52 protein-coding genes, 2 tRNA genes and 3 pseudogenes (1 of these 57 running past the window's edge) are annotated in these 57347 nt (G+C 67.3%); 21 read left to right on the forward strand and 36 right to left on the reverse strand.

Going from position 1 to position 57347, the window contains the following annotated elements; all coding sequences use genetic code 11:
- A pseudogene (locus tag A5663_RS08290) lies at positions 1-566 on the reverse strand (alkaline phosphatase family protein); the annotation flags it as partial.
- A gap of 80 nt (positions 567-646) precedes the next feature.
- Positions 647-2287, reverse strand: coding sequence for a hypothetical protein (locus A5663_RS08295; RefSeq protein WP_068146581.1), 1641 nt, complete (start codon positions 2285-2287; stop codon positions 647-649).
- 242 nt (positions 2288-2529) lie between these two features.
- Here A5663_RS08295 and A5663_RS08300 point away from each other — a divergent pair, with 242 nt between their 5' ends.
- A complete protein-coding gene (locus A5663_RS08300) occupies positions 2530-2967 on the forward strand; it encodes a septum formation family protein (RefSeq protein ID WP_231976727.1) in 438 nt (145 codons plus the stop codon).
- On the opposite strand, the gene A5663_RS08305 is transcribed toward A5663_RS08300, so the two are convergent.
- Together A5663_RS08305 and A5663_RS08310 are read right to left on the reverse strand one after the other, a co-directional pair.
- Positions 2964-3152 carry a hypothetical protein gene (locus tag A5663_RS08305; RefSeq protein ID WP_068146587.1) on the reverse strand — a complete coding sequence of 63 codons (189 nt, stop codon included), beginning with the start codon at positions 3150-3152 and terminating at the stop codon, positions 2964-2966. The genes A5663_RS08300 and A5663_RS08305 overlap by 4 nt on opposite strands.
- A gap of 24 nt (positions 3153-3176) precedes the next feature.
- A complete protein-coding gene (locus A5663_RS08310) occupies positions 3177-4457 on the reverse strand; it encodes an acyl-CoA dehydrogenase family protein (RefSeq protein WP_068146589.1) in 1281 nt (426 codons plus the stop codon).
- Positions 4458-4590: 133 nt separating this feature from the next.
- Here A5663_RS08310 and A5663_RS08315 point away from each other — a divergent pair, with 133 nt between their 5' ends.
- The 5 genes and pseudogenes from A5663_RS08315 (at position 4591) to A5663_RS08330 (ending at position 7978) form a co-directional block, all read left to right on the forward strand.
- Complete coding sequence (locus A5663_RS08315; RefSeq protein ID WP_068146590.1) at positions 4591-4893, forward strand: DUF732 domain-containing protein; 303 nt, start codon at positions 4591-4593, stop codon at positions 4891-4893.
- Positions 4894-4931: 38 nt separating this feature from the next.
- Positions 4932-5858 (forward strand): annotated as a pseudogene (locus A5663_RS23495) (lytic murein transglycosylase); the annotation flags it as partial.
- Positions 5859-5975: 117 nt separating this feature from the next.
- A pseudogene (locus A5663_RS23500) lies at positions 5976-6587 on the forward strand (DUF1460 domain-containing protein); the annotation flags it as partial.
- 20 nt (positions 6588-6607) lie between these two features.
- Positions 6608-7318 (forward strand): Type 1 glutamine amidotransferase-like domain-containing protein, encoded by a 711-nt coding sequence (locus tag A5663_RS08325; protein WP_068146710.1) that lies wholly within the window; start codon positions 6608-6610, stop codon positions 7316-7318.
- Positions 7319-7450: 132 nt separating this feature from the next.
- Positions 7451-7978 (forward strand): hypothetical protein, encoded by a 528-nt coding sequence (locus A5663_RS08330; protein WP_156744390.1) that lies wholly within the window; start codon positions 7451-7453, stop codon positions 7976-7978.
- 191 nt (positions 7979-8169) lie between these two features.
- Here the strand turns inward: A5663_RS08330 and A5663_RS08335 are convergent, their stop codons facing one another.
- Positions 8170-8613 (reverse strand): YkvA family protein, encoded by a 444-nt coding sequence (locus A5663_RS08335; protein WP_068146714.1) that lies wholly within the window; start codon positions 8611-8613, stop codon positions 8170-8172.
- Positions 8614-8878: 265 nt separating this feature from the next.
- Between A5663_RS08335 and A5663_RS08340 the strand changes: the two genes are divergently transcribed.
- Together A5663_RS08340 and A5663_RS08345 are read left to right on the forward strand one after the other, a co-directional pair.
- Entirely contained in the window at positions 8879-9307 is a 429-nt protein-coding gene (locus tag A5663_RS08340) for a hypothetical protein (protein ID WP_068146597.1), read from the forward strand.
- A gap of 383 nt (positions 9308-9690) precedes the next feature.
- On the forward strand, positions 9691-10125 hold the full coding sequence (locus A5663_RS08345; RefSeq protein WP_068146601.1) for a hypothetical protein: 435 nt from the start codon (positions 9691-9693) through the stop codon (positions 10123-10125).
- 181 nt (positions 10126-10306) lie between these two features.
- On the opposite strand, the gene A5663_RS08350 is transcribed toward A5663_RS08345, so the two are convergent.
- The 4 genes from A5663_RS08350 to A5663_RS08365 form a co-directional block, all read right to left on the reverse strand.
- Positions 10307-10383: transfer RNA gene (locus tag A5663_RS08350), tRNA-Ile, on the reverse strand.
- Positions 10384-10507: 124 nt separating this feature from the next.
- Entirely contained in the window at positions 10508-11359 is an 852-nt protein-coding gene (locus A5663_RS08355) for a carboxymuconolactone decarboxylase family protein (protein WP_068146604.1), read from the reverse strand.
- A gap of 7 nt (positions 11360-11366) precedes the next feature.
- Complete coding sequence (locus tag A5663_RS08360) at positions 11367-12740, reverse strand: metallopeptidase TldD-related protein (protein ID WP_068146607.1); 1374 nt, start codon at positions 12738-12740, stop codon at positions 11367-11369.
- Between the two features lie 3 nt (positions 12741-12743).
- The gene (locus A5663_RS08365; protein ID WP_068146611.1) at positions 12744-14261 is read right to left on the reverse strand and encodes a TldD/PmbA family protein; all 1518 of its coding nucleotides are present in this window, start codon (positions 14259-14261) and stop codon (positions 12744-12746) included.
- A 26-nt stretch (positions 14262-14287) separates the two neighbouring features.
- On the opposite strand from A5663_RS08365, the gene A5663_RS08370 reads away from it, so the two are divergent.
- From A5663_RS08370 to A5663_RS08380, 3 genes are read left to right on the forward strand one after another with little or no spacing between them, the layout of a single operon-like run.
- Entirely contained in the window at positions 14288-15166 is an 879-nt protein-coding gene (locus tag A5663_RS08370; RefSeq protein WP_068146614.1) for a carbohydrate ABC transporter permease, read from the forward strand.
- Entirely contained in the window at positions 15153-15980 is an 828-nt protein-coding gene (locus A5663_RS08375; RefSeq protein WP_068146616.1) for a carbohydrate ABC transporter permease, read from the forward strand. The genes A5663_RS08370 and A5663_RS08375 overlap by 14 nt, the downstream gene beginning before the upstream one ends.
- Positions 15977-17317 carry a sugar ABC transporter substrate-binding protein gene (locus tag A5663_RS08380; RefSeq protein ID WP_068146619.1) on the forward strand — a complete coding sequence of 447 codons (1341 nt, stop codon included), beginning with the start codon at positions 15977-15979 and terminating at the stop codon, positions 17315-17317. The genes A5663_RS08375 and A5663_RS08380 overlap by 4 nt, the downstream gene beginning before the upstream one ends.
- Here A5663_RS08380 and A5663_RS08385 read toward each other — a convergent pair whose 3' ends face one another.
- Complete coding sequence (locus A5663_RS08385; RefSeq protein ID WP_068146632.1) at positions 17318-18166, reverse strand: energy-coupling factor transporter transmembrane protein EcfT; 849 nt, start codon at positions 18164-18166, stop codon at positions 17318-17320.
- A complete protein-coding gene (locus A5663_RS08390) occupies positions 18163-20202 on the reverse strand; it encodes an ABC transporter ATP-binding protein (protein ID WP_068146636.1) in 2040 nt (679 codons plus the stop codon). The genes A5663_RS08385 and A5663_RS08390 overlap by 4 nt, the downstream gene beginning before the upstream one ends.
- Before the next feature lie 83 nt (positions 20203-20285).
- On the opposite strand from A5663_RS08390, the gene A5663_RS08395 reads away from it, so the two are divergent.
- Positions 20286-20726, forward strand: coding sequence for a MarR family winged helix-turn-helix transcriptional regulator (locus A5663_RS08395; protein WP_068146637.1), 441 nt, complete (start codon positions 20286-20288; stop codon positions 20724-20726).
- Positions 20727-20748: 22 nt separating this feature from the next.
- Positions 20749-21957, forward strand: a complete 1209-nt coding sequence (locus A5663_RS08400; RefSeq protein WP_068146638.1) for an MFS transporter — start codon at positions 20749-20751, stop codon at positions 21955-21957.
- A gap of 16 nt (positions 21958-21973) precedes the next feature.
- Here the strand turns inward: A5663_RS08400 and A5663_RS08405 are convergent, their stop codons facing one another.
- Positions 21974-22702 carry a VIT1/CCC1 transporter family protein gene (locus tag A5663_RS08405; RefSeq protein WP_068146639.1) on the reverse strand — a complete coding sequence of 243 codons (729 nt, stop codon included), beginning with the start codon at positions 22700-22702 and terminating at the stop codon, positions 21974-21976.
- A 102-nt stretch (positions 22703-22804) separates the two neighbouring features.
- Between A5663_RS08405 and A5663_RS08410 the strand changes: the two genes are divergently transcribed.
- Complete coding sequence (locus A5663_RS08410; RefSeq protein WP_068146640.1) at positions 22805-24778, forward strand: acyl-CoA dehydrogenase; 1974 nt, start codon at positions 22805-22807, stop codon at positions 24776-24778.
- A 53-nt stretch (positions 24779-24831) separates the two neighbouring features.
- Here A5663_RS08410 and A5663_RS08415 read toward each other — a convergent pair whose 3' ends face one another.
- The 6 genes from A5663_RS08415 to A5663_RS08435 form a co-directional block, all read right to left on the reverse strand.
- Positions 24832-25221: a nuclear transport factor 2 family protein gene (locus tag A5663_RS08415; protein ID WP_068146715.1), complete on the reverse strand. Its 390-nt coding sequence runs from the start codon at positions 25219-25221 to the stop codon at positions 24832-24834.
- Between the two features lie 191 nt (positions 25222-25412).
- Complete coding sequence (locus tag A5663_RS08420; RefSeq protein WP_197503339.1) at positions 25413-26294, reverse strand: bifunctional 2-polyprenyl-6-hydroxyphenol methylase/3-demethylubiquinol 3-O-methyltransferase UbiG; 882 nt, start codon at positions 26292-26294, stop codon at positions 25413-25415.
- A gap of 284 nt (positions 26295-26578) precedes the next feature.
- The gene (locus tag A5663_RS22950) at positions 26579-26746 is read right to left on the reverse strand and encodes a hypothetical protein (RefSeq protein WP_156744391.1); all 168 of its coding nucleotides are present in this window, start codon (positions 26744-26746) and stop codon (positions 26579-26581) included.
- On the reverse strand, positions 26746-28572 hold the full coding sequence (locus tag A5663_RS08425) for a carbamoyltransferase (protein ID WP_068146655.1): 1827 nt from the start codon (positions 28570-28572) through the stop codon (positions 26746-26748). The genes A5663_RS22950 and A5663_RS08425 overlap by 1 nt, the downstream gene beginning before the upstream one ends.
- A 52-nt stretch (positions 28573-28624) precedes the next feature.
- Entirely contained in the window at positions 28625-30277 is a 1653-nt protein-coding gene (locus A5663_RS08430) for a GDSL-type esterase/lipase family protein (RefSeq protein WP_068146659.1), read from the reverse strand.
- 158 nt (positions 30278-30435) lie between these two features.
- Positions 30436-30508 (reverse strand) — tRNA-Asn (locus A5663_RS08435).
- Positions 30509-30654: 146 nt separating this feature from the next.
- On the opposite strand from A5663_RS08435, the gene A5663_RS08440 reads away from it, so the two are divergent.
- Complete coding sequence (locus A5663_RS08440) at positions 30655-30924, forward strand: hypothetical protein (RefSeq protein WP_068146662.1); 270 nt, start codon at positions 30655-30657, stop codon at positions 30922-30924.
- Here A5663_RS08440 and A5663_RS08445 read toward each other — a convergent pair.
- The 3 genes from A5663_RS08445 to A5663_RS08455 form a co-directional block, all read right to left on the reverse strand.
- Positions 30905-31198 (reverse strand): hypothetical protein, encoded by a 294-nt coding sequence (locus A5663_RS08445; RefSeq protein ID WP_068146665.1) that lies wholly within the window; start codon positions 31196-31198, stop codon positions 30905-30907. The two genes, A5663_RS08440 and A5663_RS08445, sit on opposite strands and share 20 nt — an antisense overlap.
- Before the next feature lie 65 nt (positions 31199-31263).
- Complete coding sequence (gene dnaG / locus A5663_RS08450; RefSeq protein ID WP_068146668.1) at positions 31264-33189, reverse strand: DNA primase; 1926 nt, start codon at positions 33187-33189, stop codon at positions 31264-31266.
- Positions 33190-33229: 40 nt separating this feature from the next.
- Complete coding sequence (locus A5663_RS08455; RefSeq protein ID WP_068146716.1) at positions 33230-34486, reverse strand: deoxyguanosinetriphosphate triphosphohydrolase; 1257 nt, start codon at positions 34484-34486, stop codon at positions 33230-33232.
- Positions 34487-34545: 59 nt separating this feature from the next.
- On the opposite strand from A5663_RS08455, the gene A5663_RS08460 reads away from it, so the two are divergent.
- Positions 34546-36558: a TPM domain-containing protein gene (locus A5663_RS08460; RefSeq protein WP_068146669.1), complete on the forward strand. Its 2013-nt coding sequence runs from the start codon at positions 34546-34548 to the stop codon at positions 36556-36558.
- A gap of 161 nt (positions 36559-36719) precedes the next feature.
- On the opposite strand, the gene A5663_RS08465 is transcribed toward A5663_RS08460, so the two are convergent.
- Positions 36720-38114 carry a glycine--tRNA ligase gene (locus A5663_RS08465; protein WP_068146670.1) on the reverse strand — a complete coding sequence of 465 codons (1395 nt, stop codon included), beginning with the start codon at positions 38112-38114 and terminating at the stop codon, positions 36720-36722.
- 144 nt (positions 38115-38258) lie between these two features.
- On the opposite strand from A5663_RS08465, the gene A5663_RS08470 reads away from it, so the two are divergent.
- Together A5663_RS08470 and A5663_RS08475 are read left to right on the forward strand one after the other, a co-directional pair.
- Positions 38259-38612 carry a metalloregulator ArsR/SmtB family transcription factor gene (locus A5663_RS08470; protein ID WP_068146671.1) on the forward strand — a complete coding sequence of 118 codons (354 nt, stop codon included), beginning with the start codon at positions 38259-38261 and terminating at the stop codon, positions 38610-38612.
- 5 nt (positions 38613-38617) lie between these two features.
- A complete protein-coding gene (locus tag A5663_RS08475) occupies positions 38618-39013 on the forward strand; it encodes a Fur family transcriptional regulator (protein ID WP_068146719.1) in 396 nt (131 codons plus the stop codon).
- On the opposite strand, the gene A5663_RS08480 is transcribed toward A5663_RS08475, so the two are convergent.
- Genes A5663_RS08480 through recO form a run of 3 tightly spaced genes read right to left on the reverse strand, consistent with a single transcriptional unit; the run spans position 39010 to position 41121 of the window.
- The gene (locus A5663_RS08480) at positions 39010-39438 is read right to left on the reverse strand and encodes a hypothetical protein (RefSeq protein ID WP_068146673.1); all 429 of its coding nucleotides are present in this window, start codon (positions 39436-39438) and stop codon (positions 39010-39012) included. The genes A5663_RS08475 and A5663_RS08480 overlap by 4 nt on opposite strands.
- Positions 39438-40331, reverse strand: a complete 894-nt coding sequence (locus tag A5663_RS08485; RefSeq protein ID WP_068146675.1) for a decaprenyl diphosphate synthase — start codon at positions 40329-40331, stop codon at positions 39438-39440. The genes A5663_RS08480 and A5663_RS08485 overlap by 1 nt, the downstream gene beginning before the upstream one ends.
- On the reverse strand, positions 40267-41121 hold the full coding sequence (recO, locus tag A5663_RS08490) for a DNA repair protein RecO (protein WP_068146677.1): 855 nt from the start codon (positions 41119-41121) through the stop codon (positions 40267-40269). Before recO ends, A5663_RS08485 begins: the two co-directional genes overlap by 65 nt.
- Positions 41122-41184: 63 nt before the next feature.
- On the opposite strand from recO, the gene A5663_RS08495 reads away from it, so the two are divergent.
- Positions 41185-42702, forward strand: a complete 1518-nt coding sequence (locus tag A5663_RS08495) for an amidase (protein ID WP_068146722.1) — start codon at positions 41185-41187, stop codon at positions 42700-42702.
- Positions 42703-42713: 11 nt separating this feature from the next.
- Positions 42714-43262 (forward strand): CAP domain-containing protein, encoded by a 549-nt coding sequence (locus A5663_RS08500; RefSeq protein ID WP_068146679.1) that lies wholly within the window; start codon positions 42714-42716, stop codon positions 43260-43262.
- Here A5663_RS08500 and era read toward each other — a convergent pair.
- From era to hrcA, 8 genes are all read right to left on the reverse strand, one after another.
- Positions 43259-44158 (reverse strand): GTPase Era, encoded by a 900-nt coding sequence (gene era / locus A5663_RS08505; RefSeq protein WP_068146727.1) that lies wholly within the window; start codon positions 44156-44158, stop codon positions 43259-43261. The two genes, A5663_RS08500 and era, sit on opposite strands and share 4 nt — an antisense overlap.
- A 69-nt stretch (positions 44159-44227) precedes the next feature.
- Entirely contained in the window at positions 44228-44548 is a 321-nt protein-coding gene (locus A5663_RS08510) for a cytidine deaminase (protein ID WP_068146682.1), read from the reverse strand.
- Positions 44541-45836, reverse strand: a complete 1296-nt coding sequence (locus A5663_RS08515; RefSeq protein ID WP_068146685.1) for a hemolysin family protein — start codon at positions 45834-45836, stop codon at positions 44541-44543. The genes A5663_RS08510 and A5663_RS08515 overlap by 8 nt, the downstream gene beginning before the upstream one ends.
- The gene (gene ybeY / locus A5663_RS08520; protein WP_068146688.1) at positions 45833-46369 is read right to left on the reverse strand and encodes an rRNA maturation RNase YbeY; all 537 of its coding nucleotides are present in this window, start codon (positions 46367-46369) and stop codon (positions 45833-45835) included. Before ybeY ends, A5663_RS08515 begins: the two co-directional genes overlap by 4 nt.
- Before the next feature lie 5 nt (positions 46370-46374).
- Complete coding sequence (locus A5663_RS08525; RefSeq protein WP_068146691.1) at positions 46375-47415, reverse strand: PhoH family protein; 1041 nt, start codon at positions 47413-47415, stop codon at positions 46375-46377.
- 85 nt (positions 47416-47500) lie between these two features.
- Positions 47501-48238: a 16S rRNA (uracil(1498)-N(3))-methyltransferase gene (locus A5663_RS08530; RefSeq protein ID WP_068146694.1), complete on the reverse strand. Its 738-nt coding sequence runs from the start codon at positions 48236-48238 to the stop codon at positions 47501-47503.
- A 3-nt stretch (positions 48239-48241) separates the two neighbouring features.
- A complete protein-coding gene (gene dnaJ / locus A5663_RS08535; RefSeq protein WP_068146697.1) occupies positions 48242-49387 on the reverse strand; it encodes a molecular chaperone DnaJ in 1146 nt (381 codons plus the stop codon).
- Positions 49388-49427: 40 nt separating this feature from the next.
- The gene (gene hrcA / locus A5663_RS08540) at positions 49428-50459 is read right to left on the reverse strand and encodes a heat-inducible transcriptional repressor HrcA (RefSeq protein WP_068146700.1); all 1032 of its coding nucleotides are present in this window, start codon (positions 50457-50459) and stop codon (positions 49428-49430) included.
- Positions 50460-50631: 172 nt separating this feature from the next.
- On the opposite strand from hrcA, the gene A5663_RS08545 reads away from it, so the two are divergent.
- Positions 50632-50946, forward strand: a complete 315-nt coding sequence (locus tag A5663_RS08545) for a type II toxin-antitoxin system VapB family antitoxin (RefSeq protein WP_068146701.1) — start codon at positions 50632-50634, stop codon at positions 50944-50946.
- On the opposite strand, the gene mbtG is transcribed toward A5663_RS08545, so the two are convergent.
- The 3 genes in view from mbtG to A5663_RS08560 are tightly spaced (at most 47 nt apart) and all read right to left on the reverse strand, a layout consistent with a single transcriptional unit that may run on beyond the window.
- Complete coding sequence (mbtG, locus tag A5663_RS08550; protein WP_068146702.1) at positions 50943-52238, reverse strand: NADPH-dependent L-lysine N(6)-monooxygenase MbtG; 1296 nt, start codon at positions 52236-52238, stop codon at positions 50943-50945. The two genes, A5663_RS08545 and mbtG, sit on opposite strands and share 4 nt — an antisense overlap.
- The gene (locus A5663_RS08555; protein ID WP_068146733.1) at positions 52235-56575 is read right to left on the reverse strand and encodes a non-ribosomal peptide synthetase; all 4341 of its coding nucleotides are present in this window, start codon (positions 56573-56575) and stop codon (positions 52235-52237) included. Before A5663_RS08555 ends, mbtG begins: the two co-directional genes overlap by 4 nt.
- A gap of 47 nt (positions 56576-56622) precedes the next feature.
- A protein-coding gene (locus tag A5663_RS08560) for a non-ribosomal peptide synthetase (protein WP_068146735.1) crosses the window boundary here: on the reverse strand, positions 56623-57347 show its 3' end. The gene runs 4363 nt beyond the window's last position; only the last 725 of its 5088 coding nucleotides appear in the window; its start codon lies beyond the right edge, outside the window; the stop codon is at positions 56623-56625.

Consider the following 57347-nt stretch of genomic DNA (forward strand, 5'->3'; position numbering starts at 1 on the left):
CCGATGCAGTACTCCTCGAAATCCTCGAGCACCTCGACCGGTCCGTTGGCGTGCACCTCGCGCTCGGCGACCAGGTCCCTGATCGTGTCGTTGACCTGGTCGGCGTAGAGCTGGTCGCCCATCATCAGCAGCGCATCCGGCCATGATGCCGAGGGCTGCCGCAGCATCCGCATACCGTAGGTGCGCAGCACGTCGATGCCCTTGCCCTTGGGATGCCACCAGTGCTGGTAGGTGTAGGGCGGACGGTGCGGCGCAGAGCAACGGCAGGAGCCGAACAGCAGCCGCAGCGACCCGTCGCGCGGCATCAACCGGATGCGCGGCTGCGGGAACTCGTAGTTTTCCGGCGGCCACGCCTTCGTACCGTCGAGGTGAACCTCGTACGGGTGCTCACGGTCCGGGTCCAGGCCCGTCACACAGACGATCGCGAAGTGGTGGCCTTCGACCTCAAAGGTGTTGGCGCCGTTGCCCAGAATGTCAACCCGGCACGCGCTGTCAGTCTCGACCCACACGGTCGCGTCCGCTTCGCCGACGTGGCGGAGCAGCGGACCGACGCGCACCCGGGGCATCACCTCATCATGCCCGTATCAGCGATGTCGGAGTAGTCGGCTGCCGCCGGCGCCACCAACTACTCCGACGTCGCACGACCTCAGTGTTCGGGGCGCCGCCGGCCCAGGAAGAAGGCCAGGCCGATCGCACCGAAGCCGAGCGTGCCGATCACACCCGCGGCCACCATCAGGAAGATGTCCCTGCCGGTGAGCCCGCCGGTCGCCGCCTCGTCGGATGCGAGCCGCAACCGGTAGTCACCGGGCAGCGGCCCCTCGGCGGGTTCACCCAAGCCGGGGAACTGCTGCGTCTTGCGGACCTCGAATTGACGTTCGCCACTTGCGGTTTGTGTCCACTCGCCCCAGGCCGGCGTGGCTCCGTCGAGCAGCACCTTGCGGCCACCGTAGACACGGTCCTCACCGACGTCGACGATCTGACGAACACGGAACGGCTCGTACCGCGCATTCGAGTAGTTCACCAGCACCGGCACGTTGTCGTAGCGCAGCACCGGCGGCGGAGGCGGGGGCAACGGCAGGCCCGCGCCCGGGAAGTAGCCACCGCCGAAGAAGCTGCCCACAGCGATGTTGGTCGCGGCCTGCGCGAGGTTCGCCGCCACGGCGACCGGACTGAGCACGGCGGCGGTGAAGCTGTACGCCGCGAACTGAGCCGCTTCGATCACCATCCGTGTCAACGGCGGAATGAACACGATGCGCGGGCGCATGTCGTAGACGTAGACGATGCGCACCGGAGCGCGGAACGGGTTCATCAGCACCGGCCGGTAGTACTCGTCGTACTCGATCCAGTCGGGCCGCCACTGGCGCACGTTGCTGACCAGTTCGAAGTCGCGGTTCCGCTTGGCCTCCAGCTCCACCTTCGCGCTGCTGCTTGCCTGCAGACCGTTGAGGCCGAGGGTCATGTCGACCGACTGCTTGAACGTGTTGACGTCCTGATCGGGAGCGGCCGCGGGCTGCGGTTCGAAGATCGGCTTGGCGGCCTTGGCCAGCTGGACGTCTTCGACGGGTGCTTGAAGCGTCTCCGGCGCGAGCGTCTCGATCTCCTTGGCGGCCTGCTTGATGGACACCGTCGGAGTTTCGGACTGGTCGCGGTTCTGCTCGGTGGCCGTCGCGCTCGTCGTCGAGGTCGCGGTCTGCGATCCACTGGTCGACGGCTCGGCGCTCTTGGCCGACGTCGGTGTCGCGCTGGTCGTCGCGCTCGTCGCCGGGGCTGGCGCCGCGGACGGCGCGCTCGACGACGTTGCGGACTCGCGGGCCGGTTCGGTGACCTCGGCCGTGCTTTCCGGAGCAACGCTCGGGGTGCTCGGTGCGGCCGATGCGGTCGGTGTCCGCTCGACGGTGGTGGACGGTTCCTCACTCGGGGCAGCGGGTTCCGTGGGCTCCGTGGCCTGCACTGCGACACTGGTCTTCGGAGGCGCCACGGTCTCCGGTGTCGGTTCCGGTGCGGGCTCGGGCTCGACGACCGGTGCCTGCGTCTGCGGCGCCTGTGATGTGGCCGGCGCTGCGGGGACGGCAGGCTCGGGGGCGCTGGTCGGCCGTTCGGCGGGCGCCTCGGGTTCGGGAGCGCTCACCTCCGGAGCTGGTGCGACCGTCGTCACCACGTCGTCGGAGCCCCCGGGCTTCGCCACGGCGGGAGCCAGCCCAGCGGTCAGCGCGGTCAGGGAGATCACAGCTCCCGATGCCAGTACCGTGATGCCTCGTCGGCGGAATTCATTCAGCGGTGCACCCATCGTGCATCCACTCCCTTCTCATGCGTGGCGCTGTCCTGCCACTCCCCCGACGGCCCAGTCTCAGAGAGTTCATCGCTGAGAAGGCCGTGGCGTTACAGGCCGGGCGCCTACACTCCGCTGGCGCAGCGAAGATGATCGCAGAAGGATGAGAGATGCGATTCGGCAGCATTCGGTCATGGACAATCGCCGCACTTTTCTGCGTGATCCTGGCTGTGCTACCTGCATGCGGAGACGGCCGGAACGTGCATGACGCGCAATCTCCGACGTCGTCGTCGACGAAGCCTTCCACACCTTCTGCAGCAACGACGCCGCCCCCACCTCCCAAAGCCGCGGTCGCCGCTCCGGAGAACTGGTTCGACCTCGAGGTCGGCGACTGCCTGACCGCCGTTCCGCAGATCGACCTCGGCGAGGTGACTGCTCCGGTGGTCGACTGCGCCGAGGCACACCGTGCGGAGGTTTATCGGCGCGCGCCGCTGGAGGTCAACGCGGCGACCGCCGACGTCGCCGACAAGACGTGCGCCGATGCGATCGGCCCGTACACCGGCGGCGGCCGTTACGCGGTGACCTACCTGATCGACTCGAACCAGGACCGAACCGCGGACAACCCGCTGCCCAGCACTGTCATCTGCCTGTTGCAGTCGGCCGACGGCAGTGCACTCACCGGTTCGGCGCGACGCTAGGGCCTGCGGCGACGAAGACCGCCCACCGCGAGCGCGAGCCCGATCAGCGCGATGATCGGCCCGAGGATCGACCAGGTGGTGGTGTTGCTCATCGGGCTGCCGCCGACCACACCGAAACCTTGGAGGGTGAACAGCAGACCGAACAACGCGACGATCACGCCGAGCAGGGCGATGGCGAAACGCATGGCTTCACACTAGGCGCGGCTGCGTCAGCGACGACGCGAAAGATATTTCTGGTACGTCTCGGCGGCCGCCGCCAATTCGGGTCGTGCGTCGAGCACCGGCTGCATCCGCTGGCGCGCCTGCTCGCGCTTGTACGGCAGGAACTCGGTCGGGAAATCGCCGTCGTGTGGCTGATAGTCGCGCAGCACGCGGCGCGCGACGGTGGCCTTGTGGACCTCGTCGACCCCGTCGGCGATGCCCATCGTCGGTGCCGCGGCGTACATCGCCTGGATCGGGGTCAGATCCGTGGTGCCCAACGACCCGAGGATGTGCAGCGCGTTGAACGAGACTTCGCGCAGCACCTTGGCCATCGTGAACTTGACCGCCGCGATCTCGGTGCGGGCCTCCTGCGTTGAGGTGTTGTCGATCTTCCACGCCGTCTCGAGGACGAACAGACGAAGCATCTTGATCATCGCGTAGGACTCGGCGATCTTCTCCTGCACCATCTGATGCTCGGCGATGACCTTCCCGTGCGATTCCCGGCTGAGCGCCCGCTCGCACATCATGTCGAAGGCCAACTTGCACTGCGCGATCGTGCGCATCGCGTGGTGGATGCGCCCGCCGCCGAGTCGCCTCTGCGCCAACACTTTTGCGCCGTTCTCGGGTCCGAGGAGATGGTCCAGCGGGACCCGCACGTCGCGGTAGACGATGTGGTTGTGGTTGCGCGGTTCGGGCTTGATCTCCACGCCGGGGGTCTTGCGCGGGACGACGAACATCCCGTTGGTGCACATGACGAACAGGATGTCGGCGACCCGGCCGGCCGAGGTGAACCACTTCTCGCCGTTGATGACCCATTCGTCGCCGTCGCGCACGGCGTGGGTCTTGAACAGGTTCGGGTCGCTGCCACCCTGCGGTTCGGTCATCGAGTAGGCCGAGAACATGTCCTGGTTGAGCAGTGGCTTGAGCCACCGTTCTTTCTGTTCGTCGGTGCCGTAGGCGGCCAGCATCTCCATGTTCCCGGTGTCCGGTGCCGAGGCGCCGAACATGTGCGGGGCGCCGGCGTAGCGGCCGATGATCTCGTTGAGCAGGCCGAGCTTGAGCTGCCCGAAGCCCGGGCCGCCGAGATCTTCGTCGAGGAAGATCGCCCACAGGCCCTGGTCCTTGACTTCTTGCTGCAGTTCGCGCACGTACGCTTTGACCGCCGGATCCGGTATCCGCACCGCGTGCGGGAACACGTGGTCGAGCGGCTCCACCTTCTCCTCGCAGAACTGCTTGACCCAGTCCAACTTCTGCTGGAACTCCGGTTCGGTGCTGAAATCCCAAGCCATGTAGGCAGTCTGTCACCACGCCGCCGACGCGATGCAGCAATCCCTGGCTCGGTAACCCTCCTGTCTCGATATGCAACCGATTCGGTTCGCCGCCTACCCGAAACGGGTAGTCGAGCGGTAGGAAGGACGTGACATGACCACGCTTGCGCGACTCACAGCGCTATTGGTGGCGCTGGCCGGCTTACTCGTGGCCGCTCCGAACGCCGCCGCATCGCCAGAAGACGACCTCTGCCGCAGCATGACCTCGGTGGGTTTCACCGGTGACTGCGCGACCCTGGTCACCCTCGCCCGCGGTGCATGCACTCAACTCGACGGCGGCGCTGACGCGACCACGGTGGCCGAGAAGCTGGACATCACGACGAAAGACGAGACACTGTCGAACTTCATCGTGGCCGGCGCGCGGCTGTACTTCTGCCCGGAGGCCCAGCGAACCTGAAAGTGCGGCGCTGTCGGCCGCGCTAGACTCCGACGGCGATGAATGCCGGTGGGTTCCGAGTCGACGCCGCAAGGATTTCAGCGGTCGCGAGCATCGCCGTGACCCTGTTCGCCCTGGTCGGATGTTCGGGTTCGGACCACGGGGCCGCACCCGCTACGACGGCCGGCGGACCCGCCGCTGCGCCTGCACCGCCCGCTCCCGAGGCCGTGCACCGGGAGCTGGCGTCCGATCCGGCGCGCATGGCCGATGACCTGGTGTCCGACGAGGGCGCGTTGCACGACGCGTCGTCCTCCGAGGCGGTGAAGACCGCGGCGGCGCAGCGACAGCAGGCGGCATACCGCGCCATCGGACGGCATCCCGAGTGGGATCCGATCGTGCGCCCCCGGATCCCGCCGGCGCTCCTGCAGGCTTACGACCTCAACGTCGACGCGCGTCGGGAACTCGGTGTGATGAGCCGCCCCAAGGACACGCTGCCTGCTTGGCGCATCGTCGCCCCCGCACCCGCCGACGAGCTGATGGGCTACTACCGCCAGGCCGAATCCGAGTTCGCGGTGCCGTGGAACTTCCTCGCGGCGATCAACCTCGTCGAGACGGCCTTCGGGCGCGTCGCCGGCGTCAGCACTGCGGGTGCGCAGGGCCCGATGCAGTTCATGCCGTCGACGTTCGCCGCGTACGGCGCGGGGGGTGACATCCTCTCGCCTCGGGACAGCATCATGGCTGCCGGTCGCTATCTCGCTGCCAACGGATTCGCCACCGACCGCGATCACGCGCTGTACCGGTACAACAACTCGAACAACTACGTGCGGGCGATCAGCGATTATGCCGCGGTGCTTGCTGCCGATTCCGCCGCGTTCGCCGGCTACCACCGCTGGGAGGTCTACTACGTGACGACGGCCGGCGACGTACTGCTGCCGGTGGGTTACTCCGAGGCCGCGCCGATACCCGCCGCGAATTACCTTGCGGCTGCGGCGAAGCCGTCCCCGGATGTTCGGATCTCGGAGCAGAGCGCGCAGATTCTCGAGCGCGTCCTGGCCGCCGGCAATGGCGCGGGCCCTGTGAAGTCGGAGGTTGTGTCACGGCAGTTCCTCGGCACGCCCTATGGCGCAGACACTCTCGTCGGTTCGGCGACTGAACAGGAACAACTCGTCGTCGAACTGGAGAAGGTCGACTGCTTCACTTTCGCCGACTATGTCGAGGCGGCCAAGCGGGCAGCCAATCGTGACGAGTTCATCGCCGGGCTGACCGAGGTCCGCTACAAGGACGGCGTCGTCGCGTTTCAGAATCGCAAGCACTTCTTCACCGACTGGGTCGCGTCGACTCCCGTCGTCGCGAGCGACGTCACGTCCAGCTTGAGCCCCAACGCGATTGCGGTGCAGAAGAATTTGAACGCGAAGGATTCCGGCGGGGTGTACCTGCCCGGCATACCGGTGGTTCCGCGGACGGTGTCCTACATTCCGAGTGAACGCGTCGACGACGGCGTGGTGAAGCAACTGCGCACCGGCGACTACATCGGAGCGTATGCCGAAGACGGCGGCCTTGACGTCACGCACGTCGGGATCTTCGTCGACACCCCGGCTGGCCCGGTGTTCCGGAATGCGTCGTCGCTGAGCACCGATGACAAGGTGGTCGACAGCCCGCTGTTCGATTATCTCCGCACCGTCCCCGGTGTGGTGGTGCTGCGACCGACTCGATAGGGAATGACACCATGTCCGTCATGACCGAGACGGCAGCCGAACTTCAACCGCTTTATCTACTGGCGGACAGTCAGTTGCTGTTCTGGAAACAACACGACCGACTTTTACTCGAGACAGCCGTTGCGGACCTCGGGGCGGACACATCTGTCAAGGCCGCCTATATCGGCGCCTCCAACGGGGACCGACTGGAGTACTACGGGATTTTCGCGGCAGCGGTCGATGCGCTCGGCGTCACCGAACGCCGCATGATCGATTCGTCGTTCGACCGCGATGACCGCGCATTCCTGCAGCGGGCGAATCTGATCGTCCTTGCGGGCGGGGATGTGCGTCGTGGTTGGAACACGTTCGAGGAGACCGGAATGAAGGACGTGATCCTTCAGCGGTACGCGCAAGGCGCGATCCTGGTTGGGATTTCGGCCGGCGCGGTCCAGTGCGGCCTCTACGGCATTGTCGACGAACCCGACTCCTCGGCCACCTCGCTGCTCGATGTGTTCAAACTCGCCCCGGTGGTGATCGACACGCACGACGAGCGAGCCGGATGGACGAGACTGACGCGCGCGGTTGCGCAGTTGGAAGGAATGGCCAGCGGACTCGGAATCCCCGCGGGCGGTGGGATCGTCGTACATGCCGACGCAACAATCGAGCCCCTGCGATACCCCGTGCACGAGTTCCGATTCGAGGACGCGCGGGTCACGCAATCCTTGTTATGCCCTTCGGAAGTACCTGGCTGAGCGGGTGGCGTAGCCTCTGGTCGAAATCTTGCACTGTGAATCTTTCCGCCGACGAATTCGCGTCGCATCTATCCCAAAGTCGCGGAGTCAGTCACACTGAATACGCCGGCGTCTCCGCGAAGGGGTGGAATCGTGTGGTCTTCGAAGACGGTCCTCAGCAGACCGGATGTGCAGTCCTGGATCGCTCGCGCGTTGTCGACCCGAGCGACAGTTCGCGAATACGCCGAGCGGTACCCCTGGGCGGCCGGCGCTATCGCGGTGCCGTTGACGGTTATCGGCTTGGCCGGAGTGGCCCTGTACCCGTTCGTCTTCGTGCCGCTGCTGCTGTTGGCGACCGCGGTTCTGGTTGCAGTCGAGGTTTTCGCGGACCAGGAGAACGAGGCTGAGCATCGGGCGCACGTCGCAGCGGTCGCCTACGCGCGAAGTCACCATCTCGACGCGGAGGCAGCCGCACACGGCGCGCTGAGTCTTTCACCGGCGGAGATGGAAGAGCAAGCGCACGCCGAAGCGGCTGAAGCACGGGTCCGCGCAGCGCAACTGCGCGCACGGGCAGAAGCGGCCGAAGCGCGGGCCGAAGCCGCTGAGGCCCGAGCGCGAAAACTGCGGCGCGAGGCTGAAGCTGAGACCATCGTGTTCCCGCGCATCGTCGTCGAACCGTAGCTGACGGTCGGGCCGTACCGCTGCTTTTCGGAGTACACTGCGCCGCAACGGAATACCCGACAACAGCCACCCTTGGAAAGAAGCGCCTCGACGAGGTCGTCGACCTCATCGTCGAGTCGTTCCGGCGAGACGATCCGATTCACCAAGTCGTAACCCTGGATGACTATCAACCAGAACAGTGGCAGTGTCAGTCATGGGTGCCGCTCATCCCGTGCCGTGCTGTCCGATTCGGGGAGCCGACACAATCGGCGGACAGCGACAAGCCCTTCTTGCGTGCCCGGCCAGTGCTTGTCCAGTGCAGCCCTCCCAGCGACGCGAGTCACCGAGCGCAGGACCAACACGACGATGATCGCGTCGTCGGCGTAACCAAGTATCGGCACGACATCGGGAATCAGGTCAATCGGCAATGCCAGGTAGGCCAGTAGCAGCGCTAGGCGAACCCGGAGCCCACGCGGCATCGCCGGATCGGACGCGAGTCGCTTGACCAGCCGCAGCACATCAGGCAACAGCGGCATCGCATCCCGCACTCCGACGTCATCCGGCTTGCCGATCCACAGAGCCGTAATCAAGGCGGCCCAAATCAGTAGAAGGCCGCCTACGACGCCCAACGGGATCAGCCACCAATCCGGCCACACGGCTTCAATTCTGACTGTTTGTGCGCCTTCCGTTGGCCGGGTGCCATTCGTCTCGGCGACGTAGTCCGCGTCTAAGACCAGCGTCACTACGTAGCTGCTGTCACGCACTGACCGCGCCGCTCTCATCGCCGAGTCGGATGTCGGGAGAGTCAAACATAGGGAAATCCCTGATTTCTTTGGCGTGGCCACACCCATACCGTTGCTGATAACGAGGACTCGTCAAAAGGCGCACCTCTGAACACCAAGAAAGGTGATGTGAACCGACATGATGAAAAAAGGAATCGCAGCCGCCCTGCTTGTCGCGCCGTTGCTTTTCGCGGTCCCGGCGCAGGCGGCCCCCTGTGACGCTGGATGCACGTGGACCAACCAAGTCAATTCATTGACTACTGCCTACAACGCAACGATCATCAACCTGATCAAACAGCGGGACACCGGAGTCATCACCAAGGCCGAGTACACCAGTAAACTCGCTGCGGCCAAGTCACAGTTCAAGGCGGATATCAAGGCAGCGAACAATCAGCTGACGGCGGCACTGAAAGCGCAAGCGCAGCCCGCCCCGGCCGCCAATCTCGCCCCGGCTTCCGAGGCCGCCCCGGCATCCGAGCCCGCTCCAGCCGCGGCCGACACGCCGGCCAATGCCGACAAGCCTGCGAAGGCGGACAAGCCCGACAAGCCCGCGAAGGCGGACAAGTAGCGAAACTTCACTGATCCGTTTCGCACACCACTTTGCTGGCGACCCATACGTGCCCTTGCAGACTCAATAGAGCTCCCGGAAAACACGACGAGCCCGCAAGGTAGTGGGAACTTTTTACATGGCCACCAGTGGAGACTTTCCACTGGCCACAGGTGGGGACTTTTCCATGGCCATGCGCCTTAAGTAGTCGGCTTTGCCGAGGTTACGAAAATGCAGTAGTCGAACACTTAAGGCGACGTGCTCGAGCCATAGGACTATGACGTCTGTCGCGGTTGGATCGGGCGTTAGGAGTGGTCCAGCGACGGTGATTCGTCGTCGCCCGCAACGGGCGCTGCCGAACGGAAGGTGCACCCCTGCACACAAGAAAGGTGACGTGAACCGAGATGATGAAAAAACGAATCGCAGCCGCCCTGCTCGTGACGCCCTTGCTATTTGCGGCCCCGGCGCAGGCGGACACGTGTGACGCCGGGTGTACGTGGACCAACCAAGTCAATTCACTGACTACTGCCTACAACGCAACGATCATCAACCTGATCAAACAGCGGGACTCGGGAGCCATCACCAGGGCCGAGTACACCAGCAAGCTCGCCGCGGCCAAGGCACAGTTCAAGGCAGATATCAAAGCAGCGAACAATCAGCTGACGGCAGCACTGAAAGCACAGGTGCAGACGCCGCCGACCACCCACGCCGCCACGGCGTCCGAGCCCGCCCCGGCATCCGAGCCCGCCGCACCAGCTCCGGCCAACAAGCCCGACAAGCCTGCCAAGGCCGACAAGCCGGACAAGCCCGCCAAGGGCGACTCCGACGCGGGCAATTAGGTCCAGCGGCGTCAAGCCATTCGCTGATTACGGCCGAGATGGCCTGATACCGCTGCTCCGGCCACCCTCAAGTCGAGAGTGTCAAGGATCAGCCGAAGTAGGTGTCAAGCATCAGCCGAAACACTGTCACCCATCACCCGACATAGAAACGTCAAGCATCACCCGAAGTAATACAGGGCTGTGGTGGGGCGGGCGGGGCTCGAACCCGCGACCGACGGATTATGAGTCCGCAGCTCTAACCGACTGAGCTACCGCCCCCGGCGCGCGCGGCACCATGGTCCCACATTGCTTCCTGCCCACCTCACAGCGACTAATTTGCGTGCACAGCGGCGTTGTCGCTCGCTGGGCGGGCAATTCTCCAATCAACCCGAGGGCCCGACCCTCACGCTATCTCGGCGTACACCGGCTGCCCGTCGCTGCCGATCGAGTACCGCTCCGTGCCCTCGGCCACTCTGGGCGCATCGGCCCCCAGCGACACCGCGATCTTGTTGATCGCATTTCGCATGACGTCGAGCGTCAACTCGCATGCCTGCTTCTCCGAGAAGTGCCGACGAACGCCGTCGGCCACATCCGCCTCGATGCGCGACGGCGACCAGATCAATGCGTCGACATATCGCAGCGCCGCCTTGTGCGCGTCGCCCAGGCCCTTGGCCGACTCGTACCGCTCGATCTGCTCGTACAGTTCCTCCGACCCACCCGAGTCGAGCGCGTTGCCCTCCCGCAGCGACTTACACAACCGGCAGTTGTGCTGCGTCGCCCCACGCAACCGGACGATCTCCGTCGTCACCGGATCGAGGTCCCACAAGCGCGCAACCGCGGGCGCGAACCCGTTGAGCAGCGCATCGACCGGATCCGAATCGTGGTCCCACTCAATGTCGCTGTGATGGCCGGGCCTGCCCAGACCCAGCACCTCGCACCCAGCCCACGCCCGCGGCACGAAGTCGGCGACGAAAATCGCCGTCACCGTTCGAAAAGCATTGTCGCCCAACGTCGCCAACATCCGCTTGCGCTGATTCTCACCGATCCCGGAAACGTCGGTCGCGAACTGCTCGGCGAACGCGGCCACCACCCGATCCGCCTCGCTCGACCCGTCGTACAGGTCTTCTTCCACCGGCAGCGGTGGCAGCGACAGCGTCCTGCCGCACGTCAGCCGGATCAGAGTGTCCAGTCGGGCATCGCCCGACGACATCGCCACCAGTCCCGCAATTCGATCGGCAAGCTCGTCAGCGCCCATCTGAGGATTATTGCGCCTGACTGACCGACGACATGTGAAAGTCGGGGATTCGCAACGTCGGCATCGCCGCTCGGGTCGCCCAGTCACCCCACTCCCGCGGCAGCGTGGCCTCGCTGACGCCGGCCTGCGTCGCCCGGCGCAGGAGATCCAACGGGCTCTCGTTGAACCGAAAGTTGTTGACGGCAGCGGTCACCGCGCCATCCTCGATGAGGTAGACACCGTCGCGCGTGAGCCCCGTCAACAGCAGTACCGCCGGGTCGACCGCACGTATGTACCACAGCGTGCTCAACAACAGTCCACGCTCCGTACCGGCAATCATCTCCTCCAAACCGGTTTCACCCCCGGTCATGAGCAGGTTGTCCGCCGGCGCCGCCGGAGCAGCACCGAACTCCGCCGCCGCGGCCCGGGAATACGCCAAGGCGTTGATCGTCCCCTCGCGGATCCAGTCCACCCGGCTGACGTCCATTCCGTTGTCGAACACCGAAACCCGTTCCGACGACACCGACGTCGCGACGAACGGCATGCAGGCCAATCCCGCGGCGAGCGGGTCGGAGTACAGCGTCAGCGGCAGGTCGGTGAGCCTCTCTCCCACCCGCGTGCCACCGCCCGCCGCCGAGAACGCGGTGCGTCCCTCCTGCGCACCGCGACCATCCATCGCCCACGCCAGGAAGATCATCAGATCGGCCACCGTCGACGGCGGCAGGATCGTCTCGTAGCGCCCTGCGGGCAACTCCACCGTGCGCTTCGCCCACCCCAACCGCTTCGACAGTTCGTCGAGCATGGAATCCGTTTGCACATCGGTGAAGTCGGCGGTGCTGACACCCACCCACGCGCTGGCACCGTCTCGCTTCGCATTGATCTCGATCGAACCCGTCGGTTGCGTGTAGCGCCGCCGCAGTCCTCCCGAGGTCGCGACGAACGTCGTCTCCAGGACGTGGCGCGCATACCCGTACAACCGGTCGGACCCGCGGAAGCCGCGGGCAAGCCCGTCCGCCACCGGCAGGAACACCTCGGCGCCGGTGCTCGGCACCGAATCGTCCCAATCTTGGGGTGCATCAACGCCAGCCAGCAGCGGCGCGCTGTCCCGGGCCTCGGGCGCCGAACGCGCGGCCTCCTGCGACGACGCGACCAAACCGGCGATCGCCGCCGGGTCCACCTCACTGGAGCGCACCGACCCGACATGCGATCCGTCGCCCCTGCGCACCACCGAGATCACCGTTGTGGAGCGGCTCATCGACTCGCCGTTGGTCGTCATCGAGTTGCCCGCCCACCGCAGCGACGCGTCGGTGCGGTCGGTCACCAACACGATCGTCTCGTCGGCCACGCCCATGCGAGCCGCCTCGGCCAGCGCGATCTCCACCACTTGCTGTGCGCCTAGCATCGCCTACCGCCCAGCCTCGGTGCGGGTGTTGAGCACGTTCACCCCACGGAACAACGCCGACGGGCAGCCGTGGCTGACCGCGGCCACTTGCCCGGGTTGCGCCTTGCCGCAGTTGAACGCACCGCCGAGCCGCCATGTCGACGGGCCGCCGACAGCTTCCAGCGATCCCCAGAAGTCCGTCGTCGTCGCCTGGTACGCCACGTCGCGCAGCTGTCCGTCGAGCCGGCCGTCGCGGATCCGGAAGAAGCGTTGACCGGTGAACTGGAAGTTGTAGCGCTGCATGTCGATTGACCAACTCTTGTCCCCGACGATGTAGATGCCGTCGGCTACTCGGGTAACGAGGTCATCAGTGCTCACGTCGTCGGCGCCGGGTTCCAGCGAGACGTTCGGCATGCGCTGAATCGGCACGTGGTGCGGCGAGTCGGCGTACGCGCAGCCGTTGGACCGTCCCACCCCGAGTCGCGGGGCGAACACCCGGTCCAACTGGTAGCCGACGAAGACCCCGTCGCGCACCAGATCCCACTTCTGCGCCTGGACTCCTTCGTCATCGAAACCGACTGTCGCCAAGCCATGTTCGGCGGTGCGATCGGCCGTCACATTCATCACGGGCGAGCCGTAGCGCATCGTGCCGAGCTTGTCTGGCGTGGCGAACGACGTGCCGGCATACGCCGCCTCGTAGCCGATCGCGCGGTCGTACTCGGTGGCGTGCCCGACGGATTCGTGAATGGTCAGCCACAGGTTCGAGGGGTCGATGACGAGATCGGTCGGCCCGGGCGTAACGCTCGGAGCCTTGGCCTTCTCGGCCAGCCATGTCGGCATGGTGGCCAGTTCCTCGGTCCAGTTCCACAGCCCGTCGTCGGCCACGTACTCCCACCCTCGCGCCGTGGGTGGGGCCAGCGTGCGCATCGTCTCGAACGTTCCCGCCGCCGCGTCGACGGTGACAGCCTCCAGCGACGGCTGCACCCGCACGCGCTGCTGAGTGATCGTCGAACCGAACGTGTCGGCGTAGAACGTCTGCTCCTTGGCGGCGTGCAAGCCCGCCGACACATGGTCCACGCCGTCAGCAGCGAGCAGCCGCCCCGAGTATTCGCCCAGCACCGCAAGCTTGTCGGCGGTCCCGACCCCGAACGGGTCGATCCGGTAGTCGGAAACCCAACTGGCGTCGGAGTAGACGGGTTCGGCAGCCAGCTCGATGCGCTCGGCGTTCAACGGCGCCAACGTGCGCGCAACCTGTACGGCGCGCCGTGCGGTCTGCGCCGCCACCTCGGCGCTGAGTTCCGCGTTGGAGGCGAACCCCCAGGTGCCGTCGACGATCACCCGCACCGCCAGGCCGATCTCCCGGTCGACGACCGCGGTCTGCAGTTCACCGTCACGCAACTGCACGAGCTCCGATGTGATCGCGTGAACCCGGAGGTCGGCGTAACTCGCACCGGCTGCCAGCGCCGCCGAGAGCGCCGCGTCGGCCAGCGCACTGCGGGGTAGGTCGAGGAAGTCGGCATCGACACGTCGGCCAGCTGTCACACCACCACCGTAGTGGTCGCGCTTTAATGACTCGGATGGCACAACGCCGCCGCACGACCGTAACCGCGTATGCACTCCTGGCCCCCAGCCTCTTCGGAGTCGCCGTGTTCATGCTGCTGCCGATGCTCGTGGTGGCGTGGCTGTCATTGCATCGTTGGGACCTGCTGAGCCCGATGCGGTATGTGGGACTGGACAATTGGCGATCGGTGCTGACCGATCCGACGTTCGGTACCTCGTTGGTCGTCACGTTGGTGTTCGTCGCGCTGGTGGTACCCGTGCAAACCCTGCTCGGCCTGGCCGCAGCCGCCCTGCTGGCGCGCGGCCTGCCCGCCAGCGGATTCTTACGCACGCTGTACGTGCTGCCGTGGATCAGCGCGCCGCTGGCGATCGCGGTGCTCTGGCGCTGGATTCTCGCCCCCACCGACGGGGTGATCAGCGCCCTTCTCGGGCGGCAGATCGGATGGCTCACCGATCCGACCCTCGCGTTGCCCGTCGTCTCCGCGGTCATCGTGTGGACCAACGTGGGTTATGTGACGCTGTTCTTCCTGGCCGGAATCCTCAACATTCCCGACGACATCCACAACGCCGCCCGCACCGACGGCGCGACAGCCTGGCAACGGTTCCGGCACATCACCCTGCCGATGCTGCGGCCGACACTGTTCTTCGTGCTGGTGACCGGGATCATCAGCGCCGCAAAGGTTTTCGACACCGTATATGCACTGACCGGCGGCGGTCCGCAGCACCGGACCGATCTGGTGGCGCACCGGATCTACGCCGAAGCGTTCGGCGCCGCAGCCGTGGGCCGCGCCGCGGTCATGGCGGTGGTGCTGTTCGTACTGCTCGTCGGCGTCACGATCGTTCAGCACGTGTACTTCGGGCGACGGATCAGCTATGACCTCACCTAGGCGGATTGCGTCCGGCGCGCTCATCTATCCGGTACTGCTGGCCGGTGCACTGATCACGTTGGCGCCGTTCGTGCTCGGCGTGCTGACCTCGCTGCGCGATCCGCGCCGATTCGACGCCGAGTCGCCGTTGTCGCTGCCCACTTCGCCTACCCTGCAGAACTACGTGAACCTCGCCGACGCGGGGTTCGGTCGGGCGCTCGCGGTGACGGCGCTGATGACCACGGTGATCCTGCTCGGGCAGTTGACGTTCTCGGTCTTCGCGGCGTATGCGTTCGCGCGCCTGGAGTTTCCCGGCCGTGACGCGCTGTTCTGGGTCTACGTGGCCACGCTCATGGTGCCGGCTACCGTGACCGTCGTCCCGCTGTACCTGATGATGGCCGAGGCGGGTCTGCGTAACACGTTCTGGGCTCTGGTGCTTCCGTTCGTGTTCGGCTCGCCGTACGCGATCTTCCTGCTGCGGGAGTACTTCCGCACCATCCCGGGCGACCTCGTCAACGCGGCCCGCCTCGACGGCGCCAACATCCTCGACGTCATCGTGCATGTCGTCGTCCCGGCCAGCAGGCCGATTCTGGCGACGCTGGCGCTGATCACCGTTGTCTCGCAGTGGAACAGCTTCATGTGGCCGCTGGTGATCACCAGCGGCGGCAAGTGGCAGGTGCTGACCGTCGCGACGGCCGGCCTGCAGTCGCGCTACAACGCTCAGTGGACGCTGGTGATGGCGGCGACGACGGTGGCGATCGTGCCGTTGCTCGTCCTGTTCGTGGTATTGGGCCGCAATATGGTGCGCTCGATCGTCGCGACGGGGCTGAAATGACGACGCGCCCGAGGTTTTCGACGCTTGTCTTCGGCGGACTCGCTCTCGCCATGACCGTGTTGCTCGTGGCGGCCGTGTTGCTCGGGCAGTCGGGCGGTTCGACTGGGCGAACGGTGGTGACGGTGCGCCTGTGGGACGAGCAGGTGGCGCAGGCGTACCGCAAGTCGTTCGCCGAGTTCGGCCGCGAACACCCCGACATCGACGTGCGGGTCAATGTCGTTGCCTACTCCACATATTTCGACACGTTGCGTACCGACGTCGCGGTTGGCGGAGCCGACGACGTGTTCTGGGTCAGCAACGCCTACTTCGCCGAATATGCCGACAGCGGCAGGTTGATGAACATCGGCGACATTCTGGGACTCAGTGCGTCACGCGCTTGGGAGTCCTCGGTGGTCGACCAGTTCACCCGCGACGGCGCGCTGTGGGGCGTGCCGCAGTTGACCGATGCCGGTATCGCGCTCTACATCAACGCCGACCTGCTCGACGCCGCGGGTGTCACGCCCGGCGACTTGTCGTCGTTGCGCTGGTCACCGGATCCGGCCGCCGACACGTTGCGGCCGCTGCTCACGCGTCTCACCCTGGATCGCGACGGCCGCGCTGCGGGCACAGCGGGTTTCGACGGCAACCGCATCCGCCAGTGGGGCTACAACGCCGCCAACGACCTGCAGGGCATCTATCTCAACTACATCGGCTCGGCGGGCGGCGTCTTCTCGATCGGTGACCGCTTCGCATTCGACAACCCGGAGGCCGCAGAAGCTTTCGAGTACCTGGTGGGGCTGATCAACACCGATCGCGTGGCCCCGCCTGCTTCGGCGACCAACGACAACGGCGACTTCTCCAGAAACCAGTTCCTGCAGGGCAGGATGGCGCTCTTCCAGTCCGGCACCTACAACCTCGCGGCGATCGCCGACGCCGCTCCGTTCCGCTGGGGCGTCGCGATGATGCCTGCCGGCCCGGCGGGCCGGATCAGTGTGACGAACGGGATTGCCGCCGCCGGTAATTCGGCCAGCGCGCACCCCGATGCGGTGCGCGAGGTGCTGGCCTGGATGGGCAGCGCCCGCGGCAACGCCTACCTCGGTGCCGGCGGCGCGGCGATCCCCGCGGTGCTCGCCGCCCGGACGGTTTACGACGACTACTGGCGGTCCCGCGGCGTGGACGTCACGCCCTTCTTCAGCGTGCTCGACGGTCCCCGTATCCCGGCTCCCGGCGGCGCAGGTTTCGCCGCGGGGTTCGATGCGCTCAAGCCGTACTTCGACGAGATGTTCCTCGGCCGCCGCGACGTCGCACCCACGCTGACCGAAGCCCAGCAGGCCGCGAACACCGCCGCGCAGCGGTGATCAACGCGTGACGGCGCTGGTACCGGCCACCGTCAACTCCAGCGCGAGTGCGGCCCCGCACACCGCGGCGACGATGAGAAACGCCCACAGATCAATGGCTTTCGGCCGTGACGGCGCGGCCGAGATCTGGCCGGCACCGCCCCGGGCGGTGATCGCGTCCCCCATCTCGTCGGCGCGACGCAACGCGACCGTGATAGCCGTGGCCAGCAGGTCGATCGCCTCGAGCCACCAACGGCGCCACCGGCCCCGGCGGCGCGCCGGCACCTGCTTCGGCCGCAGACTGCGCGCCGCGTAGAGCACCCGGAACTCGTCGATCAGCATCGGGAAGGCGCGCAGCGCCAACGCCAGAGCGACCGCCCACTCGTCGACCGGTATCCGCAGCACCCGCAGCGGCCTTCCCAACTTCGCTACCGCGGGCGCGATCTCGGCGACGTTGGTGGTCCACGACACCATCGCGCCGAGCCCGAGCAGCACCACCGACAGCGCGGTGATGCGCAGGAAGTTCAGCAGCCCGCCGAGCCCGACTTCGACCGAGCCGATCGCGATCACCGGGCTGCCACCGGCGAACGTGGCCGTCAAGCCGCCGAGGAAGACCAGCACCCACAGCCAACCGGGCACCGAGGGCAGCACCCCGCGTGGAATATCGGCCAGCCACGCTGCGACCAGCACCAGCGCCGCGACCGCGCCAATCGGCACCCATCCCGGGTAGAAGGTCATCAAGACGCCGATGGCGGCGACCAGCAGAAGTTTCGTGCCCGCCCACAGTTGGTGGATCACGCTGTCGCCGGGCACGGGCCGCAGCAGCACGACGCCCCTGCGCTGACGTCGCCCGGTCGAAATCCCGGTCATGGCCGGCCTCCCGCAGCGGTCGGCGCCGGCACCATGACGCCACCGTCCAAATGCAGTGTGCGCGGGCACAGTTCCTCCAGCCCGGCGAAGTCGTGGGAGATCACGACGACGGTCAGCCCGGCGCGGCGGCGGAGGTCTTCCAGCAGGCGCAGCAGCCCACGCTGGCTGGTGGCGTCCAGGCCTGCCAGCGGCTCGTCGAGGATCAGCGCACGCGGCGATCGGGCGAGCAGCCCTGCCAGCACCACCCGCCGCATCTGCCCGCCGCTGAGCTGGTCGATGCGCCGGTTCGCCAGCTTCGGATCCAGGCCGACCGTCGACAGCGCCTCGGCCACCCGGCCGCGGTCGCGCGGGGAGAACCCGGCGGCCGAGGCGATCTCGAGACCGACCCGGGCCCGCATCAGCTGCAGCCGAGCGGCCTGGAACGAAATGGCAACCGCGCCAACCTGATCGGATACCGGTCTGCCGTCGAGCAGACAGGCCCCGACGGTCGGTTCGATGAGACCCGCCATGATCCAGGCCAACGTCGACTTGCCCGACCCGTTGAGCCCGTGGATCAACACGCCGTCACCCTCGTGCACGGTGAACGCGATGTCGCGCAGCGCCATCGCGGCCCAGGGCGTGCCGCTGCCGTACTCGTGGCTGACGTCTTCGAGTTCCAGCACGGGGGCGGATTCGGTACCGGGCACAACGGTCGCGGCCGGCGCGTCGGCGGATTCCACCATGTCGGTGTTGTCACTGGCGCCGCCGTTTCCGGTCAGCTGGACCGTGCGGTCGGCGGCGTCGGCTTCGTCGTTGTAGTGGGTGATGTGCACCAACGACATTCGATGATGCCGCGTCAGCCCCGACAGCACCGACATCAGCCCGTCACGCCCCTGCTGGTCCACCATGCTGGTGACCTCGTCGGCGATCAGCAACGACGGTTCGCGGGCCAGCGCCGCCGCGACCGCTAGCCGCTGCAGTTCGCCACCGGAAAGGCCGCCGGTGTCGCGTTCGGCCAGTCCGTCCAGGCCGACCTCGGCGAGCAGCCCATCGACGTCGGTGGCCTTGCCGGGTGGCAGACCCCAGACGACGTCGTCGGACACCCGGGTGCCCAGCACCTGGCTTTCGGGGTGCTGCAGGATCACCGCCGTGCCGCCGATACGGCCCAGCCCGACGGCCCCCGGCCGCTCGACGGTGCCGGAGGTCGGCTCGCGGCCGGCCAGCATCAGCATCAGCGTCGTCTTGCCTGACCCGTTGGCGCCGGTCACCGCGAGGTGCTCCCCCGGTTCGACGCTGAGCGAAACGGGCCCCAGCGCGTCGTGATCGGCAGCCGGATAGCGGAACTTAACGTCACGCAGCCGCGCGGGCACCGGGGCGATCACACCGTCGTCGCTCGACGATTCGAGCTTGTGCACATCGGGGATGCCCGCCAAGCGTTCCATCACCCGCGACAGCGCCCACCAGCCCACGAGGCTGACGAACGTGATGGTCAACACGCCGCTGCCGAAGAACAGCACAGGCCAGTAGTCGAGCGCTGTCGCGAAGTCGCGCTTGAGCCGGTCGGCGAACTCCGCCATGTCCGGGATGCGGGCGATCACCGCGGCGACACCGTCGACGTTCGCGGAGACCGATTCGAAGATCAGGTGACGGAGCCGCGCGAGGACGGCGAGCGCGACCACCACGGCAGCGCCGAACACCGCCCCGGCGATCAGTGCGGCGAAGATCACGGTCGGCGTGCCGCGACCGCGACGCTTGACGGTGCCGGTCAACCCGCCGATGTAGGCGCAGTTCACGACGGTCATGAAGCCGCCCATCCCCGCGATCAGGAACGCGATGATGCCGCCCGCAATGGTCGCGGTGAGCAGCACCCGTAACCGATACCGGTACGCCAGCAGGCCCATCGGCACCGTGCCCAGCAGGGAGAGCCCGGCCGCGAACGGAACCACCACCGAGATGATCGCCGTCGCCGCGCACAGCGCCGCCATGACGGCCGCCTGGGCGAGTTCGACCGGACGCAGGCGACCGGCACGTCGAGCTCGGCCCCCGGTCGCGGTCATTGCACGATTCTGCCAGCCGGTTTTGCCGGTGCACTGATCGGCGGTGTTTGAAACACATAGTAAAACTATGTATGTTGGTTCCCATGCCCCAGACGCTCGGCGCAGATCTGCTGTCCGTGGTCGCCCGCATCAACCGGCTGGCCACACAGCGGGTCCGGCTACCCCTCGGCTACGCGCAGGCGCGATTGCTGTCCACGATCGAAGACCAGGGCGAAGCGCGGATATCCGATCTCGCCGCGCTCGACCACTGCTCGCAGCCGACCATGACCACCCAGGTCCGCCGGCTCGAGGACGCGGGCATGGTGTCGCGCACCGTCGACCCCGAGGATGCGCGCGCGGTGCTCATCCGCATCACCCCCAAAGGGGTGGACACGTTGAGACAAGTCCGTATGGACCGCGGTGCGGCGATCGATCCGTATCTGGAGCGGCTCGACGAAAACGACCGGGAAACGCTCGCCGACGCGGTGCGCGTCTTGCGTCGGCTGCTGACCGACGCGGCCACTCCCAACACCGTCATCAAATAACCGAAGAGGAGAACTCGCCCATATGTGGCGCCAACCCAAAGCTGTCTGGGCCGTTGCCTTCGCGTGCGTCGTCGCGTTCATGGGCATCGGCCTCGTCGACCCGATCCTCAAGCCGATCGCCGAGAACCTCGACGCGTCCCCGTCGCAGGTCTCGCTGTTGTTCACCAGTTACATGGCGGTCATGGGCGTCGCGATGCTCATCACAGGCGTCGTGGCGAGCCGGATCGGCCCCAAGCGCACGCTGCTGGTCGGCCTGGCCGTCATCATCGCGGGCGCCGGGCTGGCCGGGATGTCCGACACGGTGATGGAAATCGTTGGCTGGCGGGCTCTTTGGGGGTTGGGTAACGCTTTGTTCATCGCCACCGCGCTGGCCACGATCGTCAATTCGGCACGCGGTTCCGTGGCGCAGGCGATCATCCTCTACGAGGCGGCGCTGGGCCTCGGCATCGCGGTGGGCCCGCTCGTCGGCGGGGTGCTCGGGTCGATCTCGTGGCGCGGGCCGTTCTTCGGCGTTTCGGCGCTGATGACCGTTGCGGTCGTGGTGACCGCCGTGCTGTTGCCGTCCACCCCGCGCGCCGAGCGCGCGACCACGCTGGCTGATCCGTTCCGCGCGTTGCGGCACCGCGGACTGCTGGGTGTGGCGATCACCGCGCTGCTGTACAACTTCGGCTTCTTCACCTTGCTCGCCTTCACGCCGTTCCCGCTCGACATGGGCGCTCACGAGATCGGGCTGATCTTCTTCGGCTGGGGTGTGGCGCTGGCGTTCACCTCCGTGGTCGTGGCGCCGCGGCTCCAGCACCGGTTCGGCACGGTGCCGGTGCTACTGGTCAACCTGCTGGCGATGACGGCGACGCTGACGGTGATGGCCGTCGCCACCGAGAACAAGGCGGTGCTTGCGACGTGCGTCGTGGTGGCCGGGTTGTTCATCGGCATCAACAACACGCTGATCACCGAGACCGTGATGAAGGCTGCGCCCGTCGAACGCGGAGTGGCCTCGGCCGCCTACAGTTTCGTGCGGTTCTCCGGCGCCGCGCTGGCGCCGTGGCTGGCCGGCGTCCTCGGCGAGCAGGTCAGCGTGCACATGCCGTACTGGGTCGGCGCGGGTGCGGTGCTTGCCGGCGCCGGCGTGCTCGCGCTCACCCGGTCGCATCTGGTGGGCATCGACGTCGAGGACGCCGAACTCGACGAGCTCAGCGAGGCGACCGCGATCACCGTGGGCAGCGACACGTAAGTGTTCGCGCTCGAGCTCAGGTGACGAACGAGCCGACCAGCAGCCCGACGCCATACGTCGCGGCGATCGCCACCGCGCCGAGCGTCAGTTGCCGCAGCGAGGCGAACCACAGCGGCCTGGCGGTGAACCGTGTCGCGATGCCGCCGGCGATCATCAGCCCGAGCCCTCCGCACAGCATCCCGAGCCAGAGGTTCTCGAAACCGAGCAGGTAGGGAATCAGCGGAGTCACCGCGCCGATCGCGAACGTGACGAACGAGGACACCGCCGCGACGAACGGCGACGGCTTCTCGGTCGGGTCGATGCCGATCTCCTGAACGAGGTGGAAGTTGATCGCGCGCGTCTCGTCGCGGTGAATCTCCTCGGTGGCCGCCGCCGCGGTCTCCTGCGACATGCCCATCTTCATCAAGGCGTCGGCGAGCTCGGCCTTCTCCGCCTGCGGGTGCTTGCGGAACGCGCGGCGTTCGACAACCACCTCGGACTCGATCTGTTCGTTCGCGGTCTGCACCGAGGTGTATTCGCCCAGCGCCATCGAGAACGCGCCGGCCGCCAACCCGGCGAATCCGCTCAGCACCACGGCGTGCGCGCCGGCCGTCGCGCCCACCCCGGCGATCAGCGCGGTGTTGGAGACGAGGCCGTCCATCGCGCCGAACGTCGCCGCCCGCAGCCATCCGCCGCTGACATCACTGTGGCTGTGGTCGAAGTCGTGCGGATGCCACCGCCTGCGCTCCCCGTCGGAGTTCTTCACGGCTCGATTGAACTCCGCTCGTCGGGGCGGCCCTCCACTCAGGTTCGCCTTGGTTTGCGGCATCACAGTTTGCACCAACCCGCGGGCGGCTACCGTCGAGTCATGACCACCACTGCCGAACATCTCCGCAATGCGCTCGACGGCCGTTGGCGCGACGTGAAGAACCGGATGCGCGAAGAACTCTCCAGCGAGATCTTCCGTCCGCACTACACCCCGAACACCGTGATCGCCAGGGCCAAGGTGGCCGAGCAGCTGAAGATCATGGCGGACCGCGGCGCTGCGGAGGACGGCTTCAAGAAGGAGCACGGCGGCAACGGTGACGTGGGCGCGGCGGTGACCCAGATCGAGATGCTGGCGATGTCGGACCTGTCGCTGATGGTGAAGGCCGGTGTGCAGTGGGGGCTGTTCGGCGGGGCGATCGAGAATCTCGGCACCGACCGTCATCACGAGCGCTACGTCCAGAAGCTCATCAACCTCGAACTGCTCGGCTGTTTCGCGATGACCGAGACCGGCCACGGCAGCGACGTGCAGTCGTTGGAGACGACCGCGACCTACGACCCGCAGACCGAGGAGTTCGTCATCGACTCCCCCACCCCCACAGCGCGCAAGGACTACATCGGCGGTGCCGCCGAAACCGCCAGGGTGGCAGCGGTTTTCGCCCAGCTGATCACTCCCGACGGAGAACGCCACGGCGTGCACTGCCTGGTGGTGCCGATCCGTGACGAGGAGGGCAACGACCTGCCGGGGGTGACGACGTCGGACTGTCACTACAAAGGTGGCCTGCCGGGTGTGGACAACGGGCGCATCCAGTTCGACAAGGTGCGGGTCCCGCGCGAGAACCTGCTGAACAAGTACGCCGACGTGGCCCCCGACGGCACCTACTCCTCGCCGATCGAGAACCCGGGCCGGCGGTTCTTCACGATGCTGGGCACGCTGATCCGCGGACGGGTCACCGTCGGTGGCAGCGCCGGCGCGGCGGCCCGGGTGGCGCTCGACATCGCCACTCGATATGCCTTGCAGCGCAGGCAGTTCAGCGCTCCCGGTGACGACAGCGAAGTGCTCATCATGGACTACCTGGTGCACCAGCGCCGGCTGCTGCCGCTGATCGCGAAATCCTATGCGCTGCAGTTCGCGCAGAACGAGCTCGTGGCCAAGTGCCACGACCTGCAGAGCGCCGAGGACCCCGACCCGGAGGAGCAGCGCGAGCTGGAGGCGCGCGCGGCCGGGCTGAAGGCCGCCAACACCTGGCACGCCACCCGGGCGATCCAGGAAGCACGCGAAGCATGCGGCGGCGCAGGGTATATGGCCGAGAACCGGTTGATCGCGCTGAAAGCCGACACCGATGTGTTCACCACGTTCGAGGGCGACAACCATGTGCTGATTCAGCTGGTCGCCAAGGAGTTGCTCACCGCGTACGCCGACGACATCAAGAGCATGAGCCCGGTCGAGTGGGTGCGCTTCGCCGCCAACTTCGCGGGTGAGCGAGTGCTCAAACGCACTGCGGCCGAGACGATCATGCAGACCATCCTCGACACCCGGCAGGACAACGAGGAGGAAGGCAGCCTGTTCAACCGCGGCACCCAGGTCCAGATGTTCGAGGACCGCGAGGAGTACATGATCGCGACGGTGGCGCGGCGGTTGCAGGGCAAGTCCAGGGAGATGAGCGAGTTCGACGCGTTCAACGCCGTACAGGACCACGTGCTGCACAGCGCCCAGGCGCACATCGACCGCGTCATCCTCGAGGCGTTCGTCGCGGGCATCGAGTCGTGTGAGGACGACGAGGCGCGCAAGATCCTCAACATGGTGTGCGACCTGTATGCGCTGTCGGTGATCGAGGAGGACAAGGCCTGGTTCATCGAGCACCGTTACATCTCGACCGAGCGCGCCAAGGCCGTCACCCGCGGCATCAACGAACGCTGCCGAACGCTGCGGCCGTACGCGGAGTTGCTCGTCGAGGGGTTCGGCATCCCTGAGCAGTTGCGCTACGCCGAGATGCTGCATCCCGAGCACATCCCCGACGCTGACGAGCACGCCGAGCAGGACGCGATCAGCTCAGGCACGATCGAGCCGAAGTAGCCGTGCGGTGACCGGCCCGTCGCCGATGACGACGGGTCGGCCCGCACACGTCGTCAGCCGGCGGCCAACTCCTTCTTGCCGTACACCCGCTCCATCAGCGAGGTGTCGCCGTGGATCATCACCGAGACCGTCTTGCCGTTGCGAACAGTGAAGACGTCGGCGTCGTGGCCGCTCTGGCCATCGACCTCGATTTCGGTGAGCGCGACGACGGTGTCACCTTCGGCGACCATCTGGTCGACCCTGATCGTGATCGGCTTGGCCGCCAGGCGGCCGAGGTACTCCATCAGCTCGGTCTTGCCGTGATAGGTGCCGCTCACAGCGCTCTCACCGGGTTGAACCCACTCGATGTCGTCGTCGAACAGACCCATCACCGTCTCGATGTCTCCGGCGGCGAACGCCTCGTATCCCCGTTGGACGAGTTCCTTGTTTTCCTGTTCTGACATGTCGATCCCCTTCATGCGCATCCGATAACTTCGGCCGCGAGCGCGTGGCCGGTCTGGGGAGTCGCACGAACGCAGCTCCCGGATCAGTCAGACCGTTCGCCGCCGCACCGAATTCTCCGCTTCGCCCGAGGCGAATAGGTGGGATCGACCAACAAAAACTACTCGTTTTTCTCCGACCGCCGACATGGCGATCAGGCCGGCGACGCGCCGTCCACCGGTCTCCTCGCGAGGATGATGAAGAACCCGCCCTCGCGATGGCCGGTGACCATCATCCCGAGGTTGACGAGCATGCGCTCGAAGGGACTGCCGAGACGCTCCGGCTTGAACAGCTGCTCGTCTTCGGTCATTTCGCGGAACGGCTCGGTCTTCGGGATCGCGTGCACGAACTCGAAGCCGATCTTCTTCAGCCAGCCGATCACCTCGCCGACGGTGTGCTTCGACTCGTGTGGGTTCTTGTACTGATCCATGAACCACGACCGGCGCTTCTGCGTGCTGACGCGCGCATCCACGGCGTGGCGATCGAGGAACATGAAGCGATCGTTGGTGGCATTGAAGGCCAGCCGCCGAATGTCCGTCGCCAGCCGCCCGTACTTGTGGTAGAGCCCGATCATGATGTAGCCGCCCGGCCGTACCAACCGCGAGATCGACTCGAAACCCAGCTGCGGATCGCTGGTGTGGTGCAGCACGCCATTCGAGATCACCAGATCGAACGACCCGGGTTTGAACGCCGGCCTGAACAGGTTCATCTGGAGAAACTGAGCGCGCTTCAGATCGTTCTGTTGCTTGAAGGCCGTCGCCATCTTCAGCGAGTTGAGGCACAGGTCGGTGCCGATGACGTTACGGCGGATGGCGAGAAAGTTCGTGAGCTGGCCTGTTCCGCATCCGCATTCGAGCACGCGGGCGCCGTACGGAATCTGATCGTCGAGCAGCTTGGCGAACACCGCCTTCCGCGCCTTGTCGATCAGGCTGCCGACGTCGTCGAAGTCGTCGTAGTTGGGAAACGGGTTTTCCTCGTAGAACGCCTTGATCTCCCCGGTGACGTCTTCTTTCGCATCGCTCCACTCGTTCGGCATGAATAGCGAAGGAATGCCGTTTTGCGCGGGAAAGCGTTGCAGGCAATTTTCGCAGCTGAAACCGTCGTTGTGAATTGTCAGCATTTCGCCGCCGCAGCGCGGGCAACACAATAGTTCGGAATGCTTGTTGAAGAAGTTGTCGAGTTCTGAGACGGACATACCGAACTGTAATCACGCAGGGCTGACGCACGTCTTGAATTTCGCGATATTTCGTTTTTCGGCTTTGCTTCGTGAAATGGCCTGGAAGCCATTTCGCATTGTGGCCGTCAAACGACGAGCGAAGCTCAGAAAAGCGCGTAAAGCGTGAAGGGAACGGTGATCTGCACAACGCCGATAAAGCCGGCGACACCGAGCAACAAGATGATCAGCCCCATCACCCAGTACGCCCTGTTCACGACGGCGTAGCTACCGAACTCGCGCAGCAGTCTCCAGGTGTAAACGGTGCGGCGCATCAGTCGGGCACCGTCGAAATAGTGAACAAGTCCCGGTTCCCCCGCCCTGGCTGTAGTCGTTTGTCCAACACGTGATCTCCGAGGATCAGGTAATCCATTTCGGTGTTCATGAAACATCGGTAGGCGTCCTCTGGAGTACAGACGATCGGTTCCCCTCGGATGTTGAACGAGGTGTTGACGACCACCGGACAACCGGTCAGCTCTTCGAAGGACGCCAGAACGTTGTGGTAGAACGGGTTCGTTTCCCGCGAGACCGTCTGGACGCGCGCCGAGTAGTCGACGTGGGTGACAGCGGGAATCGACGAACGCACTTTGTTGACTTCGCTGAAGATCTCGCCTGATCGACTTTCCCCGGTACCGGTACGTATCTCTTCGCGGACCGGACTCACCAGAAGCATGTACGGCGACGGTACGTCGAGGTCGAAATAGTCTTTCGCGCGTTCCTCGAGAACCGACGGAGCGAACGGGCGGAACGACTCCCGGTATTTGATCTTGAGATTCATGACCGACTGCATTTCCGGTGAACGTGCATCGCCGAGAATTGACCGGTTGCCGAGCGCCCGAGGCCCGAACTCCATGCGGCCGTTGAACAAGCCGACGACGTTGCCTTCCGCGATGAGCTCGGCGACCTTGCGCGCTCGCTCGTTCTCATCCGCCACCGTCTCGAACGGATAGTCCTTCGCCCTCAAGAACCCGGCGATGTCGCCCGCCGAGAACTCCGGGCCCAGATATGCCCCCTGCATGCGGTCGCCGGTGGCTTGCCGAGGATTGCCCGCGGTCTGGTACCACGTGTGCAGCGCAGCCCCGACGGAGCCTCCCGCGTCGCCGGCCGCCGGCTGGATCCAGATGTCGGTGAACGGCCCTTCCCGAAGCAGCCTGCCGTTCGCGACGCTGTTGAGTGCGACACCACCGGCCAGGCACAGGTTCTTCTCGCGGGTCAACGCGGCCGCCGTCGCGGCCATCCGCATGACGATCTCTTCTGTGACGTCCTGGATCGAGCGGGCGAGGTCCATTTCGCGCTTGGTGATGGTGCCCTCCGGCGGGCGAGGGGGCCCGCCGAACAGGTCGGCGAAACGATCGTTGGTCATCGTCAGGCCGCCGAGGAAGTCAAAGTACTTGAGATTCAGTTCGATTGAGCCGTCCTGCTTGATGTCGACGAGCTCGTCGGTGATGAGGTCCACATAGGCCGGCGCACCGTATGGCGCGAGGCCCATGAGCTTGTATTCGCCCGAGTTCACCCGGAACCCGCAGAAATACGTGAACGCCGAGTAGAGCAGGCCCACCGAGTGCGGGAACCGCATCTCGCGCTGGATCTCCAGCTGGTTGCCGACACCGCGGCCGATGCTCGCCGTGGCCCACTCGCCGACGCCGTCCATCGTGAGGACAGCGGCCGATTCGAATGGTGAGGGATAGAACGCGCTTGCGGCGTGACTTTCGTGATGCTCGGTGAAGTACACGTCCGACGGCATCTGGTAGCCGAGCGCTTTCAGGTTGCGTTCGATCTCGTAGTTGATCCACAGTTTCGTCCGCAGCCACTGCGGAATCGCCGTCTGGAACGATCGGAACCCCCGCGGGCTGACGGCGCCGTACGTCTTGATGAGGCGGATGAACCGCGTTATCGGCTTCTCGTAGAACGCGATTGCGTCGATCCCCGTACGGTCGACGCCTCCCGCGCGAAGGCAGTACGCGATGGAGTTCTTCGGGAAACCAGGGTCGTGCTTGAGCCGGGTGAAGCGTTCCTCCTGCGCGGCCGCGATGATCTGGCCATCTCGGACCAAGGCGGCAGCCGAGTCATGGTAGTAAGCGCTGATACCGAGGATGTTCATGCTCGCACCGTCCAGAAGATTGACTCGACGACTTCGCCCACGTGCCGCGCACTCATTGCTTCAACCCGAGATGTGGGTAGATGGCTCGTGCGACGAGTTCGGCGCCCAGTTCATTGGTGTGGGCGTTGTCGATGAAAACGGCTTGCTTCTCGCCGTCCAGTGCATCGGCGAGATTGATGACCGGGGGACGCATGAGTTTCGTCGAGTCGACATACGCCGCTCCCAGTCCCCAATCGTCCGGATGCGCGTACCGTTCGGCGTCAGCGCCCTCGGTGGTGTACGCAAGGGGCTGCCAGACGAACACCGCCTTGAAGCCGTAGCTCTTCGCCAGGTGTTCGACGACGTCGACCGCCCTGTCGTAAAGCTGCACAGCGTTGTGAGCCCGCTCCTGGGCGATCTCCGGAGTCGGCTTTGGCCCAGCCTGTTTCGAGTTCGACGTCAATGCGATGCGCGTCAGGATGCTGTGGTTCTCGTAGAAACCGACGAGTGAATCCTTGACGCCGGCCAGCCCTCCGCGCATGCGCGCCCGTTCCACCGCTTGACCGACGTAGGGGCCGCCCGGGTAGGTGGGTTCGGTCGTGAGTTGTTCGACCTGCTCGGCTACGTCGTTCGCGCCGTCGTAGAAGACCACCACGTCGGGAATGTGCCCCTCGGAGAGCAACTGCTGGAGCAGGCCGAGTTCCTGCCAGATGCTCCACGCGACCTGGCCGTAGTTGCTGACGCGGACCGGGACGCCGTCTTTTTCGGCGATCCGGGCCAGTTGGGAGGGCATGGTGTACAGATCCCGTTGACCGTAGCCCCACGTCGTCGACCCGCCGAGGAAATAGATCTCGGTGGCGTCGTCGCCCACTCCGTCAGCGACGTAGGTCTTGCGGGCCCGGTCGGCAATATTGATGTATTCGCCTTTGTGGTCGGGATTCACCATGCCTAAGAGCGGCACATAAGCGTTGTGGGTGTAAATGTCTTTGAATTCGTTGAACCATTCGCCGGCCCACTGCTGATCCCCCGCCATTGCGGCTGAGGACTTCTGTGCGGAGAAGATCTCGTCCCAGGTGCCGAGTTTGCCTCCGACGCGAACGCCGCCGTGGGGCGCCCACTGCGGGAACGCAATACCGATCAGGAGGTCCAAGACGATCAACACCGCCGCGACACGCAGCATCAGCAGCGCGAGGTGTTTCGCCGTGGCGGCCCGTCCGCGTGGCTTCAGGACCAGTACCTCGGGTTCGACGCTGAACTGGCGGCGGGCGATCACCGGATCGGACACCCGTGGCTTGGCGATCCAGGTGCTTTCCGGCGTGGCGCCGGGTGAAGCAAGGAGATCGCGACCGAACATCCGGCGGTAGAGCGAGATCGGCATGAACACGACGAAGTAGACCAGCGCCAGCACCACCGCCGCCACGAGCCGCCCGACCCACCCCGCCAGCCTGGCGATGGCCCCGTCGATCGTCGCTCCCACCGACGGCCAGGCGATCGAAACGACGGCCAGCGCGATCAGCACCGCCGTGAGCAGAACCGCGCCGAGCCGCAGACCGACCAGCCACAGCACGGCGGCGACAACCAGCCCACCGAAAGTCCGCAGCGCGGAGGCTTTGACGGCGGCCGCACGCGCCGACCGCCGAGTGGGACCGGGCGCACCGGCCTCGGCCGCCCACCATTCGTAGTCGCCGTCCACTGTGGCGGCCTCATCGAATTTCTCGCGAAGCATCGACCCCCCTTTTACCGATGCGCTCACAAAACGAGCCTTGCGCCAGCCCGCAAATGCGGTCAAATGCGTGTCTAGGTAATCGCGATGGAACCTACCATCGCCCAGAGGCCGGTATCCCCGAAACGCGTTCGCGTGTTCGCCGGAATTGCGGATTTCTGCTCCCCCGGCTGGACTCGAACCAGCAACCCTTCGGTTAACAGCCGAATGCTCTGCCAATTGAGCTACAGGGGACTGCTCACCCGCGATCACGCTTCGAGCGGGCCGGGGGTTGACTCTAGCGTACGTGTCGCGCGGGCCGCCAATATGCGCCGCCCCGCACGCACTCAGGTACGTGAGGCAGGATGGGACAGAACGCACCGTCGTCTGGAAGGGACCCTGTGATCGGGTATTTCGTCGTATTGGGGGTCGGCTATGTACTGGGCTCGAAGGCCGGCCGTCGCCGATATGAGCAGATCGCCGGAACCTACAAGGCGGTCACCGAGAGCCCGGCGGCCAAGGCCGTGATCGACGCGGGCCGACGCAAGATCGCCGACCGGGTGTCGCCGGATCCACCGATGGTCACGCTGACCGAGATCGACAACTCGACCACGGTGATCGCTCCCGAAGTCGAGCGCGAAAAGAGATCGGTCAACGGTACGGGTCGGTGATCGTCTGACCGGGCAACAACGGCCCGGTGCTGATGCCGGGGCCGCCCTGGTTCAGGCCGACCTGAGGGCTACCGACGTTGATGCCGTTGCCCTCGGAATATGACAGGCACTTGCCGTCTTCCTTGTTGCCGAACCACGCCAGGCAGGCCGGACCGGCCAGCGCGTCGGAGGCACTCGTCGCCAGCACGGACGCCGTGAGCGGCGCGGCGACCGCAGCCACCGCGAACACACCTGCTGCGACGACGCGCCGCGCGCGGTTGTCGGTCGATGTCACGTGCTTGCCCTCCTGACCGTTCCCCGACGGTTTATAGCGCGCTCACCCTATCTCGTTACCTTGTACTACGCAGAGATGTCGTCGCCGCTCGCCTGTTCGAGCAGGCTGCGCCGATATGCCTCCATCGCGACCAGGTCCCCGAACAGCGCGTGGTACTCGTCGCCCTGCTCGACCGGCGACATGCGCTGCAGCTTGGACTTGACCTCGGCGATCTGCCGGCCCACCCATACTTCCTGTAACCGGGCCAGCACCCCGCCGATGTAGCGCGGCAACCGCTCGTCGTCGTCGACGTTGATGGCCTCCACCCCGAGTTCGTTGACCAGGTTCGCGGCCGCGGGCGTCGACGTCTGGGAGCGGACCGCCTCGATCCATTCCGCGCCGGATCGCCCGACCGATGCTCCGCCGGCGGCATCGATGGCCGACCGCACCGCGGCGTAACCCGGATGCGTGAAGCTCTCCACCGTCAGCGAGTCGAACACCGGGCCTGCCAACGCCGGGTACTGCAGCGCGGATTTGAGCGCCTCGCGCTGCGGCCACAACGTCGGATCGGCCGGATCAGGCCGCGCCGCCGCTTCGGGCGCGCGTGGTTTGCGCGGAGGTTCGGCTGCGGTGCGGCGACGGCCGCCGCGATCGGGCAGGCCCCGTTTCTGGGCCTCCTCGCGGACCCGCGCCAACACCTGCGAATCGTCGGCCCAACCGACCCAGCCGGAAAGTCGACGGGCATACTCGTCGCGCAGCATGGGCTCTTTGATGCGCGCGACCATCGGCACGCACCGGCGCAGCGCGGCGACCCGCCCTTCGGCGGTGTCGAGGTCGTGCTCGGCCAGCGCGGTGCGAATCGCGAACTCGAACAACGGAGTTCGACGCGCCACCAGGTCACGCAGCGCGCCCTCGCCGAACTGAAGCCGGATGTCGCACGGATCCATCCCGGCCATCTTGTCTTCGGCGGCCACCGCGACGAACGACTGACCGGCCAGGTTCTGCTCTCCCTCGAACGCCTTGATCGCCGCCGCGCGGCCTGCCGCGTCACCGTCGAAGACGTAGATGAGCTCGCCGCGAAAGAAGTTGTCGTCCATCATGAGTCGGCGCAGCATCGACAGGTGCTCGTCACCGAACGCGGTGCCGCACGAGGCGACCGCCGTCGTCACCCCGGCCAGATGCATCGCCATCACGTCGGTGTAGCCCTCGACGACCACCGCCTGATGCCCCTTGGCGATGTCGCGCTTGGCCAGGTCCAGGCCGAACAGCACCGAGGACTTCTTGTAGAGCACGGTCTCGGGGGTGTTGACGTACTTGGCTTCCATCGGGTCGTCGTCGAAGATGCGCCGCGCGCCGAAGCCGATCACCTCACCGCCGCTGGCTCGTATCGGCCACAGCAGGCGACGGTGGAAGCGGTCCATCGGGCCGCGCTTGCCTTCGCGGGAGAGCCCCGCGGCTTCCAGCTCCTTGAACTCGAAACCCTTGCGCAGCAGATGCTTTGTCAGCGTGTCCCAACCTGACGGCGCGAAGCCGCAGCCGAAGCGCTTGGCGGCCTGGCCGTCGAAGTTGCGCTCGATCAGGTATTGGCGCGCGGGCGCGGCCTCGTCGGACTCCAGCGTCGCCGCGTAGAACTCCTGCGCGGCGGCGTTGGCGGACAACAACCGGCTGCGGCTGCCGCGGTCGCGCTGCACGTTGGTGGTGGAGGCGCCGGTGTAGGTGATCGTGTGGCCCACGCGGTCGGCGAGCAGTTCGACGGACTCGACGAAGCTGACGTGTTCGATCTTCTGGACGAAGGCGTAGACGTCACCGCCCTCGCCGCATCCGAAGCAATGGAAGTGGCCGTGGTTGGGCCGCACATGAAACGACGGCGACTTCTCGTCGTGGAAGGGACACAGACCCTTCATCGAGTCCGCGCCGGCGCGCCGGAGCTGCACATAGTCGCCGACGACGTCCTCGATGCGGACCTGGTCACGGATGGCCGCGATGTCGCGATCTGAGATCCGGCCGGCCACCGGGCCAGTCTAGAGCGCGCGGCGGCGGACGCGATCACGCTTAAGCCGGTTCCAACCGCTCCAGCCGCCCCTCGGTGAACGACGCGACCTGGTCGATGACGACCCGCAGCCGGGCACCGTCGTCGCCTGCGGCGTTGAACGCCGGGACGAAGATCGGGTCGAGCGTCGCGGGGGCGCCCGACGCGACCCAGTCCACCACCCGGTGCACGCGATCGCGCTGCTGCGACTGCAAATCGAGATGGCGCGGGTCCGACATGATGAACTGCAGCGCCAGGATCTTGAGCACCGCAACCTCGGCGCGGACGAGTGCCGGCACGCGCAGATCGGCCTGGTAGCGGACCAGCGGCCCCCGGCCGGCCTCCTCGCGCGTGGCTGCGATGGCCGCCGAAGCGAACCGGCCGACCAGCTCGCTGGTCAACCGTTTCAGCGCGACGGACGCCGCCAACGTGCCGTCGTACTTACCGACCGCGGCGACCACCGGCAGACTGGACAGCCGCGACGCCGCCGCGACCAGATCCTCGGACCGCAGCCCGGCGCCCATTCCGCTCGACTCCCCCAGTCGGCCCAGCTCGGCGGCCGCGTCGCCGTCGGCCAGCACCCGCATGTCGATGCGACCGGAGACCACGCCGTCCTCGACGTCGTGCACGGAATAGGCGACGTCGTCGGCCCAGTCCATCACCTGCGCCTCCAGGCACGGCTTGTCAGCGGGCGCACCGCGGCGGACCCACTCGGCGGCTGGCGCGTCGTCTTCGTAGAAACCGAACTTCGACGACGACGTCGCGCGCCGCCACGGATACTTGGTGACCGCGTCCAGTGCAGCGCGGGTCAGGTTCAGCCCCGCGCTTTCCCCTTCGGCCCCAATGACTTTGGGCTCGAGACGGGTGAGGATGCGGAAGTTCTGCGCGTTGCCCTCGAACCCGCCGCAGTCGGCGGCGATGTCGTTGAGTGCGCGTTCGCCGTTGTGGCCGTAGGGCGGATGCCCGATGTCGTGCGCCAAGCCGGCGAGGTCGACGAGGTCGGGGTCGCAGCCCAGCCCGATCGCCATACCCCGGCCGATCTGCGCAACCTCCAACGAGTGCGTCAGCCGGGTACGCGGCGTCTCGCCCTGGCGCGGTCCGACCACCTGCGTCTTGTCGGCCAGCCGGCGCAGCGCCGCGCAGTGCAGGACGCGGGCGCGGTCCCGCGCGAAGTCGGTGCGGTGCTGGTTGTCGGCACCCGGCAAGGCGGCACCCTTCGGCGGCTCGACCGCCAGTCGCTCGCGGTCGAGCGAGTCGTAGGGGTCTGCGTTCGCTGTCACCGACGCATAGTCTGCCAGCACCAACCGGCCCGATCGGGTGGCGCACTAGATTGGCGGACATGCGCCTAGTCCGCTTGCTGACTCTCCTGCTCGCCGTGCTCGCCGCCAGTGCGCTCGTCGCACCGGCGGCGTCGGCCGAAGCGCCGTTTCGACTGCCGGGTTACGTCACTGACCACGCGGGCGTGCTGAACAGCGCTTCGCGATCCCAGGTGACGTCGGCGATCGACAAGTTGTACTCCAGTCGCAAGACGCGGTTGTGGGTCGTCTACGTCGAATCGTTCTCCGGCCAGTCGGCGCAGACCTGGGCGCGCAACACGATGCGGACGAGCGACCTGGGCGATTTCGACGCGATACTCGCGGTCGCGACAGTCGATCGTTCGTATGCGTTCCTGGTGCCTGACAGCGCCACCGAACTGAGCTCGAGCAAGGTGGAAAGCGTGCGGCGCAACGACATCGAGCCCGCACTGCGGCAGAACGACTGGGCTGGGGCGGCGGTGGCAGCGGCCGACGGGCTCGCCCAGTCCCCGCATTCAAGCATCAGCTGGACCGGACTGCTGATCGCGCTCGGGGCGATCGCGCTCGGCGTGGTGGTGCTGATGCTCTGGCGGCGGCGACGGCGACGCAAGCGCCGGGAGGCCGAGTTCGCCGCAGCCCGGCGGGTCGACCCCACCGATCCGCAGGCATTGTCGGCCGTGTCGCTGGACGCCCTCGACGACCTGTCGCGGGCCATGGTGGTCGAAGTCGACAACGCCGTGCGCACGAGCGGCCACGAACTGGAGTTGGCTGTCGAGGAGTTCGGCACGGAACGGACCGAACCGTTCACGCGGGCGGTCACCAACGCCAAGACGACTCTCGCCCAAGCCTTCAACGTGCGGCAGATTCTCGACGACGCGGTACCCGAGACCCCGGCGCAGCGTCGCGATCTGTTGACTCGCGTCGTGGTCGCCGCCGCCAAGGCCGACCGTGAGCTGGAAGCGCAGCAGGAGGCGTTCGCGGATTTGCGAAACCTGGTGATCAACGCGCCGTCGCGGCTGGACGCGATGACCCAGCAGGTGGTCGACATCACCGCGCGGCTGGACCCGTCGCAGCAGAAGCTCTCGCAACTGCACAGTGAGTTCGACGCAGCCGCGCTGAGCTCAATTGCCGGCAACGTCGACGCGGCTAAGGAACTGCTGACGTTCGCCGACCAGAACATCACCCGCGGACGCGATCTTGCGCTGCGGCCGGTGGCGGGCCAGCAGAGCGAGCTCGTCGAGTGTGTGCGCGCGGCCGAGTCCGCGTTGGCGCAGGCGCGCGGCCTGCTGGACGCGGTCGACAGCGCTGCCAGTGACATCCGACGGGCCGTGGCCGCGCTGCCGGCGGCGATCGAAGACATTCAGAACGGCATCAAGCAGGCGAGCGCGCTGTTACGGCAGGGCAACGTGCCGCAGGCCGCACAGCTGGCAGAGGCGCGCGACGCGGCGGCCGCCGCGGTGGCCGGCGCGCAGCGGTCGAATTCGGTCGACCCGTTGGGTACGTTCACCCAACTGACCAAGGCCGACGCCGATCTGGACCGGCTGCTGGCGGCCGTCGAGCAGGAGCGCGAGGCGGCCGAGCGGCTCAACCGCAAGTTGGACGAGGCGCTGTTCACGGCGCGCTCGAGGGTTCGGTCGGTATCGGATTTCATCGACACTCGCCGCGGGATCGTCGGCCCGGAAGCGCGAACCCGGCTGGTCGAGGCGGTCCGCCAGATCGCTGCCGCCGAGGAGAAGCGGTCGACGGATACGGCGGGGGCGATCGCGCATGCCAACGGGGCGGCGATGTTGGCGTCACAGGCGCAGACACTGGCCAACGCCGATATGGAGGACGCGCAGCGCTCATACATGGGCCCGTTCGGGGGCGGACGTGGTGGTGGCGGAGGCAACATGGGCGCGATCATCGGCGGCATTCTCATCGGCAACATCCTCAGCGGCGGAATGCGGGGCGGATTCGGTGGTTTCGGCGGCGGCTTCGGTGGTGGCGGCGGTTTCAGCCCGGGCTCGTTCGGCGGCTCCGGAGGCGGCGACATCTTCGGCGGCGGCGGCCGCTTCTAATTCAGCTTTTTGGCGCGAGCGTGCGTGTTTGCACACGACACGCCGCGCATTGTCGGCAATATGTGCACCCTCGCCGCGCACCCACCGTGCGGAAAGTGCTGTGCCTCAACGGCGTGTCGTGTGCAGACGCGCACGCTCGGCGACGAGTGAGCGCGCTGGGGTCAGCAGCCTTTGAGGCGGGTGGCCAGGTAGTCGCTGACGTTGTCGAGGGCGACGCGATCCTGCGTCATCGCATCGCGCTCGCGAATGGTCACGGCCTGGTCCTCCAATGAGTCGAAATCGACCGTCACGCAGAACGGCGTGCCGATCTCGTCCTGGCGGCGGTAGCGTCGGCCGATCGCGCCGGCGTCGTCGAACTCGACGTTCCAGCACTTGCGCAACTCGGCCGCAAGGTCGCGCGCCTTTGGCGACAGCGCCTCGTTGCGGGACAGCGGCAACACGGCCGCCTTGACCGGGGCGAGCCGCGGATCCAGCCGCAACACCGTGCGCTTGTCGACGCCGCCCTTGGCGTTGGGCGCCTCGTCCTCGGCGTAGGCGTCGACGAGGAACGCCATGAACGACCGCGTCAACCCGGCTGCCGGTTCGATCACGTACGGGGTGTAACGAGTGTCGTTGGCCTGGTCGTAGTACGACAGGTCGACACCGGAATGCTTTGCGTGCGTGGACAAGTCGAAGTCGGTACGGTTGGCGACACCTTCGAGTTCACCCCACGGGTTGCCCTGGAAGCCGAACTTGTACTCGATATCGACCGTGCGGTCGGAGTAGTGCGACAGCTTCTCCTTCGGGTGCTCGTAGAGGCGAAGGTTGTCGCGGTCGATGCCGAGTTCGACGTACCACTGCAGCCGCTCGTCGATCCAGTACTGGTGCCACTCACGAGCGGTCGACGGCTCGACGAAGAACTCCATCTCCATCTGCTCGAACTCGCGGGTGCGGAAGATGAAGTTGCCGGGCGTGATCTCGTTGCGGAAGCTCTTGCCGGTCTGCGCGATTCCGAACGGCGGCTTCTTGCGTTGTGTCGTAACGACATTCGCGAAGTTGACGAAGATGCCCTGGGCTGTCTCGGGCCGCAGGTAGTGCAGCCCCTCCTCGGTCTCGATCGGTCCGAGGTAGGTCTTGAGCATCATGTTGAAGTCTCGCGCCTCGGTCCACTGGCCCTTGGTCCCGCAGTCCGGGCAGGCGATCTCGCTCATCGGCGCCGAGTCGGGGTCCGCTATGCCCTTCTTCTCGGCGTAGGCCTCCTGCAAATGGTCCTGCCGATGGCGCTTGTGGCAGTTCAGGCATTCGACCAGCGGATCGTTGAACACCTCGACGTGTCCCGACGCCACCCAGACCTCGCGCGGCAGGATGATCGACGAGTCGAGGCCCACCACGTCGTCGCGGCTGGTAACCACCGAGCGCCACCACTGCCGCTTGATGTTCTCCTTCAGTTCCACCCCGAGCGGGCCGTAATCCCATGCCGACTTGGTGCCGCCGTAGATCTCCCCCGCCTGGTAGACCAGACCGCGCCGCTTGGCGAGGTTCGCAACAGTGTCGATGATCGAGGAAGACTGAGCCACGACAGCACAGCCTAGATGGTGCCTCCTCGCCCGCGAGCGACCGCATTTGTACGCGACACGCCGCACTTCTGTGTGCAAACACGGGCGCTCGCGCACGAAAAGAGAGGGGGCATGCGTTATCCCGCATGTATCGTGGGCGCCATAATGAAAACGATTTCCAGTATGGCCGAATCTCACGAGCACAGCGGCACCCCGTTTCCCGACCTGCCGCCACGCGAGGTGCTCGACACCTCCGGCGACTTGCTGCGCGCGCTGGCCGCTCCGGTGCGGATCGCGATCGTGCTGCAGTTGCGGGAGTCGGCGCGCTGCGTGCATGAACTCGTCGACGCGCTGGCCGTCCCACAGCCGTTGGTGAGCCAGCACCTGCGGATCCTAAAAGCCGCGGGCGTGGTGGCCGGCGAACGGTCCGGGCGCGAGGTGATGTACCGCCTCGTCGACGAGCACCTCGCCGAAATCGTCGTCGCCGCGGTGACCCATGCCGCTGAGGGCAGCCAGTGACCACGGTGCCGCCTTCGACGGGCGTGCGCGCCACTCGCCAGCGCGCGGCGATCACTGCGCTGCTCGAGAACCTCGACGAGTTCCGCTCAGCCCAGGAGCTGCACGACGAGTTGCGGCGGCGCGGCGAGGGCATCGGGCTGACGACCGTGTACCGCACCCTGCAGCAGATGGCGGCAGCCGGCGTCGTCGACACGTTGCGCACCGACACCGGCGAGTCGGTGTACCGGCGCTGCTCGGACGACCACCATCACCACCTGGTGTGCCGGGCCTGCGGGTCGACCGTCGAGATTCAGGGCCGTGACGTCGAAGCCTGGGCCGCCGACATCGCCCGCGAGCACGGGTTCTCCGACGTCAGCCACACGATCGAGATCTTCGGCGTCTGCGGCGGCTGCAGCGGCTAGGGCGCCACCAGCGCGCGACGCACCTCGGAGCCGGTGGCCAGGACCATGAGAATCAGTGTGCGCAGCGCGTCGTCGGTCAGGCCGGCGGCGGGAAAGTTGTAGCGCAGCAGCACATCCGCGACCTTCTTCGAGTTGCGTTTGGCGCCAGCGGCGACCTGCGCGTGCCCGCTCTTGGCCGCCAGCGACACCGTGCCGAGCAGCGTGTTGTGGGCGTGCTCGGCGACCTTGGCCCGCAGCTTGGCGTCCAACGGCAGATCCCACGCGAGGATCTGGGTCAGCGACACCAGCTCGAGGCCCTCGGCGACCGGCACGGTCCGCAGCGAAGCGAACGTCTCGTCGTGGTGCACGGTCACCGCGCCGTCGTCCTCGCGCGTCACCGGCAGCACCCCGTCGAGAACGTCGCCGAGCCGCTCCTGCAGGCTCATCAGGCCCTGCCGAAGCGTCGGTTGCGGTTGACGTACTCCTCGCAGGCGGCCCACAGATCACGGCGGTCGTAGTCCGGCCACAGCTTGTCCTGGAAGACGAACTCGGCGTAGGCCGCCTGCCAGAGCAGGAAGTTGCTGGCCCGCTGCTCCCCCGAAGTCCGGATGAACAGGTCGACGTCGGGGATGTCGGAGCGGTGTAGGTGTTTGGCGAACGCCGCCTCGGTGATGCGGTTCGGGTTGACCTTGCCCTCGGCGGCCCGCTGCGCGAGCTCGCGCGTCGCCTCCACGATCTCGGTGCGGCCGCCGTAGTTGACGCAGTAGTTGATCGTGATGACGTCGTTGCCGACCGTCATCTGCTCGGCGATGTCGAACTCCTTGATCACGCTGCGCCACATCCGCGGTCGCGAACCGACCCAGCGCATCCGCACGCCCATGTCGTTGAGGTTCTCGCGGCGCCGACGCACCACTTCCCGGTTGAAGCCCATCAGGAACCGCACCTCTTCGGTGCTGCGCTTCCAGTTCTCCGTCGAGAACGCATACACCGTCAGGTGCTTGATACCGATTTCGATTGCGCCACAGGTGATGTCGATGAGCACGGCCTCGCCCATCTTGTGCCCTTCGGTGCGGTGCAGGCCCCGCTGGGTGGCCCAGCGTCCGTTGCCGTCCATGACGACGGCGACGTGGTGGGGCACCTGGTCGGCCGGGATCCGGGGCGCGGCCGCCTTCGAGGTGTGCTGGGGTGGACGCGCGAACCGGCCGTTGGTGCCCGCCGGGATCTCGGGGAAGACGACGGGCCACGCCGACTTGTCCGGAAACATCGGATAGTCGTCAGGCGCCGGGGGCAGCTGTGGGTACGTCGGGGCCTTCCTGCGCCCAGCCCGTTCGCTTGCCATGGAGCACATCCTGCCCGAACAGCGACACATGCTGGTCAGGCAGGGTCCTGTCCACCCGGTACACCCGCTCGACCAGGGGTAGCGTCCGTAGCTGGCGTTCCAGATGCCACTGCAGATGCGCGGCCACGAGCCCACTGGCCTGACTGCGGTGTGACGCCGTCGACGTCTCGGCGTGCTCCCAGTCCCCGTCGTGCAGCGCCGCCATCAGGTCGAGCACCGCCTGCGGCGGCGTCACCGACCCGGACGGGCGGCAGTGCACACACACGCTGCCCCCGGCCGCCACATGGAACGCCCGGTGTGGGCCCGGCGCTGCGCAGCGGGCGCATTCGGTCAGCGCCGGGGCCCACCCCGCGATCCCCATGGCGCGCAACAAATAGGCGTCCAGCACGAGTTCCCGGGCCCGGGCGCCGTCGGCCACCGCCCGCAACGCGGCCACCGTCAGCCGGTGCAGTGCAGGCACCGGGGCGCGCTCCTCACCGGCCAGGCGTTCCGCGGTCTCCAGCACCGCGCATGCGCAGGTGTAGCGGCCGTAGTCGCTGACGATGTCAGAGGCGAACGCGTCGATGGCCTGCACCTGGGTGACGATGTCGAGATTGCGCCCCGGATGCAGCTGTACGTCGATGTGCGCGAACGGCTCCAGCCTGGCGCCGAACTTGCTGCGGGTGCGCCGCACCCCCTTGGCCACCGCCCGCACCAAACCGTGATCGCGGGTGAGCAGGGTGACGATCCGGTCGGCCTCGCCGAGCTTGTGCTGGCGCAGCACCACCGCTCGGTCCCGATACAGCCGCATTGGTTCAGTCTCGCACTGCAGTCCGTCAGATCCCGATACGCACCGCCGATATCCTTTGAAGCGATGGTCGACAATTCGCGCTTCCCCACCCTGACTCAACAGCTGTTCCAGCTCGCGAGCGGCTCCGTCACATCGGTGGAACTGGTGCAGCGCTCGCTCGACGCCATCGCGGCCAGCCAGCCGACCCTGAACGCGTTCCGCGTGGTGTTCACCGAACGCGCACTGGCCGACGCAGCCGCCGCCGACCGCAAACGTGCTGTGGCGCAGGATCTTTCGCGATATCCGCTGTTGGGTGTCCCGATCGCCGTCAAGGACGACGTCGACGTCGCAGGGGTGCCGACCCGGTTCGGCGCCGCCGGAAATGTGCGGCCGGCCGCCCAGGACAGCGAAGTCGTGCGACGGCTGCGCGCGGCGGGCGCCGTCATCGTCGGCAAGACCAACACCTGCGAACTCGGCCAGTGGCCGTTCACCAGCGGACCGGCGTTCGGCCACACCCGCAACCCGTGGTCGCGTGAGCACACGCCGGGCGGATCGTCGGGCGGCAGCGCGGCGGCGGTCGCGGCCGGCTTGGTGACCGCCGCGATCGGATCCGACGGCGCGGGCAGCGTGCGAATCCCCGCGGCGTGGACACATCTGGTCGGGATCAAACCCCAGCGCGGACGCATCTCGACGTGGCCGCTTCCCGAGGCGTTCAACGGCATCACGGTCAACGGGGTGCTGGCGCGCACCGTCACCGACGCCGCACTCGTGCTCGACGCCGCATCCGGAAACGTTGCCGGCGATCGCCACCAGCCGCCCGCGGTGAAGGTTTCGGAGTACGTGGCGCAGGCGCCCGGCCCGCTGCGGATCGCGATGTCGACGCGGTTTCCGTTCACGGTGTTCCGGGCGAGCCTGCACCCGGAGATCCGGGCCGCGATGTCCGTCGTCGCCGGGCAGCTCGAGGAGCTCGGGCACAGCACCTTCGAGGCTGATCCGGACTACAGCCTCGGCATGTCGTGGAACTTCCTGTCCCGCTCGACGTCGGGCCTGCTCGAGTGGGCGGACCGGCTCGGGTACGACGTCACGCTCGACAAGCGGACCCGGGCCAATCTGCGGACCGGCCGGCTGCTGTCGGAGCACGTGCTGCGCAAGGCCCGCACTCGCGAGGCCCGCGCGCACCGCCGCATCGGCTACATCTTCAACATCGCCGACGTAATTCTGGCGCCGACCACCGCGCAGCCGCCGCCCGAGGTGCACGAGTTCGATCACCTCGGCGGTCTGGCGACCGACCGCACGATGATCAAGGCCTGCCCCGTCACCTGGCCGTGGAATCTGCTGGGGTGGCCGTCGATCAACGTGCCCGCGGGGTTCACCAGCGACGGTCTGCCGATCGGCGTCCAGCTGATGGGCCCCGCCAACAGCGAACCGCTACTGGTATCGCTGGCCGCCGAGCTGGAGGCGATCAACGGCTGGGCGATGCGCCAACCCGAGCCCTGGTGGCGTCCCGAACCCGCCCCGGACCCTGAGCCGGCGGCGACCAAGGAGCCCATAACCGGTTCGGACCGGCCAGAACGCGAAGACGTCTCCGACGAAGTCGCGTAATGTCTCGCGGAATGAGAGCCCTGCGCTATTCCTGTGCGGTCCCGGTCGTAGCCCTCGCGGCGGGTGCGATCGTCGGGGCGCCGGAAGCGGCCGCCGACAACAAGCGGCTCAACGACGGCGTGGTGGCCAATGTCTACACCGTGCAACACCAGGCCGGCTGCGACACCGACATCAAGATCAATCCAAAGCTGCGGCTGGCCGCCGAATGGCACACCAACGATGTGCTGAACAACCGCGCGCTGAATGGTGACATCGGCTCCGACGGCTCGACCGTCCCAGACCGGGCGCGCAAAGCCGGGTACGCCGGCGCCGTCGCCGAGACCGTGGCGATCAACCCCGCCTTGGCGATCAGCGGCATCGAGCTGATCAACCAGTGGTATCACCGGCCCGACTACCACGAGATCATGGCCGACTGTTCCAACGTCGACATCGGCGTGTGGTCGGCGAACGCGCTCGACCGCACGGTCGTGGTGGCCGTCTACGGCAAGGGCGACTCGGCGCCGCCGGCGCTCGGACCCGGCAGGCCGTTCGGGGAGCCGGGCTCGGGCGCCCAGAGCTAAAAGCCCAGGCGCCCCAGCTGTTTCGGGTCGCGCTGCCAGTTCTTGGCGACCTTGACCCGCAGATCGAGGAACACCTTGGTGCCCAACAGCTTCTCGATCTGTGTGCGGGCCGCGGTGCCGACCTCGCGCAATCTGGCGCCGCCCTTGCCGATCACGATGCCTTTCTGGCTGTCGCGTTCGACGAAGAGAATCGCGTGGACGTCGATCAGGTCGTCACGGCCCTCCCGCGGAGTGACCTCCTCGATGACGACGGCCAGCGAGTGCGGCAGCTCTTCGCGCACCCCTTCGAGCGCGGCCTCGCGGATCAGCTCGGCCATCAAGGTTTCCTCGGGTTCGTCGGTGAGCTCGCCGTCGGGATAGAAGGCCGGCCCCGGCGGAAGCTTCGCCACCAGCACGTCGACGAGCACGTCGAGGTTGTCGGCGGCCGTCGCCGACACCGGCACGATCTCGGTGTCCGGGCCGACCAACTCGCTGACCGCGACCAGTTGCGCGGCGATGCGGTCCTTGGGCACCTTGTCGATCTTGGTGACGACGGCGACCAGCGTGGTCCTGGGCGCGACGGCGCGGATCTGGTCGAAAATCCACCGGTCGCCGGGCCCGATCTTCTCGTCGGCCGGGATACACCAACCGATCACGTCGACCTCGGAGTACGTGTCCTTCACCAGGTCGTTGAGCCGCTGCCCCAGCAGGGTTCGCGGCCGATGTAGACCCGGAGTGTCGACGAGGACGATCTGGAAGTCGTCGCGATGCACGATCCCGCGGATGGTGTGCCGGGTGGTCTGCGGCCGGTTCGACGTGATCGCGACCTTCGCGCCGACCAATGCATTGGTCAGCGTGGACTTGCCGGTGTTGGGCCGCCCGACGAAACAGACGAAACCCGAACGGAATTCAGGCATCACTTCCCCCGAGACTGCGGAGAGATCGCAATTTCCGCCGAATCGGCGACCTGTCTGCAGTCTCGGCAGTCATGCCAGCGTCTTACCCGCACGGTCGGTCACGATCACGACGGCGTCCGCCGTCAACTCGCGGACCGCGGCCACTCCCGCATCGTCCGGCGATCCACCGATGAGCACGGCGGCTTCGAGGCCGGTCGCGCCGCTGGACACCGCGGCGGCGACGGCGGCTTGAAGTGCGCTGAGTTGCAACGACTTCAGCGTCACCGGGGCACCCGCATAGGTGCGGCCGTCGGCGTCGCGGACGGCGGCACCGGTGGTCGCCTCGGCCCGGCCCATCGCGCCGCGCGCCAGCGTCACCAGCTTGGCGTCCTCCGCGTCGAGCTCACTCATCGCGTCGATCTCCTTCGGAAGTCTCGGTGGGGCTGACCAGAACCGTGCCGATGCGTACGCGTCCGCGGTGGTCCGGTCCGCCTTCGGCCCGCAGCCGCAACCCGTCCCACGTCACCTCGGCGCCCGGCAGCGGCACCCGGCCGAGTTCCAGGGCGACGAGGCCGCCGACGGTGTCGACGTCGAGGTTGTCGTCGAACTCGATGTCGTACAGCTCGCCGAGGTCCTCGATCGGCAACCGCGCCGATACCCGATACCGGTTGTCGCCCAACTCCTCTACGGGCACCACCTCGCCCGCGTCGTACTCGTCGACGATCTCGCCGACGATCTCCTCGAGCACGTCCTCGATCGTGACCAGCCCGGCGATCGCGCCGTACTCGTCGACGAGCAGGACCATGTGGACGCGGTCACGCTGCATCTCGCGCAGCAGGCTGTCCAGCGGTTTGGAGTCCGGCACGAACGCCGGGCGCCGCATGACGTCGGAGACCTTGGTGCCGCGACCGCCGTCGGTGGAGTAATACGTCCGCTGGACAAGGTCTTTGAGGTAGACGACACCGACCACGTCGTCGACGTTCTCCCCGATCACCGGGATGCGGGAGTGGCCGCTGCGCACCGCCAGCGACGTTGCCTGCCCGGCGGTCTTGTCGCTTTCGATCCACACCATCTCGGTGCGCGGCACCATCACCTCGCGCGCGGGGGTGTCGCCGAGTTCGAACACCGACTGGATCATCCGTCGCTCGTCGTCGGCCACCACGCCGCGCTGCTGCGCGAGGTCGACCACCTCACGAAGTTCGATCTCGGAGGAGAACGGGCCGTTGCGGAAACCGCGGCCCGGGGTCAGCGCGTTGCCGATGAGCACCAGCAACCGGCTGACTGGAGTGAGCACGACCGATGTGGCCTGCAGCGGGAGGGCGGCGAACAGCGAGATCGAGTACGCGTTCTGCCTGCCGACGGTGCGCGGGCCGACGCCGATCACGACGAAGCTCACCACGGTCATGATCGCGGCCGCCGAGATCAATCCCCAGCGCACACCGGTGTAGTCGTCCAGGTAAGCGGCCAGCAGAACCGTCGCGCTGACCTCGCATGCGATACGAAGCAGCACAACGAGATTGATGTAGCGTGGGCGCTCGGCCATGATCTTGTGCAGGCGCACCGCGCCGGGGCGCTCGTCGCGCACGAGTTCCTCGACACGCGCGATGGACACGGTGCTGATCGCCGCATCGATCGCGGCGAACACGCCGCCGAAGACGACGAGCACGATCGCGAAGATCAGCTGCCCGATGCTGTTCACAATTCGTCGAAGTATCGGGAGTTGTCGAGCAGCCTGCGCTCCTTCTCCGACTGGCGATCCTGGTGGTAGGCCTTGACCTGGTCGGCCACCCACTCCTCGAGCAGTTCGCGCTGCAGGGCGAACATCTCTTTTTCCTCGGCGGGCTCGGCGTGGTCATAGCCCAGCAGGTGCAACACCCCGTGCACGGTGAGCAGGGCGAGTTCCTGGCCCAGCGAGTGCCCTGCCGCGGCGGCCTGGTCGGCGGCGAACTGCGGACACAGCGCGATGTCGCCCAGCATCGCCGGGCCGGGGTCGGGCGCGTCGGGCCGCCCGCCGGGCTCCAACTCGTCCATCGGGAAGCTCATCACGTCGGTCGGCCCGGGCAGGTCCATCCACCGCATGTGCAGGTCGGCCATCGCGGCGGTGTCGAGCAGCACCATCGACAGTTCGGCCGCGGGATTGACCTGCATCTTGCGGATGACGAATCGGGCGACGCTGATCAGTTCCTCTTCGGAGACGTCGATGCCCGACTCGTTGGACACCTCGATGCTCATCGCTGCTACCGCCGCGGCCGGCCGCCGCCGGACGCGCGCCGCTGCGCGCGGTTCAACTGCGCCGGCTCTTCGTGTCTGGCGTACGCGTCGACGATCTCCGACACCAACCGGTGGCGCACCACGTCGGCGCTGGTGAGTTCGGCGAAGTGGATGTCGTCGATCCCGTCGAGGATTTGCATCGCCGCGTGCAGGCCCGACGCGGCTCCGCCCGGCAGGTCGACCTGCGTGATATCGCCTGTGACAACGATTTTCGAGCCGAATCCGAGACGGGTCAAAAACATCTTCATCTGCTCGGCGGTGGTGTTCTGCGCCTCGTCGAGGATGATGAACGCATCGTTCAAAGTTCTGCCCCGCATGTATGCCAGCGGTGCGACCTCAATCACCCCGGCGCTCATCAACTTTGGGATCAGCTCCGGGTCCATCATGTCGTGCAGCGCGTCGTAGAGCGGCCGCAGGTACGGGTCGATCTTCTCGCTCAGCGTGCCCGGCAGAAAGCCGAGGCGCTCACCGGCTTCCACCGCAGGCCGGGTGAGAATGATGCGGGACACCTGCTTGGACTGTAAAGCGTTGACGGCCTTCGCCATTGCCAGGTACGTCTTGCCCGTGCCGGCGGGTCCGATCCCGAACACGATCGTGTGCTCATCGATCGCGTCGACGTAGCGCTTCTGGTTCAACGTCTTGGGCCGGATGGTCTTGCCGCGCCGCGACAGGATGTCGAGTGTGAGGACCTCGGCAGGCGATTCGTTGCCCGCGCCGGTGAGCATCGCGACGCTGTGCCGCACGACTTCGGGAGTCAGCGACTGGCCGTTGGCCACGATCGTGATGAGTTCGGAGACCACCCGCTCGGCCAATGCCACGTCGGCGGGTTCGCCGGTGAGCGTCAGCACGTTGCCGCGCGCATGGATATCGGCCGCCAGGGCACGCTCGAGCGCGCGCAGATTCTCGTCGGCGGAACCCAGCAGGCCCACGACGAGGTCGGGCGGAACACTTATGTTGCTGCGTACCGACTCAGAAGACGAGTCAGCGGTCGTCTCGCGGGGCGTCAAGAGGGTTCAGTGCCTACTTTCTGGATTCCTGCCTGGTCGTTGCCGTGCTCACAGTTTACCGTCGAGCCTCTGGCCGTCCCAGTGGTTAGCCGCGCCATCGATCCGTCAGCACGCCCAGCGCCCCCAGCGCCACCGCGGCCGCCGTCGACGTGCGCAGCACAGTGGGCCCCAACCGCACCGCCGTCGCCCCGGCGTCGCACAGCGCCGCGACCTCGTCGTCGGCGATCCCGCCCTCCGGTCCCACGACCAGCACCAGCGAATCCGCCGCGGCCACCGGGACGTCGGCGAGATGCCGGGACGCCGATTCATGCAGGACGAGCACCAGCGCTCCCCCGAGCCCGCCGACAAGTTGCGCCGTCGAGACCGGCCCGCTGACCTCGGGAATCCGGGGGCGCCGCGACTGCCGGGCCGCGGATCGGGCCACCGCGCTCCATCGCCGTAACCCTTTGTCGACCTTGGCCGCCGATTCCCATCGCGCCACACACCGAGATGCCTGCCACGCGACGAACGCGTCCGCCCCAGCCTCGGTGGCCAGTTCGATCGCCAGCTCCGCGCGGTCGGACTTCGGCAGCGCCTGCACGACGGTCACCGTCGGCGACGGTGGCGGCACGAAGCGCCGCTCGAGCACCCGTGCCGTCAACCGGCCCTTGCCGGCCTCGTCGACCACGCAGTGCGCCAACTCGCCGGCGCCGTCGCTGACGTCCAGCCGTTCACCGACACGGATGCGGCGCACGTTCGCGGCGTGAAAGCCCTCGTCGCCGTCGACCACGGCGAGTTCACCGACGGCGGGCACCACGCCGACGTAGAAGAGCGCCCGGCTCACGCGTCAGCGGCCGCTGAACGTCTCACGCAGCCGGCTGAACAAGCCGCCGCCGCTGGTCGAGGCCGCCTGCGTAGAGCACACCTCCGCGACGTCGCGGGTGCGTCTCTCCTTGACCTTGCGCAGCAGGTCGGCGTCCTCGTTGTCCAGCCGCGACGGCACCACGACATCGATGTGCGCGTGCAGGTCGCCGCGCACCCCCGAGCGCAGATGCGGCATGCCGTGCCCGCGCAGCGAGACGACCGCGCCCGGCTGCGTGCCGGACGGGATGGTGATCTCGGTCGGGCCGTCGAGGATCGCGTCGACCGTGACCGCCGTGCCCAGCGCGGCGTCGATCATCGGCACCGAGATCGTGCAGTGCAGGTCGTCACCGTCGCGCAGGAAGGTTGCGTGTGGCTGCTCGTGCACCTCGACGTACAGGTCGCCGGCGGGCCCGCCGCCGGGGCCGACCTCGCCCTGGGCGGCCAACCTCACTCGCATTCCGTTGCCGACGCCGGCCGGGATCTTCACACTGATTTCGCGACGCGCCCGCACCCGGCCGTCGCCGCCGCAGCGGTGACACGGATTGGGGATCACCTCGCCGACCCCGCCGCACACCGGGCACGGACGTGAGGTCATGACCTGGCCGAGCAGCGACCGCTGCACGGTCTGAATCTCACCGCGACCCCCGCACGTGTCGCAGGCAGCCGGGCTGGAGTTGCCGTGGGTGCCCTTGCCGTGGCAGAGGTCGCACAGCACCGCGGTGTCGACGGTCACCTGCTTGGTCACGCCGGTCGCGCACTCCGAGAGGTCCAGGCGCATGCGCAGCAACGAATCCGACCCGGGTCGCACCCGGCCGATGGGACCTCGCGAGGTGGCGCCGCCGCCGAAGAACGCCTCGAACACGTCACCAAGCCCACCAAATCCGCCGCCGAACCCGTTGCCGGCACCCGCCGACTCCAGCGGGTCACCGCCGAGGTCGACGATGCGGCGCTTCTCTGGATCGGAGAGCACCTCGTAGGCGGCGCTGATCTCCTTGAACCGCGCCTGTGCCGCTTCGTCCGGGTTGACGTCGGGGTGCAGTTCGCGCGCCAGCTTGCGATAGGCGCGCTTGATCTCGGCGTCCGTTGCGCCTTTGCTCACTCCGAGCAGCCCGTAATAGTCGCGTGCCACGCTGACCTTGCCTGTCTCTTCCTCGTCGACGGTGCCGGTTTTACCGGCTGCCTAAGACTTCCCCGATATAGAGAGCAACCGCAGCGACATTAGCGATAGTTCCCGGATAGTCCATTCGGGTGGGGCCCAGCACCCCCATGCCGCCGTACACCTTGCCCGAACTGCCGTATGCGGTGGTGACCACCGAGGTGCCCGCCATCTCCTGGGCCTCGGTCTCGTGGCCGATGCGCACGGTCACCTTGCCGGCCTCCTGCTGCGCCGCCAGCAACCGCAGCACCACCACCTGCTCCTCGAGCGCCTCGAGCACCGACCGCAGCGAGCCGCCGAAGTCCGCGGTGTTACGGGTGAGGTTGGCGGTACCGCCCAGCAGCAGCCGCTCCTCGCTGTGCTCGACGAGCGTCTCGACCAGCACGGTCGCCGACCGGCCCACCGCGTCGGCGAGCCCGCCGCGCCCGTTGAGCTGCGACGCCAGATCCGACACCGCGACCGAAGCGGCCGCCAGCGGCTTGCCCTCGAGCGCCTGGCCGAGCAGATCGCGCAGCTTGAGCACGTCATGATCGGCGAGGGCGTCGCCGAGCTCGACGATGCGCTGGTCCACCCGGCCGGTGTCGGTGATCACCACCAGCAGCAGCTTGGCCGGCGTGAGCGCGACGACCTCCAGGTGGCGGACCATCGACGTCGACAGCGTCGGATACTGCACGATCGCGACCTGACGCGTCAGCTGGGCCAGCAGCCGTACCGCACGGCGCAGCACGTCGTCGAGGTCCACCCCCGATTCGAGGAAGGACAGGATCGCGCGGCGTTCCGACGACGACAACGGCTTGACCTCGTCGATCCGGTCGACGAACTCCCGGTAGCCCTTTTCGGTGGGCACCCGCCCGGAGCTGGTGTGAGGCTGGGCGATGTACCCCTCGGCTTCCAGGACCGCCATGTCGTTGCGCACGGTCGCGCTGGAGACACCGAGGTTGTGCCGCTCGACGAGCGTCTTGGACCCGATCGGCTCCTTGGTGGCAACGAAGTCGGCGACGATCGCGCGCAACACCTCGAACCGGCGGTCCTCGGCGCTACCCATGTCTGCTCACCTACCCCTCGAATCGCGTCGGCGCCCATTTTACGGGGCCGAACAGCGCCGATGACCGCGCGCGGTGGTCATATCGCCCAAAGCGCGGGTTGCATTAGCCTTGGCACGTGCGGCCAGTTGTCGAGCCGAAGCCCGGGGGGACGACGCGAAAGGCGTTCGCCTGATGATTTTCAAGGGAGTCCGGGAGGGCAGGCCGTACCCAGACCACGGCTTGTCGCACCGCCAGTGGGCGCAGATCCCGCCGCGGCAGATCCGGCTCGACGAACTGGTCACGACCACCACGGTGCTCGCGCTGGACCGGTTGCTCTCCGAGGACTCGACGTTCTACGGCGACCTCTTCCCGCACGCGGTCAAATGGAAGGGCATCGTCTACCTCGAGGACGGGCTGCACCGCGCGGTGCGGGCCGCGCTGCGCAACCGCACGATATTGCATGCGCGGGTGTTCGACATGGATATGCCGATAGCTCAACAGGTTTAGCGGTGCCGCACGGCCGGCAGGCCGATGGCGTCCTGCGCGGCGGCCGTCGCGAATGATGAGCCCAGGATGCGGTCGGACAACAGGCCGAGGCAGGACAGGTTCGGGAAGCCGGGCCCCTGCGTGAGCCCGGACAGGCCCGGCAGGAAGAGTTTCGGCGCCACGCCGGTGACGGCGAGGTCGTCCCCGATGGCCTCCTGTAGCGCCTCTGAGGTCAGCGGTGCACCGAGGCCGAGCTCCACCAGGTCCAGCGCGTCCTGTCCGAGCAGCGGCACGAACCACATCGCGTCGGCGCCCGACCCGTCGATCACCAGGTCGAAACCGTGAATTGTCTCCAATGACTCACCGCCCTGAGTGGTGCTCAGCGTCAAGCGGATTCGGCCGTCGCGCGCGACGGCGTGCGCGACGCGGCCGCGCAGATGACGAATCCGGTCGTCGGCGAGCAGCGCATCCTGCACCCGCGCGGAGAACACGCCGCGGTCGGTGCGCATCAGGGCGTCGCGCCGTTCGGTCATCGTCAGGCTGGTCCAGCCGGTCGGATCGGAGAACAGCATGTTCTCGAAGAAGCCCTCGCCGCGGGTGAACAAGGTCACCTGCGGGGAGATCACCGTGATGGTCGAAACCCGATGGCGGAACAGCTCGTTCAGTATCGACGCCGCGGTCTCGCCGCCGCCGATGACCGCGACCCGTTCGGCGCAGATCAGCTCGTGCTGTGCCGTGCGATGCCAGAACTGCGCGATCGACATGACCCGCGGACTGCCCGGCAGGATCGAACGCTCGGGCTGCCCCGGCCCGGTGATCATCAGGCCGTCGGCGACGATGGTGCGGTCCGCGGTGCGCAGTGCCCATCCACCGGATTCGGTGTCGACCGAGATGCGCTGCACCTCACCGGCGATCACCTTCATCTCGATGTTGCCCGCGACCCAGCGCAGGTACTGGCTCCACCGGCGGTGGGTGGGCGCGGGCCTGCCGCGGTCGACCCACTCGGCGAACTGCCCGGTCGAGATCAGGTACTGCTGCCAGCTGTGGCGGGTCATGCGCTCGTCGAGTTCGGCGTTGCGGCGCGGCACCAGCGCGGAGCGGTACGGGAAGCCGACGTCCTTCTCGGGGCTGGTGCCCAGGCGGTGCTGCCCGTCGGTCCAGCCGCCGTCGGCCTGCCAGTTGGCGGCGACGCCGGTCCGCTCGACCGCGACGACGTCGGGCACGTCGAGACCCATGCCGCGCAGTTCGGCGGCTTTGGCGGCCACCGCGACGGCTTTGGCGCCGGCGCCCACCACCGCGAGAGTCCGGCTCATGCGATCACCTCTCGCAGCGACTCCTGCCACAACTCCTGCAGCGTGGCGACGTCTTCGACGGTCAGGATGGCGGGCAGCGTGCGCCACTGGGTGCCGAGCACCGGGGCGTCGGCGTCGCCGAGCACCGCCGCCAGGATCGTCAATTCATGCCGAACCGCCAACTGCGGCTCGGGCAGAGGTGACACTTGGGCCAGCAGCGCGCGGTCCGGACGCAGCGTGCCACCGTCGGTGCCGGCGTGCACGCGACCCAGGAAGTTCAGTAACAGCTGCGGTTCGCGGTAGGCGGCAAGTCGTTCTGCGGTATCGGGCCGCAGATACCGCAGCAGCCCGTAATCGACGGCGTTGCCGGGGATTCGGGCGACGTCGAGCACCGACTGCACCCGCAGCGGGTAGATCGCGGTGAGCAGCCCGACCGTGTCGGACGTGTCGGCTCCGTCGACGACGCCGTCCGCGCGGCCGTGAGTCTCCAAGGCCAGCAGGGGCGGCGGTGTCTCCTGTCCCCGCTGCAGCCGCCAGCGCGTGACGGTACGCGCGGCGGCGGCGGCCAACAGATGCGGCGTCGGCTCGGGCGCGTTGAGTAGGCGCAACGTGACGTCGGTGTCGGTGGCGGCCATCGAGACCACGAGATCGGCGGCCCGATCGCTGTGCGGCCGCACGCGGCGCGCGCCGAGGGTGGGGTCGGGTCCGTCGAGCTGCGCCGCCCAGAAGTCGGTCGTGTCGAGGGTGTACGCCCGCTCGCTGAGCAGTCGAGACCACCGGCGGTAGCTGGTGTGTTCGCGCACGGGCGAGGGGTCGGCCCCGGATGCGACGGCGTGCCAGCCCGCATCGAGTTCGGCCAGCGCGATCCGCCAGGACGCCGGGTCCAGCGCCAGCACGTGCGCGGTGAGCACCAGCACTCCGGCACCGTCGGCCGGCCGCAGCCACACCGCGGCGAGCAGCGAGCCGCGTTGAGGGTCAAGGCGTTCCACTGACCGGCGGGCATGCTCGGCGACCGCCGCGGTGACGGTGTGGGTGGCGTCGTGGGTGGCGTCGATCCGCACCTCGGTCAACAGATCCCGCGGGTCGTGTTCGACGAACGTCATCGTCTGCCGGTCCAGCCGGCTGCGCAACACCTCGTGGCTGTCGGTGAGCGCGCGCAGCATCCGCTCGAGCTGCGCGGCCGTGATGCCGTCGGGCAACGTGATGACTTCGGTCTGCGCCAGCCGACGCGGATCTCCGTGTTCGTAGAGCCAGTGCACGTTGGGCAGTACTGCGACAGGCCCCGCAGATTCGTCCGCACCGTGTCGGGCTACTGCCGACTCGCTGTCGACGGCGGCGGCCAGTTCACGCAGCGTCGCACATTCCAGCATCAGCCGGGCGCGCAACGGAACTCCGCGCCTGCGGGCCGCCTGCACCACTGACATCGCCACGATGCTGTCCAAGCCGAGAGCGAGAAAGTCTGCGGTGACATCGATCTCAGTTGTGTCGAGCAATTCGCTCAGCACCGCGGCCAGTGCCGCCTCGGTCCCGGTTTCCGGGCCGGCAGAGGGCCCCTCGGCGACGGTGAGTGCGGCGAGGGCGGATTCGTCGACTTTGCCGTGCACTGTCAGCGGCATCTGCTCGACGACCACGATTGTGTGCGGAACCATGTAGCGGGGCAGCCGTTTTGCGAGCAGGGTGCGCAACTCCGATGTGTCGGGTGGGGGTGCCGCATCGACGACGGCCACCAACTGTGGGCCACACCGTTGTTCGCGCACGACGACGTGCGCGTGCCGCACGGCGGGATGGGAGTGCAGCACCGCCGCGATTTCGGCGGGCTCGACCCGGAAGCCGCGGATCTTCACCTGGGCGTCGGAGCGGCCGAGGAACTCTAGTGCACCGTCGCGTTGCCATCGCACGATGTCCCCGGTGCGGTACATCCGCTCGCCCGGCGCGAACGGGTCGGCGACGAACCGGGCCGCGGTCTCGCCCGGTCGGTTCAAGTAGCCGCGCGTCAGTTGGCCACCCGACAGATACAACTCGCCGGGCACCCCGGCCGGTACCGGGCGCAGCCACGAGTCGAGCACATAGGCCCGGCTCGGCGACGTGGGTCGTCCGATGGTGGGCCGGTCGTGCTCGGCGATCGTGGCGACGACCGCTTCCACTGTGGTTTCGGTTGGGCCGTAACAGTTGTGGGCCGCCATGCCGGTGCGGGCACACTCGTCGCGGATGGTGTTCCACGCCGCGATGCCCACGGCCTCGCCGCCGAGTGCGAGTACCCCGAGCGGCACGGTGGTCAGCAGACCGACGCCGCGCAGCTGGGCGAACATGGACGGTGTGGTGTCGATCAGGTCGATGCCGTAGCGCCCGATCGTCTCGACCAACGCCTCGGCGTCACGCTGGACGTCGTCGTCGACGATGTGGACCGCGTGCCCGTCGAAAAGCGCGGCGAGCGGCTGCCAGGCGGCGTCGAACGTGAACGACCAGGCGTGCGCGACCCGCAGCGGGCGAGACAGCCGGGCGGCGGCCGGCCGCAGGATGTTTCGCGCGTGGTCCTCGATGTAGGCCAGCAGCGCCTGATGGGTACCGACGACGCCCTTCGGCCTACCGGTGGTTCCCGAGGTGAACACCATGTAGGCGGCCTGCCCCGGTACCGCGGTCACCGGCCGGAATTCGTCGACCGATTCGGCTGCCGCTGCCAGCACATCGTCGTCGACGACGACCGTTGCGCCGCACTGGTCGAGGATGTCGGCGGTCCGCTCGGGCGGCATGCCGGGGTCCAGCGGCACGATGACGCCACCGGCTTTCAGCACGGCGAACATCGCGATCACATACTCGGGTCCCCGGGAAAGATGTATCGCCACAGGAGTTTCGGTGCGCACTCCACGCAATGTGAGCACAGCGGCCAAGCGGTCAGCCGCCTCGTCGAGCTGCCGGAAGCTGAGCTCACCGCCCGACCAGCTCAACGCAGGTGAGCCGAGCCTGCTGCCGGCGGTCTCCGTGAATGCGGTGTGCACGCCGAGGTGGGCAGGTGGTGGAGCGAAGGTGGTCGGGAAGCTGGTCGGGACCGCCGCTTCGCCGTCGAGCAGGACACTGACGTCACGCAACGCGTTGTCCCAGTGGGTGATCAGCCGCTGGGCGGTGACGAGGACCCGGTGCCCGAGCGATTCGGGAGTCATCTGTCCCAGCGCGCCGTCGACCACCTCGACGAGCACCGTCAGTACGTCGCCGATCATGTGCGCGGCGACGGTGACGGGAAAATGTGACACGCTTTCCAGTGCCGCCGGACGGAAGGTCGCGCCGTTGGCGACGAAGTCTCCGCCGCCGACGAGACCGCCGGGCGGGAAGTTCTCGTAAACCAGCAAGGTGTCGAACATCTCGCCGATGCCGCCCAGCGAGCGCAGTTCGTTGTGCGGCAGGTAGCTGTGGTCGCGCAGTTCGGCTGCCTCGCGTTGCAGTGCAACGCATTGCGCGCCGACACGGGCGGTCGGGTCGAGGCGGACCCGCATCGGCACGGTGTTGATGAACAGTCCGACCATGGTCTCGACACCGGCGAGTTCACCAGGGCGGCCCGACACCGTCACCCCGAACACCACGTCGGAGCGGTCGGTCAATGCGGACAAGATTGTGGCCCACGACATTTGGATGAGGGTGTTGACCGTGACACCGCGTGAGCGCGCTGCTTCGGCAAGCCGGCGCGAGCCGGCTTTGTCGAGTTCGACCTCGATCCGGCCCGGTTGACCGGTGGGCGGTTCGCCGGAGGTGAGGGCGGGTGCGACGAGTGTCGGGCCGCCGAGACCGGCCAGATGCCGGCGCCACAGGCTGCGGCTGCTGTCCTGGTCACGCCTCGCGAGCCAGCCGATGTAGTCGCGATAAGGCCGCGGCGGCGGTGGGAGCGCGGCGGCGTCGCCGCCCGAGCGATGCAGCGCGATCAGCTCGCCGACGAACAGCGGCAGCGACCAACCGTCGATGATGATGTGGTGAGCGACGATGACAAGCCGCCACTGCTTGCCCGGGATCTCGATCAGAACGAACCGCATCGCCGGCCCGCGAGCGAGGTCGAACGTGCGGCGCCGTTCGTCCGCTTCGATCGAGTCGATCTCGTCAGCCGCCGCGGTGATGTGCCGCCATGGCAACTCGACGCGGGTCGGCACCACCTGAACCGGTTTGCTCTGCGCGCGCACGAAACTCGCCCGCAAGTTGGGGTGGCGGTCCAGTAGCGTCGCCGCGCACGTGCGCAGCAGTGCCGGATCGAGATCGCCGGTGATGTCGGCGGCCATTGCGATGACGTAGGGGTCTGCACCGCCGTCGACCGCGTCGTCGCCGGTGTTCAACTGCGCCAGGGAGAACAGTCCCTGCTGCAGCGGGCTCAGCGCCATCACGTCTTCGACGGCGACCGCAGGTTCGCTCCTGGTAGGGGTTGACGTCACTGTGCACCGTCGAGCGAAGCCGACCACATCGAGGTGACCGCCGCCAGTTCGTCGGCCGAGAGCCCGGACGCGGCCATCGGCTCGTGACGGATGTCGGGCGTCTCGGTGGCGGCGCCGGCTTCGTCGACTCTGGCCGCCAGCTCGTGAATGACGGGATTCTCGAACACCATTCGCGCGGTCACCGCCAGCCCCGCATCGCGGGCCCGTGCGGCCAGCTGCACCGCGAGGATCGAATCGCCGCCCAGCTCGAAGAAGTCGTCGGTGCGGTTGACCTCAGGCACGTTGACGATGTCGGCGAGGATCACCGCCAGTGCGCGTTCGGTTTCCGTGCGCACCGGTTCCGCCGGCCCCGCCGGTGCCGGCACACGACGGGCGTCGGCGGCTTCGACGAATTCCATCCGACCGTCCGCGGTCCACCGACCGCGCCTGCCGGTGGTGCGCACTTCCGCGCCGGTCTCGTCGATGACGTGCTCGAAGACCTCGCCCACCGCGCCGATTGCGACGGGATCGCGCCAGCCGTCGAGGATGCTGGCCGCCGTCGCCGCGCTGAACTTCTGCACCAGGCGCCGCTCGTTGCGGTCGGCGATCTGCACGTCGCGCACCCGCTGGCCCGGATCGTCGACGAACGCGGCGAGCACGCGGCGCAACCATTCGACGAACCGTTCCGCGGTGTCGCGCCGGTACAGATCGGTCCGGTAGATGACGTGTCCGCGGTAGCCGT

Source organism: Mycobacterium sp. E740 (genome assembly GCF_001672895.1).
In the GTDB taxonomy this organism is placed as follows: domain Bacteria; phylum Actinomycetota; class Actinomycetes; order Mycobacteriales; family Mycobacteriaceae; genus Mycobacterium.

Coding starts and splice junctions, on each gene's coding strand:
- A5663_RS08415 (WP_068146715.1), bottom strand. CDS start 25,221: ATGTCAGAACAGGAAAACAAGGAACTCGTCCAACGGGGATACGAGGCG.
- A5663_RS22950 (WP_156744391.1), bottom strand. CDS start 26,746: ATGCGCCGCACCGTTTACACCTGGAGACTGCTGCGCGAGTTCGGTAGC.
- A5663_RS08305 (WP_068146587.1), bottom strand. CDS start 3,152: ATGCGTTTCGCCATCGCCCTGCTCGGCGTGATCGTCGCGTTGTTCGGT.
- A5663_RS08370 (WP_068146614.1), top strand. CDS start 14,288: ATGACTCGGATGGCACAACGCCGCCGCACGACCGTAACCGCGTATGCA.
- mbtG (WP_068146702.1), bottom strand. CDS start 52,238: ATGAGCCGGACTCTCGCGGTGGTGGGCGCCGGCGCCAAAGCCGTCGCG.
- A5663_RS08480 (WP_068146673.1), bottom strand. CDS start 39,438: ATGAGCCTGCAGGAGCGGCTCGGCGACGTTCTCGACGGGGTGCTGCCG.
- A5663_RS08345 (WP_068146601.1), top strand. CDS start 9,691: ATGATGAAAAAACGAATCGCAGCCGCCCTGCTCGTGACGCCCTTGCTA.
- A5663_RS08315 (WP_068146590.1), top strand. CDS start 4,591: ATGACCACGCTTGCGCGACTCACAGCGCTATTGGTGGCGCTGGCCGGC.
- era (WP_068146727.1), bottom strand. CDS start 44,158: ATGCCTGAATTCCGTTCGGGTTTCGTCTGTTTCGTCGGGCGGCCCAAC.
- A5663_RS08425 (WP_068146655.1), bottom strand. CDS start 28,572: ATGAACATCCTCGGTATCAGCGCTTACTACCATGACTCGGCTGCCGCC.
- A5663_RS08430 (WP_068146659.1), bottom strand. CDS start 30,277: ATGCTTCGCGAGAAATTCGATGAGGCCGCCACAGTGGACGGCGACTAC.
- A5663_RS08410 (WP_068146640.1), top strand. CDS start 22,805: ATGACCACCACTGCCGAACATCTCCGCAATGCGCTCGACGGCCGTTGG.
- A5663_RS08385 (WP_068146632.1), bottom strand. CDS start 18,166: ATGACCGGGATTTCGACCGGGCGACGTCAGCGCAGGGGCGTCGTGCTG.
- A5663_RS08360 (WP_068146607.1), bottom strand. CDS start 12,740: ATGCTAGGCGCACAGCAAGTGGTGGAGATCGCGCTGGCCGAGGCGGCT.
- A5663_RS08390 (WP_068146636.1), bottom strand. CDS start 20,202: ATGACCGCGACCGGGGGCCGAGCTCGACGTGCCGGTCGCCTGCGTCCG.
- A5663_RS08510 (WP_068146682.1), bottom strand. CDS start 44,548: ATGAGTGAGCTCGACGCGGAGGACGCCAAGCTGGTGACGCTGGCGCGC.
- A5663_RS08545 (WP_068146701.1), top strand. CDS start 50,632: ATGATTTTCAAGGGAGTCCGGGAGGGCAGGCCGTACCCAGACCACGGC.
- hrcA (WP_068146700.1), bottom strand. CDS start 50,459: ATGGGTAGCGCCGAGGACCGCCGGTTCGAGGTGTTGCGCGCGATCGTC.
- A5663_RS08325 (WP_068146710.1), top strand. CDS start 6,608: ATGACCGAGACGGCAGCCGAACTTCAACCGCTTTATCTACTGGCGGAC.
- A5663_RS08395 (WP_068146637.1), top strand. CDS start 20,286: ATGCCCCAGACGCTCGGCGCAGATCTGCTGTCCGTGGTCGCCCGCATC.
- A5663_RS08555 (WP_068146733.1), bottom strand. CDS start 56,575: ATGGCGCTGAGCCCGCTGCAGCAGGGACTGTTCTCCCTGGCGCAGTTG.
- A5663_RS08485 (WP_068146675.1), bottom strand. CDS start 40,331: ATGGCAAGCGAACGGGCTGGGCGCAGGAAGGCCCCGACGTACCCACAG.
- ybeY (WP_068146688.1), bottom strand. CDS start 46,369: ATGAGCATCGAGGTGTCCAACGAGTCGGGCATCGACGTCTCCGAAGAG.
- A5663_RS08375 (WP_068146616.1), top strand. CDS start 15,153: ATGACCTCACCTAGGCGGATTGCGTCCGGCGCGCTCATCTATCCGGTA.
- A5663_RS08420 (WP_197503339.1), bottom strand. CDS start 26,294: ATGCCGAACGAGTGGAGCGATGCGAAAGAAGACGTCACCGGGGAGATC.
- A5663_RS08380 (WP_068146619.1), top strand. CDS start 15,977: ATGACGACGCGCCCGAGGTTTTCGACGCTTGTCTTCGGCGGACTCGCT.
- A5663_RS08495 (WP_068146722.1), top strand. CDS start 41,185: ATGGTCGACAATTCGCGCTTCCCCACCCTGACTCAACAGCTGTTCCAG.
- A5663_RS08460 (WP_068146669.1), top strand. CDS start 34,546: ATGCGCCTAGTCCGCTTGCTGACTCTCCTGCTCGCCGTGCTCGCCGCC.
- A5663_RS08400 (WP_068146638.1), top strand. CDS start 20,749: ATGTGGCGCCAACCCAAAGCTGTCTGGGCCGTTGCCTTCGCGTGCGTC.
- A5663_RS08310 (WP_068146589.1), bottom strand. CDS start 4,457: ATGGCTTGGGATTTCAGCACCGAACCGGAGTTCCAGCAGAAGTTGGAC.
- A5663_RS08355 (WP_068146604.1), bottom strand. CDS start 11,359: ATGGGCGCTGACGAGCTTGCCGATCGAATTGCGGGACTGGTGGCGATG.
- A5663_RS08295 (WP_068146581.1), bottom strand. CDS start 2,287: ATGGGTGCACCGCTGAATGAATTCCGCCGACGAGGCATCACGGTACTG.
- A5663_RS08500 (WP_068146679.1), top strand. CDS start 42,714: ATGAGAGCCCTGCGCTATTCCTGTGCGGTCCCGGTCGTAGCCCTCGCG.
- recO (WP_068146677.1), bottom strand. CDS start 41,121: ATGCGGCTGTATCGGGACCGAGCGGTGGTGCTGCGCCAGCACAAGCTC.
- A5663_RS08470 (WP_068146671.1), top strand. CDS start 38,259: ATGAAAACGATTTCCAGTATGGCCGAATCTCACGAGCACAGCGGCACC.
- A5663_RS08340 (WP_068146597.1), top strand. CDS start 8,879: ATGATGAAAAAAGGAATCGCAGCCGCCCTGCTTGTCGCGCCGTTGCTT.